The sequence below is a fragment of the Yersinia sp. Marseille-Q3913 genome (genome assembly GCF_963892745.1).
GTDB classification, from domain to species: Bacteria; Pseudomonadota; Gammaproteobacteria; order Enterobacterales; family Enterobacteriaceae; genus Yersinia; species Yersinia bercovieri.
Genome location: NZ_CAWQAF010000044.1, coordinates 93,590 through 151,260 on the forward strand (window position 1 = coordinate 93,590; position 57,671 = coordinate 151,260).

Genomic DNA, 57,671 nt, shown 5'->3' on the forward strand with positions numbered 1-57,671 from the left:
TGACTCAAGTCAGTGATTCGGGTAAGTGAGCGCAGCTAACACCCCTGCGGCTTCAAGGACGAAGAGGATTAGAAATCGTAGCTCGCCCCCACCATATACCGACGACCATCCAACACCTTGTCATTTACTTCAATATCTACACGTTTATCCAGCACGTTATAGACCCCACCCATTAGGCGGAACTCTTTAGTGAGCTGATAGTTAGCGCCTAAATCGACAAATGTATAGGATGGCGTACTGCCGCCGATACTGGTGCGATTGAGGTACTCAGAGGTTTTGCCACGGTAGTTGGCGCGCACCCAGGTTGCCAGCGCTTCACTTGCCTGCCAGTTCAGGGTGCCATTTAGCATGTGTTTCGGCATCTGATTCAGCGGCTGACCAGAGAACTGCCCGCTCTTCTGCTCAGATTGGGTAAAGGTGTAGTTGGAGGTCAGTGACCAGGCGTTATTGATCTCCCAACCGAAAGTGGCTTCCACACCACGAGTAATGGCTTTATCGACGTTGGTGCGGTCACTGATAAACTTATAAGCAGTGCCATTGATCATACATTGACCGGATGCATTACCTGTGGTGTCGGTGCAACGGCGCACTTCGGTAATTTTATCTTTGAAATCAGTATTAAACAGCGTCACACCCGCATTCATACCCTCCTGATCATCCCAGAGAATACCGATCTCCTGACTGATGCTTCGTTCTGGTTTCAGGTTGGCATTACCGATAATGATGGCTGGATCGCCACGACCACCGGTGATCTGCCCCCAGTTTTCGGTGGCCTGACGTAGATCAGGTGAACGATAACCTCCCGATACCCCGCCCTTTAATGTCCATTGCTCCGCCAAATGCCAAACGCCGTATAACCGTGGCGTCCAGTGGGTGCCATAGTTTTCATCCTGATCCATACGAACGCCGCCAGTCAGAGCGAAATCATTGGTCATCTGCCACTCATCTTCAGCAAACAGTGCCCAGCTCCAGCGGGTTAATTTAGTTAGATCTTTGGCCGAGGCTAATTGGTTACCGGTGTCATTTAGCTCTTCATAGCGATATTGACCGCCCAGAATAAGGGTATGATTATCCAGCAGGAATGAGGTTTGGGTATTAAAGATATTATCGACGCTTTTCATTTCCCGTGATGGATTACGGGTTTCATCGCGCTGAACATAGCTGGTGGAATTACCAAAATCATAATAGCCGTGATGGGTAATCGCATAATTATTGCGGTCATATTGCACATCACTGCTTTTACCATTTAATGCCACTGAGCGCCCTGCCGTTGAATTACGATCTTGCACATAGTGGCCAATATCAAAATCAAATTCGTTTTTATCGTCTGGTGTCAGGGTAAATGTTGCGGCACCATTTCTTAGACGTTGCTCATTATAACCATCGACGATTTTATCTTCGCTACGATGAGAGAGCAGGCCACTAATTTTTAATCCCAGTAAGCCCTCAATTAATGGGCCGGAGGCGTAGGCATTAGTCTGGAATATATCGCCGGATTTAGAGTCTTCCTGCAAAGTGGCATCAGCGCGCACTGTCCCGTGCCACTCTTTACCCACTTTGCGGGTAATCACGTTAATCACGCCACCCATGGCATCCGAGCCATATAGTGAGGACATCGGGCCGCGAACCACTTCAATGCGCTCAATGGCAGCCAGTGGTGGCAACCAGCCTTGCTCAATACCTGAACCATCACTGTTTGGCCGTGTACCACGGGTATCCACACGTTTACCGTCCACCAGAATCAAGGTGTATTTCGCCGCCATCCCACGAATACTGATATCACTGTGGCTACCGCCGCCCGTTACCACCACACCGGGAACATCTTTCAGCGCATCGGTAATATCGGTGTAGGCTTTATTTTCGATCTGTTCGCGGGTTACCACCGAAATAGATGCAGCAGAGTCTTGAATACGTTGCTGGAAACCTGATGCCGTGACCACCATAGTATCTGTAGGCGTACTCTTTGTTTCAGAGAAATTTGTTTCAGAGATATTAGTTTCGGCAGCATGTGCCTGAGAGGAGATAATTGCAGCGATGACTAATGCCGCAGATTTTGTTTTCCTAAAAGCCTGATTTACCTTATTCATTACACGTTCTCCATGAGGTATAAATTTACTCAGAGCCTTTCCGTCAGGTTCTTTTTTGCGTATAGCGATGCCGCCTGTCGGGCAGGTGAAAGTTATTTTTTATAAATTTCGGCAATAGCTCACCACAGCAGCAATAGCGCTTCCAACTATTGCTGCCTAATGCTTAATTATTATTATGTGAAACCTATTACTGTCGAAATAGACCCAAGGTTATTGGGGTTCCGTTATCAATCCATCAATTAATACTTGCGCAGTACCTTGCGAGCAGCGCTCAATGCGCCCTTTTACCCCATACACTTTGGCCAGACTCTGCGGTGTAATCACCTCTTCCGGTCGTCCATCCGCAATCAAGGTGCCATTTTGTAACATCAGCACATGGTCGCCATGGCGCAAGGCGATATTGATGTCATGCACCACAACCACGGTAATAATATTGCGTTTGCGCGTCTCCTTGCTCACCAAATCCATCACATGGAACTGATAATTCAGATCCAGCGCACTGAGCGGTTCATCGAGCAATAGCAGTGATGGTTGGCGGATCAGCGATTGCGCCAGGCCCACCAACTGCTTCTGGCCGCCGGAGAGCTGATCCAGATAACTGAGCGCCAGATGGGCAATTCCCAGCTGTTCCAGCAGCGCCATCACTTCGGCTTCACTGCTGGCATTGCTGCGCCCCCCCGAGGCTCGTTGCGCCACAATAATGGATTCCAACACGTGAAGATGCACGCCAGCAGGTAATGATTGCGGTAAATAGACCACTTTTTCTGCCCGCTGAGCAAAGGGCATCTGCATCAGATCCTTGCCATCAAGCCACAACTGCCCTGCCGCGCGATTCAACCCCGCCAGTGAGCGCAATAGGGTTGATTTTCCGCTACCGTTTGGCCCTAGCAGTACGGTGATTTTGCCTCGCGGCAACAGCGGTACGGTCAAATCCTGAATCACTGGCCGCTTAGGGTAGCCTGCATTAAAGTTTTCAATACGTAAGCCCGAAGTCATACATTTCCCCTATGACGCAAAATAATACTCAGGAAGAAAGGTACGCCCACTAGCGAGGTAACAATTCCGACCGGAATAATGACCCCCGGAACCAGATTTTTCGAGGCAATCGAGGCCATGGAGAGCACCAGCGCGCCAATCAGGGCGCTGGCTGGCAGGTAGAAACGGTGGTCTTCACCAAACATCATGCGCGCGATATGTGGTGCCACCAGCCCGATAAAGCCAATCGGGCCAACAAAGGCCACAGCCAGTGCCGATAACATACTGATACGTAACAATGTTCCTAACCGTAAGCGGCGAACATCGATACCAAAACTGATCGCCCGATCTTCACCTAAACGCAATGCCGTCAGCTTCCAGGAACTCATCATCGACAGTGGTAACATCAGGACAAACACTACCAGCATGACACCCAGTTTGGTCCATGATGCCCGCGCCAGACTGCCCATGGTCCAGAACACCAAACCTTGCAGCGTATCTTCGCTGGCGATGAACTGCATCATCGACACCAGCGCATTAAAGGTGAAGACCAGTGCGATACCGAATAGCACCACACCCGATGTCGCGACGCGCGTCCAGCGGGTAATACCGTCCAGCATCAGCGCAGCGAACACCGCAAAGATAAAGGCGTTAACCGAGATAAACCACTGATCCGGCACCCCCGGAATACCAATACCCGAGACAATCGCCAGTGCGGCACCAAATGCGGCCGCCGATGAAACACCAAGGGTAAAGGGGCTTGCCAGCGGATTATTCAGGATGGTCTGCATCTCAGCCCCCGCCAGCCCGAGCGATAAGCCGATAACCACGGCCATCAATGCATAGGGCAAACGGATATCCCACACAATTACGCGTGTACCAGCATCGGCACTGGCGGGATCAATTAATGTCTGCCAGAGCGACGGCAGGGCTAAACCGGAAGGCCCCATGGTGAAGTCCAGTAGCAAACAGCCAAGGATGGCTAGCACCAGTCCCGCCATGATTAATAGGCGATGACGCACAATGTTTTTATAGCGCCCCATCACGTTAACACCAGCCTCGCTGGATGTTTTTGTCATGGATTCAGTGGTTATACTCATTATTCCGTTACCTGTTACGAGCCATTATTGCTGCATAGAACTCATGTTTTCGTTGCGGGTTCCCAACGTCCAATCAGTATCCGTTTGGCTCGATAGGAGGGGAACGACGAATTCAAGATGGCGCTAACAATAAAGCAAACGATAATAATTATCAATAAGGTTGATATAATTGATTGGGTATAATTACGTGTAACCCTATATTTTATAATGTAATTTAATCGGCGCTGCCCAGTAGGCTAGAATTTGGTAGGGAGAGTGGTGGTATATCAGATAAATTTTTTGTCTATTTATGGCCCGACCGACTGACATACCGCTTAAATAACAAGCAGATTGCCGCTGTAAAAAAGGGCGATACCAATATCGCCCTTCATCACTACGACACTATGCTGACCACCAGATCCTGTTAGTCAGAGATCAACACCGATTTTTTCGGCTCAGGATTATCTTCGCTATCATCACGCCATTTCGGGAATTCCATCTCTTTATATTTGATAACCTTAGTGCCACGGGTCAGCTTGTAACCGAACCAAATCACCAGGAACAATGGAATACCGATATAGGTTGCGGTCACGCCATACCAGTCAATGCGGTCTTGCAGGAATGCCTGATAGTTCTGCCCCAAGGTGATGATCAAGCAGAGCACAAAGGCAAAAATCGGCCCCAGCGGGAAGAAACCGGACTGATACGGCAAGTCGTTCAAATCGCGGCCCTGTATCATATAGCCACGGCGAAAACGATAGTGGCTGATAGCAATACCCAACCAGGCGATAAAGCCGGTCATACCTGAGGTATTTAGCAACCACAGATAGACGGTTTGGTTACCAAACATCGAGCTGAGGAAGCATAACCCCGCAACCACGGTAGTGGCATACAAGGCATTACGCGGCACACCGCCCTTAGACAGTTTAGCAAAAATCCGTGGCGCTTTGCCTTCGGAGGCTAAGGTAAACAGCATCCGGGTCGAGGCGTACATGCCAGAGTTACCGGCAGAGAGTACCGCTGTCAGGATAACCGCATTCATCACTGCCGCCGCTGACAACAGGCCCGCGTTCTGGAACACCAGGGTGAATGGACTGACACTGATATCTTTAACGTCATTACGTAACAGACTTGGGTCGGTATACGGAATAATCAGGCTGATAATCAAGATAGCGAAGATATAGAACAGCAGAATACGCCAGAATACTTTACGCACGGCACGAGGAATGTTTTTGCCCGGATCTTTTGATTCACCGGCGGCAATACCAATCAGTTCCGTCCCCTGGAAGGAGAAACCGACAATCATCGCCACCCCAATCATGGCCGAGAACCCGCCTGCAAACGGCGCATCTCCTATCGTCCAGTTGTGCCAACCTGCACTTTCGCCCCCTTTCATGATGCCGCTTATCATCATCACACCAATAATGATGAAGACCACCACCGTGACCACTTTAATCAGGGAGAACCAGTATTCCGCTTCGCCAAAACCTTTGACTGAGATGTAGTTCAGCAAGAACATCAGTGCAAGGAATAGCGCACTCCAGATCCAACCGGGGGCATCGGGGAACCAGTAATTCATCACCAATTGTGCGGCGACCAGGTCAACGGCGATAGTGACCGCCCAGTTGTACCAGTAGTTCCAGCCAAGGGCGAAGCCGAAGCCCTCCTCAACATATTTGGAGCCGTAAGTTGAAAAGGAGCCGGAAACGGGCATAAATGCTGCCAGTTCACCGAGGCTGGTCATCAGGAAGTAAACCATCAGCCCAATCAATGCATAAGAGAGCAGTGCGCCCCCTGGGCCTGCTTGCGATACTGTTGCCCCAGAGGCAACAAATAAACCTGTACCAATAGATCCGCCGATAGCAATCATGGCTAAATGCCGCGATTTTAGCTCTCGTCGCAAACGCTGTGCGCCCTGCGGCACTGGGGTTTTAGTATTTTGCTGAGTCATTATTACCCTAATTCACCCTTAAAAAATAAGGCGGGATTGTAACAAATCCCACCCGCTCGGATAGTAACAATGCACTGATATAAGATACCTTCATGATCCCAGCGCAATTATTAGCAAAAGCGCAATTGCCAGTAAAAATAGTTAGCCGTAGGTTTTTTGCCACAATAGCCCACAGAGTTGGCGTAAAACACTTAAAATCTGCTGCCCTACGCGAGTCATTCACTTTCGGCTCGTCTACGCCGTTCAGTGCTCTTCCTGACAATAACTCAGGAAACGCTGCAAGGCGTTAGAGATGTGTTTTTGCCGATGGTGAATCAAGTATAAGGTACGAACCAGTGTGGGTAGCGGGATATTCAGCTCAATCAATTCACCACTGGCAAGTTGGTCAGCGATCACCCTGCGCGACAGGCAACTGATGCCCATGCCATAACGTACTGCCCGCTTAATCGCCTCCGAATTGCCCAGCTCCATGACCAATTTAAAGTGCGGCAATTTTGCCAACAGCAGGTGATCCAGCACTTCACGCGTGCCTGAGCCGCGCTCACGTAAGATCCAGTCTGCACTCGCGAGCTCATCCAGTGTCAGCATTTTGTGGCATAGCGGATTATCCGGCGCGGCAAAGACCACCAGCTCATCTTGTAGCCAGGCTTGAGTCATCAACTCCGGCATATGACACGGCCCCTCAATCAGCCCCAGATCACCGCGAAAATCAGCCACCGCCTCAATCACATCCTGACTGTTGCCGATATTCAACTCCAGAGGTGTGCCGGGGAAGTCGCGCCGATATTTAGCAATCATGCCCGGTAACATATAATTGCCAATAGTACTGCTGGCGGCGATACGTAATGCCCCCAAATCCTGCAAAAAAAGCTGTTCTATTTCCATCGTCTGGTCAAGTAGTGCCAACGCTTTAGGGTAAAGCAAACGCCCATGTTCATTGGTGACCAACCGCTTACCGACCCTATCAAACAGTTGCACCCCCAATTGCCCTTCCAAATCCGCCAACGCAGCGCTGACTGCCGATTGTGAAAGCGCGAGCACAACCGAGGCTTGGGTCGTAGAGCCGCTTTTCAGCACCTCAGTAAAGACTTCAAGTTGACGTAAGGTTATGTGCATAACGGTCTCTGTAGTAAAAAATGGAGGACGCTATCATCACTCTACTCGTCAGTTACTGGATGAACCGAGCTAACTTATTAGTTATAAATACCATCACTGACGAAAAAGCCTATAGCCTCAATTACCGTATAAGACTAACACCTTTGAGCAAAATCGGCAGGTTATCGGCGCAGGAAATTAAGCGGAAAGAGGGTTATTTGTTATCATCTATTCGAAAGAATACATAATAAGCAACTGTGGCAAGAGAACCGATAACTACCTTTAAAATCAACCATATAACTAGCAGATAACTAAGGGTATGAGAGAGCGGGATACCACGATCAGCCTTAAACGGATCAAAATGCGGCAGAGTTGTTTATATGCTGAGGATGCCAGAAAAGTAATAACATAATTAATAATTTTACTACCGACTGACGGTAACCTTATTACACATAACACCCATTGCTTATTCCGATGATTTAGACAAATTAATACGCATATTAACTCATTGTGCAGCTCGTTTTATAGGCATACTCTTTTCCATGATGTGATAAGTTATCGTATATCCTCGCACCAATATTATTAATTGTTTTATTTATTAGTGTATTAGCAATAGCTATTCGCATCTGAAATCTATGGATGAATTTCAATTAGCGAGGTATTAATTATGAATAACACCATTAAGTATTTGCTGCTTTTTTTAGCCACTGCAACCATTCCTACCTATGCCAGTGCATGTGAACTCGCAGGCGGAAGTCCGGAGGAGTGTCAGTCGGCATGTATGATGGCGGAGGATTTTGATGCTTGTGTTCTTGGCTCAGCTCAGAATCCAAATAGTGACACTACCCCTACTGTAACCATGCAAGCTGCTCAGCCAACATCCCGCTAAATATATTATCAGGCATACCTATTTTCGTATGCCTGACTCACCAATAGCCGTGCTCCTTGCCTTGACTCGGGCCTAATCCGCGCTTACCACTTATATCGATTCATTATAAATATATAATGAATTTATCTATTATTGCCAAAGTCGTTAAACTACCCACAATCTTTACAGGCAATAGGATAGAAAACATGGCAACTTCTCATAGCAAAGAACTCCCTCGACCACAGCAGTTTACCCTGCCCCGCTATCTTCCGGGTTTGGTGTTAACCGGTGTGATGACTGGGTTGGCGCTTACCGTGGGTGATATGCCGTGGTTTATCGATATGGGCCTCGGTGCCCTGACGTTGGCTATCATATTTGGTATCGTCGTCGGCAATACACTCTACCCGTGGGTGCAACCCGTTTGTGCTGACGGCGTGCTGCTCGCCAAACAGCACTTGCTGCGATTGGGGATCATTTTGTACGGCTTCCGCTTGACCTTCCAGCAAGTGGCGGATGTCGGCGCGACCGGTATGCTCATTGACCTGTTAACCCTAAGCTCCACCTTTATCCTGGCGTGTTGGCTGGGTAAACGTGTTTTCGGCTTGGATCAGCAAACAGTGATGTTGATTGGTGCTGGTAGCAGTATTTGTGGTGCCGCCGCCATCATGGCTACCGAGCCGGTGCTGAAAGCTGACGCCAGCAAAGTGGCGGTTGCCGTCGCCACGGTGGTAATTTTCGGTACGCTGGCTATCTTTGTTTACCCATGGCTGTATCAGCTAAACCTACATTATCAATGGCTACCATGGAGTCAGGAGACCTTTGGTATTTTTGCCGGTTCGACAATTCACGAAGTGGCGCAGGTGGTAGCAGCCGGTCATGCCATTGGCCCTGATGCTGAAAATGCGGCGGTTATCACCAAAATGATCCGGGTGATGATGTTAGCACCATTCTTGCTGTTACTTTCCGCCTATCTGGGCCGTAACAGCCTGAAAACCAGCGGGACAAAACGTGAGAAGAGTGCCATCACCATTCCTTGGTTTGCGGTGATATTTATTCTGATGGCCGGTTTTAACTCACTCAATCTGCTGCCAGCAGCCTGGGTCAGCCATCTGATTACACTGGATACCATTTTGTTGGCAATGGCGATGGCGGCACTGGGGCTAACCACCCATATTGGCTCCATTCGTCAGGCGGGGGTTAAGCCGCTGTTACTGGCACTGCTGCTGTTTGTCTGGCTGCTGGTTGGTGGGACAGGCATCAACTTACTGGTTCAGCATATCGCGGCATAAAATAGTGTCAGCAAGGGCCGCCGACAAACCTCGACGACTCGATCTCAAGAGGTGGGGACAGGTAGAGGAGTAAAGCGTCCGCGCCAGGGATGGTGCGGCTCGAGCCTCCAGGGAAGGATTTACGGCGTCTTTACGATCTACCTGTTCTCTCCGCCACCGCCACTTTGCCAATAACCTCCCCTTTTCTCTTCTCGCCGCTTCCACCATTCAATCATTCCGCTATCAATGCCATAATGGCTCGGTTACCAAAGGAGAATGGAATGAAATTTGTCGGAGCACACGTTAGTGCAGCAGGGGGCGTAGACCAGGCAGTGATTCGGGCGCATGAGCTTGAGGCCACCGCCTTTGCCCTGTTTACCAAGAATCAGCGCCAATGGCGCGCAGCCCCACTAGCGGAAGATGTTATTGAGAAGTTTAAGCAGGCATGTGAGCAATACGGCTACACTTCGGCTCAAATTTTACCGCACGACAGCTATCTGATTAACCTTGGTCATCCGGTCATTGAGGCGCTGGAGAAATCTCGCGAAGCCTTTATTGACGAAATGGCCCGCTGCCAGCAACTGGGGTTGTCACTACTGAACTTCCACCCCGGTAGCCATTTACTGCAAATTGATGAAGATAAGTGTCTGGCGCGCATTGCCGAATCAATCAATATCGCGCTAGATGCCAGTGAGGGCGTCACGGCGGTGATCGAAAATACCGCCGGACAAGGCAGTAATCTGGGCTTTAAGTTCGAACATCTGGCCGCCATCATTGACGGCGTAGAAGATAAGAGCCGTGTTGGCGTCTGTATTGATACCTGCCATGCTTTCGCCGCTGGTTATGATTTGCGTACCGAAGCCGATTGCGAGCACACCTTCAAGCAGCTCGGTGATATCGTCGGCTTCCAGTATCTGCGCGGTATGCATCTTAATGATGCAAAAAGCGAATTTAACAGCCGTGTCGACCGCCATCACAGTCTCGGTGAGGGTAATATCGGCAAAACCGTGTTCAGCTATATTATGCGCGATGCGCGTTTTGATAATATTCCGCTCATTCTGGAAACGGTGAATATGGATATCTGGGCCGAAGAGATAGCCTGGTTGAAGTCGCAAGCTGAAGTCGCAAGCTAAAATTTAGCTGAATAAAATTGAGTCAAAATGAAAAAAACCGGCACTTGAGGCCGGTTTTTTTATCTCTAGCTAAACTGAGCTAACTGAATAATATGCTAACTGAATAGAGTGTTACGCGACTTTCGCCATCACTTTATCAGGGCGTTTCAGCATCGCGTATGCGCCACCTGCCAATACTGTACCGGCGATAATTGCCACCAGATATAACAGCACTGGATGAATAGCCCCAGGGATCAGCAGCACGAACAAGCCACCGTGTGGAGCCATCAGTTGCGCACCGAATGCCATCGAGAGTGCGCCCGTCAGTGCGCCACCGGCGATACAGCACGGCAAGACACGCATTGGGTCACGGGCAGCAAACGGGATAGCCCCTTCAGAGATAAAGCACAAGCCCAGAACCAGCGCCGCTTTGCCCCCTTCCTGCTCACCTTTGTCGAACTTATGACGCGCCAACAGTGTTGCCAGACCCATTGCCAGCGGTGGCACCATCCCCGCCGCCATGATGGCCGCCATCGGTGCATAAACTGAAGAGCTAAGCAGCGCCACACCAAAGGCGTAGGCCGCTTTGTTGACCGGCCCGCCCATGTCGGTACACATCATCGCACCGAGGATAGCCCCCAACAGTACCGCATTCGCTGTACCCATGGATTGCAGCCAATCAGTCAGGCCAGTCATGATTTTTGCCACCGGCGTACCGACCACATAAATCATCACCAAACCGACAATCAAGCTCGCCACTAGCGGGATAATCAATATCGGCTTAAGCGCTTCCATACTTTGCGGCAAGTGCAGCTTGGTGCTGATTGCTTTCGCCACGTAGCCTGCCAGGAAACCGGCAATGATACCGCCGAGGAAACCCGCTCCGGTGCTTACGGCTAACATACCGCCAATCAAACCCGGCGTCAGACCTGGGCGGTCAGCAATAGAGAAGGCAATAAAGCCCGCCAGAACTGGCACCATCAGGGCAAATGCAGAACCGCCACCGATTTGCATCAAGGCCGCAGCCAGTGTGCCTTTCACTTCAAACGCTTTGATACCAAACACAAAGGAGAGCGCGATACACAAGCCCCCCGCCACCACCATCGGCAGCATGTAAGAGACACCGGTCAACAGGTGACGGTAAGGGCCGCCAGTCTCTGTTTTCTTGCTGCTGGTGCTGCTGCCGGTTTTTGGCTGATAAACTTCAGCTTCCACCAGCGCTTTGTCCAGCTCTTGCACGGTTTTCTTCAGCGCCAGACCAGTGGTGGTGCGATACATCGGCTTGCCGGCAAATTTATCGAGATCCACTTCAATATCAGCCGCCACGATCACCAGATCAGCCGCCGCCACCTCTTCGGGTGTAATTGTATTGCCTGCACCCACGGAGCCACGGGTTTCAACTTTCACCCACCAGCCACGCTTTTTCGCTTCACTTTCAATGGCTTCAGCCGCCATAAAGGTGTGCGCCACCCCTGTTGGGCACGCAGTAATTGCCACGATACGTTTTGGACCGCTGGTGGCCGCAACAGGTGCAGATGCGGCAACAGTCGCCTGATAGGGTTTGGCCTGAGCAATGGCTTGGGCCAGGAAAGCGTCCGGATCGCGCACCGCTTTTTCTACATCACCGAGGTAGAGTTTTTTGCCATTTAGCGCACTGTTAGCCGGGGCTGATTGCCCAGCGACAATCACCAGCTCGGCATCAGCTGCATTCTCAACCCAGCTCAGTCCTGCTTTTGCCGCCGCAGCACCCAACATCAGCGTCGCGAGGTGGCCTCTGGCCTGCCCGAGCGAACTGTCTATTATTAGTAGCGTTTTCATTTCGTCTCCGGAGATTAATTAAAGGGTTTCAGGTCAACTTTTGCCATCATGGCGGCTAACTGCGGGCGATCCGTAATCCCCACATTGCTCTGACTGACGGCCAAAGCCGCGACTGCTGTCGCCAGACGCAGCGTGTGTTCGCTGGACTCGCGCATTAATAATCCGTAGATCAGGCCACCCACCATTGAGTCACCGGCACCGACGGTGCTGACCACTTCACAGGCCGGCGGTTTTGCCAGCCAGGCTCCGGAGGCGTTGACCCACAATGCCCCTTCCGCGCCGAGAGAGATAACCACATGGGCAATCCCCTGATCACGCAAGGCGTGCGCGGCTTCCACCACATCACCCAGTTCGGGTAGTGGGCGACCGGCCCAAATTTCCAGCTCACGGCGGTTCGGTTTCACCAGCCATGGCGAAGCTTTCAGCCCGGCAACCAGTGCTTCGCGGCTGCTGTCAAAGATGATGCATGGGCACTGGGAGCGCAGACGTTTCATCCAGTCAGTGAAGTCATCTGGATTGACGCCAGCGGGCAGACTGCCGCTGACCGCGACCATGTCGAATTGCCCCAACCAGCTCAGTGAGTCGTTGACGAAGCGATCCCAATCCGGTTTGGTCACTTCAAAACCGGAGAAGTTAAAGTCGGTCACTTCGCCATCTTTTTCAGTCAGTTTGACGTTAATGCGGGTGCGGCCCGGCACCACCTGAAAACGGTTGGCGATACCCAATTCGCTAAATAACAGCTGGAAGCCATCTTGGTTATCTTTCCCCAGGAAGCCGCCGACGGTGACATCAATCCCCAAGTCTTTCAGCACCTTGGCAACATTGATCCCTTTACCGGCGGCATGTAAACCGGCGGTTTTCACCAGATTGACTTCACCGCGTTCGATTTCCGGGCAAAAACCCACCAGATCGTAAGCAGGATTCAGCGTGATGGTAGCGACTCTTCTGCTCATGCTGCCCCCTCGCCCAAACCGGCGGCGATAGCTTCACCAATGGCATCCAGTGCCGCTTGTGCATCTTCACCGCTGGCGGTAAAGCGCAGGCGATTGCCTTTTTTAACCCCTAAAGCCACAACTTTCATCAGACTACGTCCATTAGCGGGTTTACCGGTGCCGTCCAGGTTGGTCACGGTGATTTCACTGGTAAACTGTTTGATTGTATTGACTAAAATCGTCCCTGGTCGCGCATGTAACCCGTGTTCGTTACGGATAACAAATTCAGCGCTTAATACTTCGCTTTGCTCAACATATTCGCGGGTCAGCAGTGCCAGCAGCTCGGCGGCATCGGCGTTCAGCAACAGGTCAGCTTTTTTCGCCAGCAGCAGGTCGCTGAGATAGTTCAGCACCGACAGCGGTTGATCATCAGCCACCGAGAGTGTCAGCAGCAGAGCCACTTTTTCGCCATGGTGCTCAAAGGCCGTCGCCGGGCGGCTTACCGTGGCAGCACTGACCAAATTGCCTTCGGTGCTGTCACTCAACCAGATGCCCTGCCCCAAATTCAGTGGCGCACGGGTGATCACATCACTCACAAAGTGGGCATCAACTGCGCCGATTTGCTGTAAACGACCTGCGTTCAGCGCTTGCAGCGTGATCAGGTTATCCGCCGCCACATCAAGGGCGATCAGTGAGGTGTCGAAATGGAATTCAGCCGCTTTTTTCTCGCCCATCAGCAAACTGCGCAACTCTTCAGCCGAGGTGGTTTTTGCCAGTTGCTCCGCCACCGCATCATCACTTAATACGTGCGTTAGCTGGCGCAGTAAGGCCAGATGCTCATCAGAACGGGCTGCAATGCCAATCACGATATAGGCGGTTCGGTCGTCTCCCCACGCGATGCCCTGTGGGAATTGGAACACCTGCACGCCGGTGTTCAGCACTAAGTCGCGGGTATCAGTGGTACCATGTGGAATGGCGATGCCATTGCCCAGATAGGTGGATGTTTGCTGCTCGCGGGCCAACATGCCATCAACATAAGCGGCAGCCACGCAACCCGCTTGAGTCAGTGCTGCGGCGACCTGAGTGATAGCTTCGTTTTTGCTGTCTGCTTGTGCAGCCAGATGGATATCTTTCGTCGATAACTGGAACATATATCTCCTCTCTTGCCGAAGTTGAATCGTTTCAGCTTTCATGAGAAACAGGAGCGTTACCCTTTATCATCTGGTGACGAGATAACGCTGAAACGTTTCAAGGAGTGTGTTTCTAGCTAAGAATATATGCAAGTTTTCTGCTTTTATTCTTGATGGATTTTTGACATTCCGCACATTTTTGCTATGAACAGGTTTATGTCAGCAACAAAATCACCAAACTAGCTGATGGTTGCTGATACTCATTTATAGGGAGTGAATACGATGTCTGTAGTGGTCGGTGTTGGCGTGATTATCGTCAATCAACAAGGTGATGTGTTGTTGGGTAAGCGGTGCGGTCAGCATGCCCCTTACTGGTCAATTCCCGGTGGTCATATGGAGGCTGGCGAGTCATTTGAGCAGGCGGCAAAACGCGAAATCTTCGAAGAAACTGGCTTAGATATCAATAGCCTGAATGTTATTGCGCTGTGCAATAATATCGCCACCTGGCGTGAGGAGGGTAAACATACTGTTTCGGTTTGCTTACTGGCGCAACATCCCGGCGGGCAGCCAGAGCTGAAAGAGCCGGAGAAGTGTCAGCAATGGCTATGGTGCAATCCACGGGAATTACCTGAGCCGCATTTTGAAGCCAGCCGCCACGCCATTGATTTATGGCTCAATCAGCAGTTTTACCGCACTTACGACTAAAAAATAGCGCTATATAAATTACTATATAACCGGCAATTTCAGCTGGTTATTTGCCCTGTGTCGCAAAAATTCGTTCATTCCTCGCATTTATATTCAGCAAATCTGAACTAATATTGCTAAATACCCCATTCGGGTTAGCCATCAGTAGAAAATCGCCCTACAATAGACCCACTTATATTATGGGATAGGTTTATCGCTATTGGATAAGTTTTTATTGGCAGATTATCTGGCATTTTAGCTATCAATGCATTTGATCCGTCTGTTTCACCAATAATTATTAGATAATTTACAGTGGGTGCAATTATGAGCAAAAAACAGACTGGCTTCGTGAAACGACGCCGGTGGGGATGGTTATGGATACTGCTGATCGGCATCATTATAGGTGCGGCGTTATTGGCAGGTACTGCTACTGTCTTCCATAAAACCAGCGACACCGCGTTCTGCGTCTCCTGCCACACCATGCAACAGCCCTTGGCTGAATATCAGGGAAGTGTCCACTTCCAAAATACCAAAGGCATCCGTGCTGAATGTGCTGATTGTCATGTACCCCACGAGCCACTGGACTATTTATGGACCAAAATCCGCGCGGTGAAAGATATCTACGGTGAAATGGCTGGCACTATTGATACACCAGAGAAATATGAAGCTCATAAACTTGCCATGGCCCAATCGGTCTGGAAGACGCTGAAAGAGAGTGATTCCGCCACCTGCCGCTCATGCCACAGTTTTGATGCCATGGATATCACAGGGCAAAGTGCTGAAGCGCGCATTCAGCACCCAGTGGCGATTAAAAAAGGTGAAACCTGCATCGACTGCCATAAAGGTGTCGCCCACATCCTGCCGGATATGAGTGAAGTGACCCAAGCAGGTGCTGCTGAACTGGCAACCGCCGCCGCGCAAACCCCCGCCAGTGCCACCACGCTCTATACCATCGCCACTGAGCCGTTCTTTATGAACGCCGGTGATAGCCATAACGCCGGTAACCTGATGCCATCAACCCAAGTTGAAGTGCTGAAACAGCAAGGTGATCAGGTGTTGGTGGATGTTAAAGGCTGGCAGCAAGATGGCGTAGCAGAGGTGTTTTATGCCGCCCAAGGCAAGCGCATCCTGAGTGTTTTACTGGGTGACGACGCGCAAAAAGCACTGAAAACCCTTAGCACCCAGACAGACCCGGAAACCCAACTGGTGTGGCATCAGGTCGCACTTCAGGTGTGGTTGCCGAAGAAGCAACTGGTTGATGATCAACAGAAAATCTGGCGCTATGCCGCCGATATGATGTCAGCCAACTGTACCGGCTGCCACGGTTTGACGGCACTGGATCGCTTCAACGCGAACCAATGGATTGGGGTAATCAAAGGCATGGCACCACGCACCTCCCTGACGCAGGAACAGCTGCGCGTGATGACCCAGTACGTACAAAAACATGCCAGTGATATGCCGGCCAAGCTGTAAATAAGAGGCGAAAATGACTAAATACGAAACACAACCCTTACAAATGAGCCGCCGTCGCTTCTTACTGGGCAGCAGTGCCTTGGCCGTTTTACCACTGGTCGGCGGCCTGTGGCCTAAATCCGCATTAGCACAAGCCATCAGCCAGGCCTTACCTCAGTTTCTGGCGCTGCGTCAGGCGCAAAAAGGGATCCTGACTGGCGCACATTGGGGCGCATTTGAAGCCATCGTCGAGAATGGCCGCATGGTCGCTGTTCAGCCGGTCAAAGATGACCCTTGGCCGAATGAGTTGATCACCATGGCTCCGTATCAGGTACATGCCGATAACCGCATCAAATATCCCATGGTCCGTAAAAGCTGGTTGGAGGGCGGCCCCGGCAGCCATACCGAGCTGCGTGGCCGTGATGAGTGGGTGCGGGTCAGTTGGGATAAAGCCACCGAATTGGTGTGCAATGAGATTGTGCGAGTGCAGAAAGATCACGGCCCGCAGGCGCTGTACGCCGGTTCTTATGGCTGGAAAAGTGTCGGAATGCTGCACAACAGCCGCACTCTGCTACAGCGGCTAATGAATCTGAGTGGCGGCTTCCTCGGCTATGCTGGTGACTACTCCACCGGAGCCGCGCAGGTGATTATGACCCATGTGATGGGGTCGATGGAGGTTTACGAGCAGCAAACCGCCTGGCCGAATGTGGTTGATAACAGCGAACTGGTGATCCTGTGGGGCTGTAACCCGATGATCACCTTGAAAAATAGCTGGAATATCCCCGACCATGTGGGCCAAACCGGTTTTGAAGCGCTGAAGAAAAAAGGCACCAAAGTCATCAGTATTGACCCGGTGCATAATGACAGCGCCAAATTTACCAATGCGCAATGGATCGCCCCGCGCCCTTATACCGACAGCGCCATGCTGATTGGCATTGCCCACACCTTATTGACTGAGAAGTTGCATAATCCCGACTTTATCAAAACCTATACTATCGGTTTTGATAAATTCCAGGCCTATCTGGTGGGGGAAACTGACGGCCAGCCGAAGAGTGCGGAGTGGGCAGCAGATATCAGTGGTGTCGATGCCGATGTACTGCGCCAACTGGCGCGGGATATGGCGAAGCAGCGCACCATGATCATGGGCGGCTGGGGGATACAGCGCCAGCACCATGGTGAACAGCAGCACTGGCTGCTAGTGACTGTCGCGGCAATGCTCGGACAAATTGGCCTGCCGGGTGGTGGTTTTGGTTTCAGCTATCACTACTCCTCCGGCGGTAGCCCGACCGCGAAAGGCGGCATCTTGCCGGGGATCTCTGCCGGTAATGCGCCGAAGAATTCACCATCGCCGATCCCGGTGGCACGTATCGCCGAATGTTTGGCTAATCCGGGGAAAACCATTGATTTCAATGGCACCAAAGTGACCTATCCGGATGTCAAAATGGTCTACGTGGCCGGTGGTAACACCTTCCATCAGCATCAGGACACCAATAATCTGGTGAAAGCCTGGCAGCACCCGGAAACCATCGTGGTGAACGAGCCATACTGGACCGCCACCGCGAAACACGCGGATATCGTGCTGCCCGCCACCACCAGTTATGAACGTAACGATCTGGAGATGGGCGGCGACTATTCGCAGCTTTATGTCTTCCCGATGCACCAGTGTGTGCCGCCACAACATGAGTCCCGCAGCGATTTTGATATCTTCGCCGCAATGGCGACCCGTTTGGGGGTGATTGATGCCTTTACTGAGGGCAAAGATGAAACCCAGTGGTTGAAATCGATGTATGACGATATGAAATCGCAGGCCCGTACTGCGCGGGTGGCGCTGCCGCCATTTGATATGTTCTGGGAGTCAAACAACTATATTCGCTTCCCGATCCCCGAGGCGAATAAGCAGTGGGTCCGGTTCGCTGACTATCGTGAAAATCCGTTGCTCAACCCACTTGGTACACCGTCCGGCAAGATTGAGATCTACTCCGATACCATCGCCAAAATGGATTATGCCGATTGTCAGGGGATCCCGACCTGGATGCCGCCGCACGAGTGGTATCGCGGCGTAGAGGCGAAGAAATATCCGCTGTCATTGAATACCGCACATCCGATTAACCGGCTGCATTCGCAGTTAGATAATACGCCGCTACGTGAAAAATATGCGGTTGCCGATCGGGAGGCGATATTGATCAGCCCGCAAGATGCCAGCGCACGTCAGATTGTGAATGGTGATTTAGTGCGGGCGTTTAATGATCGCGGGCAGATATTGGTGGGCGCCGTGGTATCAGAAGATGTGCGGCCTGGCGTGGTGCGGATAAGCGAAGGTGCATGGTTTGACCCTGCTGAGCCTTCAGTGCCGGGTTCTATCTGTAAAAACGGCAATATCAACTGCCTGACCTTCGATATCGGCTCTTCCAGTCTGGCGCAGGGTAACTGTGGGCAGATGGCGCAGCTTGAGATTGAGAAGTACACCGGGCCGGCGCTGAAAAATACCGCTCATAGTGTGCCAGTTGGGGCATAGACCAAGGTAATATAGAACCCAAAAACACTCACGGCGGAGAGAACTGACAGATCGTAAAGACGCCGTAAATACTTCCCTGTAGGCTCGAGCCGCGCCATCCCTGGCGCGGACGCTTTACTCTTCTGCCAGTTCTCACCGTTTAATATTGATTCTTTGTACCTTTCCATCAATTAAGGCGCAGTATCGGCTTCCAGCTTAATCAAATAGACCAGCGCTTGTTCGCGGGTGTCAAAACACATCTCCCGCAGAGCTTGCAGGCTGGCACAAACCGCTGGGCGAGCTGGGGAGTGAAAAATACCACAGCGCATCTGATCATCTAAATGCAGGCAACGGGTATTGGCAGGTTTGCCAAGTGGCATACCGGGGATCGGGCTGGAAATAGAAGGAGCAATACAGCAGGCACCGCAATCTGAGCGACACTCCATCAGCAGGCTCCTGTAGGCTGGTGGAATAAGGGCGGACAATAGCAATCGCCCCGCAGAACTACCAGTACTATTCTTAAACAGCCGCTGAATAGCCGATCCAGCCCACGAATATCCCTTTCTGTCGCGCTTTACTCTCACGGGCTTATCATTCAACTCCCCCCACTCTATTCTATGTGATATAGAGATAGCGCCCCGCTAAACCAGACTAATCACTGGCTAATTAATCAGCACAAGAATATTCAACTGTTTACAGTTACATTCGCATCTTGTACCATTGAGCTAGTACAAAAGAACTATTCACCCTATTAGCTATTATCCCCAACGTAATTGGAGTTGTATGTCGATGGAATCATCCCAACCTTTGTCACGACCTTCCGTCCTTGGCGGCGCGATGATTGTCGCCGGAACCGCCGTGGGCGCGGGTATGTTCTCAATCCCAATCGTGACTGCAGGGGTGTGGTTCAGCGGATCAGTCATACTGCTGATTTATACTTGGGCCTGTATGCTAGTTTCCGGCTTGATGATTCTGGAAGCGAACCTGAATTACCCTACCGGGGCCAGTTTTCACACCATGGTGCAAGATCTGCTGGGTAAAGTTTGGAGCTCAATCAATGGGCTGTCGATCACCTTTGTGCTCTACATTCTGACCTACGCCTATATCTCTGCCGGCGGCTCCATTATCTCCCACACGCTGCAAAATGTGACCGGAATTGGCCAGACCACGGCGGGCTTTACCTTTACCATATTGGTGGCATTTATTGTTTGGTTATCCACCCGTGCCGTGGATCGCCTGAGTACGATATTAATCGGCGGTATGGTTATCACCTTTGTTATGTCAGTCGGTGATATGTTTGGCCATGTGGACAGTGCGGTTTTGTTCAATCAAACCGACAGTAGCGCCAGCTATTTACCTTATGCACTGGCGGCCCTGCCCTACTTACTGACCTCATTTGGCTACCACGGCAATGTGCCGGGGCTGGTGAAGTACTACCAGAAAGAGAGCAAAGCCGTGGTGCAGAGCCTGTTGTTTGGCACACTGATCGCGTTGGTGATTTATGTGCTGTGGCAGTACGCCATTCAGGGCAATATCGCTCGGGATGCATTCAAACAAGTGATTGCCGACGGTGGGAATATTGGCAGCTTGCTAAAACAGATGGATGCCGTTACAACCCGCCAGGTCACCAGCCAGTTACTCAACGCCTTCTCTTATATGGCCCTAGCTAGCTCATTCTTGGGGGTCTCTCTTGGCTTATTCGATTACATTGCTGATTTCTTTAAGTTTTCTGATGATCGCAATGGGCGCACCAAATCAGCGTTAATCACTTTTGTACCACCGACCATCGGTGCCCTGCTGTTCCCTAATGGCTTCTTATATGCGATTGGCTTCGCCGGTTTAGCCGCCACCATTTGGGCGGTTATCGTGCCCGCGCTGATGGCACGCGCCAGTCGTCGACGCTTTCCACAAGCAACTTATCGGGCTCCGGGTGGGCGCTTTATGATCGGCTTTATTATCCTGTTTGGTTTGGTTAATGCGGTGGCGCATATTGCGGCATTATTGGGGCTGTTACCGGTGTATGCCTAAGGTTGATTTTGTGGTGAAAATCTCACTCTTTTTTGCGCTAGCAGCTTGCCTGAATCACGTGGCACGAGTAACTTGTCGCAACTTATCTTCAATTCTGATTGGCGGTTAATAAATGGCAAGAGCTAACGAAATCAAACGTGGTATGGCAGTCAACCTCAACGGCAAATTACTGCTGGTGAAAGATATTGATGTGCAAAGCCCAAGTGCGCGCGGCGCAAGTACGCTGTATAAAATGCGTTTTTCTGACGTACGTACCGGTTTAAAAGTTGAAGAGCGTTTTAAGGGTGATGAGATCCTCGACACCATCACTCTAACCCGTCGCACAGTGAATTTCTCATATATCGATGGCGACGAATACGTCTTTATGGATGATGAAGATTACACGCCATACAACTTCAAAAAAGAGCAGATTGAAGATGAGCTGCTGTTTATTCCTGAAGGCGGTATGCCGGGTATGCAGGTGTTAACCATGGATGGTCAATTGCTGGCGTTAGAGTTGCCACAAACCGTTGATATGGAAATTGTTGAGACCGCGCCGAGCATCAAAGGCGCATCAGCCAGCGCCCGTAACAAACCGGCAGTGATGAGCACCGGCCTATCTATTCAGGTGCCTGAATATATCAGCCCAGGTGAGAAAATCCGTATTCATATTGCGGAGCGCCGTTATATGGGCCGCGCAGACTAATACTCTCATCTGGATATAAGGGCCAGAAAACCGGCCCTTAACTGTTTTATACCCAATCCATACCCTATAGATTTCAAGGTGCAGGAAGGCGGTAAGCGAAATAATCCCGACGAGCTTACATCAGTAAGTGATTCGGGTTGTTGAGCGCAACCAACACACCTGCAACTTGAAAGATGACGGGTATATTACTTCAGCTCAGGGAAGAAGGCTCTCTTCAGCGCCAGCTCTACGCCCCGCACTTCAGCCAACCCTTTTAAGCGGCCAATAGCCGAGTAACCTGGATTGGTTTTCTTATGCAAATCATCCAACATCTGGTGACCGTGATCTGGTCGCATTGGGATCGGGCGCATATCTCCCGCAGCTTGACGACGTTGCTCTTCAGTTAAAATCGCTTTAACCACCGAGTACATGTCAACATCACCTTGCAAATGACCGCCTTCATGGAAAGTTTTTGGGTTCCCTTCGCGGCACGTTGAGCGCAAATGGGTAAAGTGAATGCGATCGCCAAAGGTTTCGATCATTTTCACCAAATCATTATCGGCACGCACGCCATAAGAGCCGGTGCACATGGTAAAACCGTTATGAATGCTATCGACGGTCTCTTTTAGCCACTGCATATCTTCGATGGTTGAAACAATACGCGGCAGGCCAAGAATTGGACGCGGCGGATCATCTGGGTGTACCGCCATCCGCAAGCCAACTTGTTCAGCAACCGGAATAATAGCTCGCAAAAAATAAGCCATGTTTTCACGCAGTTGCGCTTTATTGATGCCGTCATACTCAGCCAGACGCGCGCGGAATTGATCCAGCGTATAACCCTCTTCAGCCCCTGGCAGCCCGGCAATAATATTGCCGGTCAGTTTGGCGATATCCGCCTCTGTCATGGCATCGAAATAGTCTGCCGCTTGCGCCTGCTCTTCCGCCGTGTAGTCATTGACAGCACCTGGACGTTTCAGGATATGCAGTTCGAAGGTGGCGAAAGCTATCTGATCAAAACGCAATGCTTTGGAGCCGTCTGGCAATTGATATTCCAGATCTGTTCGTGTCCAGTCCAGCACCGGCATAAAGTTGTAGCACACGGTATCAATACCGCAGGCGGCAAGATTATGCAGCGTTTGTTGATAATTTTCAATATGTTGCTGATAGTTACCGCTATGCGTTTTGATCTCTTCATGAATCGGTACACTTTCCACCACCGACCATACCAAGCCTTTAGCTGCTAATTCAGCCTGGCGTTGTTTGATTTCACTCACCGGCCAGACTTCGCCATTCGGGATATGATGCAATGCAGTCACTACTCCGGTTGCGCCAGCCTGACGGATATCATCTAACGACACCGGATCATTCGGGCCATACCAACGCCATGTTTGTTCCATTTATTTTCTACCTTCTGCGTATGCGTAAACTGCTCAGATGCTAAAAATGTTGTTATACCGATTTCCAAGAGGTATCACTCAGCTTTATCCTTACTCTTTACCCGCCGAGTGTCAAAAAGCAAAACCTCATTGGTTGATCCAACTCACGAATATCACCAATATTGGACTTACCAATTTTATTTTCTGTCATATGGCTTTACACTGCAAGCCGATATTCATGGCAACAAGCAAAAGAAAATGGTCGGTAAGGTGTGGCTCTCTTCCTACGAATAGCCAACTAAAACTGGTCTAACAACTTTTTTATTTGCCACCTTTTATGTCAGCCCTTGGTGATGATCGGGGGTGAATGATTTTGGAGCCACGTATGAACACCATTGCCAACAGCACACTTCCCGCCGGCGTACAACTGCCCACTTATGATAGAACGGCACTGAAAAGCCGCATTGTTCACATCGGTTTTGGCGCATTTCATCGCGCCCATCAAGCGCTTCTCACTGACCGGGTACTCAATCAGCAAGGGGGTGACTGGGGCATTTGTGAAGTCAGCCTGTTTGGTGGCGACGTACTGATTCAAAATTTACGCCAACAAGACCACCTCTTCTCGGTGCTGGAAAAAGGCGCGCAAGGGGATCAGGCCATTATTGTCGGTTCCGTCTGCGAGTCCGTGCATGCTCGATTGGATGGCATTATTCAGGTGTTGGAAAAATTAGCCGAACCCCAAGTGGCTATCGTCTCATTGACCATCACTGAAAAAGGTTACTGCATTGAACCGGGTACTGGTCAACTGGACCTGCAAAATGAGTTTGTCCGCGCAGACCTGGCAATACCTGATGCCCCGACCTCTGCGCCGGGTATCTTGGTTGAGGCGCTACGGCTGCGCCGCTTACGTGGTCTGCCGCCATTTACCGTACTCTCTTGCGATAACATTCCGGAAAACGGCCACGTCGTCAAAAATGCGGTGCTGGGCCTGGCGACAGCACGTGACCCTGAACTGGCCCAATGGATCAGCCAGAATGTCACCTTCCCTAACACCATGGTCGACCGCATTGTTCCCGCAGCTACTGCTGAGACATTGCAGGAAATCGCCGATACATTGAGCGTAGCTGACCCCTGCGGTATTGCCTGCGAGCCGTTCATTCAATGGGTGGTTGAGGACAAATTTGTCTCCGGCCGACCTGATTGGCAAGTGGCTGGCGTGCAGTTGGTCGATGATGTTTTACCATTTGAGGAGATGAAACTGCGTATGCTGAACGGCAGCCATTCATATCTCTCATATCTGGGTTATCTGGCAGGTTATCAGCATATTAATGATTGCATGGCGGACGATAACTATCGTTTGACCGCGCGTCGCTTGATGATGGATGAACAAGCCCCAACCTTACGTGTCACCGGCGTTGACCTTAATGCCTATGCTGACCAATTGATCGAGCGTTACTGCAATCCGGCACTAAAACACCGCACCTGGCAGATTGCCATGGATGGTAGCCAGAAACTGCCACAGCGGATGCTGGACTCCGTACGTTGGCACTTACAGCATGGCGGAACCTATCGTTGTCTGGCGTTGGGGATTGCCGGTTGGATGCGTTATGTCAGTGGCGTGGATGATAACGACCAGGCGATTGATATCCGTGACCCAATGGCTGACAGCTTTAAAAAATGTGTCGCCACCAGCGAAGAGGGGGTTGCCCGCGTGCAAAGCTTGCTATCGCTGAAATCACTGTTTGGTGAGGCCTTGCCACAGCAGTCAGAATTTGTTCAGGCGGTCACCGAAGCTTATCTCAGCTTGCAACAATTTGGCGCGAAAGAGAGTGTAAAACGGTTGGCACAGTAGGCTTAATATCACGACAGGGTATTGGCTGAAACTGGCTTATTCAGCCAATACCTTTTATTGGTCAGCTACCTTCTACTCTTCAAGCTGATACGGCGTGGACTCAAATAGATAGCCGTCGAAGTCCGGATGGTTCGCATCTGAAAGCTCTAGCAGCTTCAGTTTTACATTTTCCAAATGTTGCCACATGGCTTGCTTAGCCGCTTTACTGTCACGACGCAACACCGCTTGCAGAATTTTCTGGTGGTCTTCCAGCCATTGCCAACGATAACTGAAATCAAGCGTATGACTGTGAGCACCCTGCCACATTGCGCTGGTTTTCCGCGCCAGCCAGGCCTCTGCCACCATATTGGCGAGCACGCTATTTTGTGTCGATTGCGCTAACAGACAATGAAACAGCTCATCAGCGCTCTCATCCACCGCTCCGGCCGCTAATGCCGTTTTTTCCTGCTCAATGGCCTGACGCATTTTAATGATATCGGCCTTGGTGGCCTGCATGGCAGCAAAAGCTGCGACTTCACTTTCCAGCAATTGCCGGGCTTGCAGCAGTTCAAAGGGGCCGTAACCACTGTCAGCTGACACAGCGGACTCACCTTCAGCTAGCAGATCAGGCACATTAACCACGTAAACACCGGAGCCTTTGCGCACCTCGACCAACTTCTCCAGCTCCAGCATGATCAGCGCTTCACGCACCACACTGCGGCTAACACTAAAATTTTCAGCGATATCACGCTCTGGGGGTAAACGATCGCCCAAATGGTATTTTCCGCTGACAATCGCCTCTCGCAGCTGACTGCCCACTTCCTGATATAACCGCATAACCTTATTTCCTGCATCACGCTGTTAGCATAACCATGCCAAATTGGCCTGACCAAAGGGTCTCTGAATGATGTTCAGTATACCATGCGGTCAAACAGCATCATGAGATTTATCACGGTTTATCGATGTGATAAACCGTGTTTTCATGCAACTAGGAATATTATTAGCAGAGATATTAAAGGTAAGTGACAGTCATAATTCCCAGGCTACGCTGCGGGTTCAGCCATTCCATACGAGAAGAGGCTAAATTACCGGGTAACTGAGAAAGCAAAGGCATATTACTTGAAAGAGTTTGTCGATGAGTCACTGTTTCACCATTACGATAACAGCTTGTTGTCATCGTTTGACCCACTACCGCAGTATTACATGGGCTATCTACAATGGCTCCGTAAAACGTGATTGTGCCTGAAACAGACAGGTTAGATTGCGCACTACTTGCAGGAAAAGAGATTATCCATGAAAACATTATTGCTAAGATAATTAGTACCCGACAATTCCTCATAACCACCTCGACTCTCATATCTGTCATTTTAAAGATAGAGGATTTCAAGCAAAGCAATGGAAATGATAGAGCATTATTTATTGCCCTACTCGGCCTATAACTCACTAAAATACCTCGAAGAAGTGAATTATATTTCTTATCGGTGTATAACTATTAGGCAGGACTCCTACCTTTCCTAGGAAATATTCTCCATTTGCGCTTTTTTCGTTTAATAATAAGTTTACTCGGTGTTATATCCTTTACTCATTAGAACCTTGAAAACAACCCTCACCTTGATATCTTATTGAGAAAAAATTTAATATCAGAGGCCCCATATGACAAAAACAAACTTGATTACTGGTTTTTTGGGCTGCGGCAAAACCACCACAATTCGCCATTTGCTGTCACAGAAGCCAGAACATGAAAAATGGGCTGTTTTGGTGAATGAATTTGGTGAAATTGGTATTGATGGTGCGCTACTCGCAGACAGCGGAGCGGTATTGAAAGAGATACCGGGCGGCTGCATGTGTTGCGTTAATGGATTACCGATGCAAGTGGGCTTGAATATGCTGCTGCAACAGGCTAAACCAGATCGGTTATTAATTGAGCCTACCGGATTGGGCCATCCAAAACAGATATTATCATTATTAACTTCCGATACTTATCTGCCATGGATTGATTTGCGTGCGACTCTCTGCCTATTAGATGCTCGCCAACTGAATGAACCTCGTTACACGGAGAATGAGAATTTCCGTGACCAATTGGCCGCCGCAGATATTATCGTGGCAAACAAACAAGATACCTATAACGCAACAGATTATTCCGCACTACAGCAATGGCATGATCGACAACCCGTATCACGGCCACTCTATTATGCTGAACAGGGGAAAATTGATATTGCCCTGCTCGATACACCACACAGTAATAGTGATGAATTGCCCGACGGCGCACATCATCACAGTACAGAGCGACAAAAAGGGCTGGCAGCATTGAGCTTAAAAGGGAGTGAGCCTTGGCGTCGGGCGCTAAATCAAGGTCAAGGTTATCTGAGTTGTGGTTGGGTATTTAATGCAGATACTCTGTTTGATACAGTTCCACTTTTGGAGTGGGTGCGATTAAATCCGGTAGAACGCGTCAAAGGGGTTATGCGTATTGCCGAAGGCACATTGGTGATTAATCGCCAAGGTGCTGACCTACAAATAGAAACCCGCCCAATACCGCCACTGGATAGCCGAATTGAACTGATCAGCGCAACAGAAGCAGATTGGAACAAATTACAGCATGAATTACTGAATATTCGATTACGTAACGGGGTATAATACGCCCCGTTTTTATTGGTTACACAATTCGTACATTGACAATTTATAGGCCGCCGCATGACCCGTCGTCATTTACCGACAATACTACTACTCAACTTACTCGGGATTGCTCTATTTTTATCCTGGTATATCCCGGTGAACCACGGTTATTGGTTTAAAATAGATTCAGCAATATTCTTCTATTTTAACCAACACCTGCTCTCCAGCCCTTCATTCCTGCATTTGGTAGCGATCACCAATAACCGCGCTTTCGATGTTATTTCGCTGATGTGTATGGGGGTGCTTTATCTTTACTTCTATCTGAAGGAGACGCCTGCTGGCCGTCGCCGTCTGATCGTCACGGGGTTTGTTATGTTGTTGACCGCGGTTGTCCTTAACCAATTAGGTCATCTGCTACCTGTTTCGCATCCCAGCCCAACACTATTTTTTGAGAATATCAATCGTGTCAGCGAGTTAACGGGTATCCCAACCAAAGATGCCTCGAGTGACAGCTTCCCCGGCGACCATGGCATGATGTTGATGATTTTTGCCTGCTTTATGCTGCGCTATTTTTCTCGCGGAGCCTTCGCCATTGCCTTACTGATTGTGATTATTTTCTCACTGCCACGAGTGATGATTGGCGCACATTGGTTCACTGATATTGCTGTCGGCTCGCTCTCAGTGGTACTGGTTGGTATAAGTTGGATATTACTAACGCCATTAAGCGATAAGATAATTAATGCCATCAACCACCGCTTGCCTGGGGCAACAACTCGATAGCCCGCAACTGCGCTTTATTGAGGCAAAACAGTCTACTCTTTGCCTCTCCTCTCATTAATGCTTTCACTCAATTATTATCACCAAGTGGTTACAAATTCATCTATTCCTCTTTAATATAAAACCTTACATTATGTTACATTAACATTTAGTAAAATAATGGTTATAAAAGCTCTCGCCTTTTATTAATCATTACGGTAATCTCAAAAACGTTTGTGCTCGGATATCCGTATTTTCACCGCTGTCCTGATTAATATTGTGCGTTCCTGCACATTTATTCGGTTAAGTGATTGTCTCATCGGACCACAACCAATAATCTCGATTCGTTTGGCAATTTTGGTAGCGACATCCGTCGTAAGGACAGCAAGGGAAAACAACAACAATGGTCAAGTCTCAACCTATTATGAGATATATTCTGCGGATAATTCCTGCAGTTGCAGCAGCGGTAATGTTATCCGCGTGTAGTTCACCACAGACTTCGAACTTACATAATTCGCAAACTGAGATGCGTGCAGTTAATGACAAAGATGGGCTTTTACTGCAAGCCTCTCAGGATGAATTCGAAGCAATGGTGCGCAACGTTGACGTCAAGTCGAAAATTTTAGAACAGTATGCAGGGTGGAAAGGGGTTCGTTATCGTTTAGGCGGTAGCACCAAGCGCGGGATTGATTGTTCCGCATTTGTACAAACCACTTTCCGTGAACAATTTGGTATGGATTTGCCGCGCTCGACCTCTGAGCAACAGGATCTCGGTAAAAAAATCCAGCGTACTAAATTGCGCCCCGGTGATTTGGTGCTGTTTCGTGCAGGATCGACTGGCCGCCATGTAGGTATCTATCTAGGTAACGATAAATTTGTTCATGCCTCGACCAGTGTCGGTGTGACAATATCGAGCCTAAATGAAGATTATTGGAATAAGCGTTATCGCGATGGACGCCGAGTACTAAGTAGCGGTTCGCGCAGCTAGCAAAGTTTTATTCCTGTTGTCCGAGATACCAAACGAATACTTAAAACGCTGCCACTGGCAGCGTTTTTTATTGCCTGATACTGAATATTCCCACCGCTAACCCCACTTCCGATCAGTTTGTAGGAAAACTCCTTTTTTGTTGAAAACAGCGAAATTAAAGAATTATCTGTGTAAGATGCGCATCTCTTAACCAAGAATTTTCTGGCATGAAGGCATATCGACCAACGATTATCCTTTATAAGAATATATAAATTGCATTAATAAGCTGAAAATTTGTTTTACTGAAATATATCAGTGAATATCTAGTTCACTGTTTCACTTATTTGATGCATTTAATGAGCATCTTTTCTTTATATTGGATTAGCTTGAAATTCAATTTGATAAGCTAATTAATGTCGATAACGCTCATTGGCAAACGGGTAGCGCGGCGCTGCTAACTTATTTATACTCATACCACTTTATCAAACATGCTGAGGGGCGGCGTCACATGGGTTCAAGCAGTGCTTTCTCACGCAATATTCTATCCAGACGCCATCTTGTAAAAAAAAGTGTCATTCTTGCACTCTGTTTCTTTATTTGTTTTGTCATTATTACGCTGTCATTACTTTATCGCAGCAGCGAACGTAAATTAACAACACAAAGTGATCACATTATCTCCTACTCGTCTCAGTTCCTGAATGAACTGACAACAACCATGTCTCAACTTATACCTCTGACCACGAAGAGTTGCGAGCAAGCCAGCTCCGCACTTCACTATCGGGCGGCATTTACTAATGGTGTCAGAGCATTCTTATTGGTGAGGGATAACATTGCTTATTGCTCTTCAGCGACGGGCGTTATGCATGTACCTGCCACTGTGCTATATCCCAAAATTAATTTATCCCAGCCGATAGATTTTAAGATTCAGCAAGGTACGCCCATGATGCCAAGCAAACCCGCAATTGGTGTTTGGCTGCGAGAAGCGGGTCGCGGTAATACCGGCGTATTGGCTACGCTGGAATTAGCCTTACATCCCTATTTGTTGCTGAATTATTCAGATAATCAGGTGAATGGGTTAGCCATTATTATCGATGAATTAGCGGTAACCACATTTGACTCTAAAGTCATACCAATCAGTCAGCTACCCACCAGGGCCGCCCGTGAAGTGCAATTACCCGGTTACCCGATTAAAGTAATGATTTACCATACCAGCCTGACTGCTGATGATATTCGTATGACCTTATTGGGCGGGCTGCTACTTGCTGGTCTGGTCGGGATTCTGGCTTATTATATTTTAATGGCCAGCCAAAGTGCTGAAGCTGAAATTTTGCGCGGTATCCGCCGTGGTGAATTCTTTGTTGAGTATCAGCCGGTATTTCGTTCACATGATCGCACAATATCAGGTCTGGAAGCACTTATTCGCTGGCAGCACCCTATTGAAGGGCGGATCTCGCCAGACCTCTTTATTCCCTATGCAGAGACTCAACATCTGATACAACCACTGACTCGGCACTTATTTGAGTTAATTATCAGGGATTGTGAGTTAATGGCAGACCACATTCCGGCCGGTACTAAGCTTGCTTTCAATATATCCCCAGTTCATCTGGCGGATGACCAGTTCCGCAAAGCTGTCTCCCACATGTTGCAGCAATTAAATACCGATATCTTTGCGCCGGTATTCGAGATAACTGAGCGGGGCATGGTTGAAGAGGAGTTAGCCATTAAGCAATTTGCGTGGCTGCGTTCACAGGGCGTACAAATCGCAGTCGATGACTTTGGCACCGGCCATAGTGCTCTAATCTATTTGGAACGTTTTACTTTAGATTATATTAAAATTGATCGCGGATTTGTCAGCACTATCTGTGTTAATACTGTGGCGGCACCGGTATTAGATGCAGTATTAATGTTAGCTAAGAAACTGAATATTGAGACCGTCGCCGAGGGGGTTGAGACCGAACAACAACTCCACTATTTGGCACAGCACAGTGTTAACTACCTACAAGGTTATTTACTGAGCAAACCATTGTCTGTTGAAGATTTAATTACATTTTGTCATAAACAAAATAGCTAATAAAAACCGGGCCCAATGTTATAAGCGCGGCAGCCAAACCCCCATTGTGCCGCCCCCGACAAGCTGACTCAGCTCAGTGATTCGGGGGACAAATCTGCCGGGAGCAGATTTGAACGCTGCGGGCAGCGGCCTCGCAGAGGCGAGGCCCATGGATGGGTCTCGTAATGAGCACAGCTCACACTGCTGAAGTTTAAAGTCCGCTAGATATTATTGGCTTAATGTTTGCTTTACGCCCCTGCAAACTGGTAATTTCGTTTAAGATTATTATTATCTGAATGAAATTCAGGAGATCACCACTAATATGTTGTTACGCCTATTTGCTGCCTTGGCGCTTTCTGCCCTGAGTTTTGGCCTACAGGCTGAAACTATTAAAGAGGGTGCTTCTTTTGCCATACTAGGCGAACCTAAGTATTCATCAGATTTTAGCCATTTCGATTACGTTAATCCGGCTGCCCCCAAAGGCGGTGATATTACGTTAGCCACCATTGGCACCTTTGATAACTTCAACCGCTATGCCTTACGCGGCAATTCGGCTATCCGGACTGAAAGGTTATATGATTCGCTATTTAGCACCTCAGACGACGAGATTGGCAGCTACTATCCGCTAATTGCAGAGTCGGCCCGTTATGCCCCTGATTTCCACTGGATTGAAGTTGATATCAATCCCCGCGCTCGTTTTCATGATGATACCCCCATTACCGCGCAAGATGTCGCATTTACATTCAATAAGTTCATGACCGAAGGCGTGCCGCAATTTCGCATCGTCTATAAGGGTGTGCAGGTCAAAGCTATTTCCAACCTAACCGTGCGTTTTGAATTTCCCGGACCCAATAAAGATAAAATGCTGGGCCTGTTCGGTTTACCCGTCATGCCCGAACATTTCTGGAAAGACCATAAACTGAGTGACCCGCTGAGTAAACCGCCGATTGGCAGCGGCCCCTATCGCATTGGCAAATATAAGATGGGGCAATTTATTACCTATGAACGGGTACGAAATTACTGGGCCACTAACTTACCGGTTAATCGTGGACAGTATAATTTTGACACCATCCGTTATGACTACTATTTAGATGACAAAGTCGCGCTGGAGGCATTTAAAGCCGGGGCCTTTGATTTCCGCGAAGAGGGCTCGCCGAAAAGCTGGGCGACCCAATATGTAGGCGGCAACTTTGCGAAAAACTATATTATCAAGCAGGATATTGCCGATAACTCCGCACAAAATACCCGCTGGCTAGCATTTAATGTCCAACGCCCTATTTTTAGCGATCGACGGGTTCGTCAGGCGCTGACACTGGCTTTTGATTTTGACTGGATGAATAAAGCTTTTTATTTCAACAGTTATCAGCGCACCAATAGCTTCTTCCAGAATACCGAATATGCCGCAACAGGTTATCCGGACAGCGCAGAGCTGGCTTGGTTAGCCCCACTCAAAGGCAAAATACCGCCAGAAGTCTTCAGCCAAATTTATCAGCCGCCGCAAACCGATGGCAGCGGCGATGCACGGGATAATCTGTTAAAAGCGCGCGAATTACTGGCCCAGGCGGGCTGGGAAGTCAAAAACCAGCAGTTGGTCAACAGTAAAACCGGCAAACCTTTTGAGTTTGAATTGCTGCTACTCAGTGGCAGCAACTTCCAATATGTGCAGCCGTTCAAACATAATTTGCTGCGTTTGGGCATTACCATGACAATCCGCGAGGTCGACAGCTCTCAGTTCGTTAACCGCCTGCGCAGCCGGGATTACGACATGATCCCCACTGTTTACGGGGCGATGCCCTACCCTAGCCCCAATCTGCGAATATTGTGGAGCTCGGCTTATGTCGACTCCACCTATAACGCCTCTGGCATTAAAGATCCGGCTATTGATCAGTTAATTGAACTGATTGTCAAACATCAGGAGCAACCGGAAGCATTGCTATCTCTGGGCCGCGCCCTTGACCGGGTGTTGACCTGGAACCAGTTGATGATCCCGATGTGGTACTCCAACCATAGCCGCTTTGCTTATTGGGATAAGTTCTCAATGCCGGCGGAACGCCCCACCTATTCGCTAGGATTTGATAGCTGGTGGTTTGATGTCAACAAGGCAGCTCGCCTGCCAACAGAACGCCAATAGGGGGCTGTTGTGGGCGCATACTTGTTACGGCGGCTATTACTGATCATTCCCACCTTGTGGGCGATTATTACTATCAACTTTTTTATTGTGCAGATTGCACCCGGCGGGCCTGTTGATCAGGCCATTGCCAATATTGAACTGGGCCACAACAGCGGCTATAGCACCGGTGGCGGTGATGGTGGATTGGGTGGCGCAAAAGTCGGGCTAAATGCGGCACAAGTGGGTGATAGCAACTATCGCGGCTCACGCGGGCTAGACCCGGAAGTGATCGCCGAAATCAAGCAGCGCTTTGGTTTTGATAAACCGCTGCACCAGCGCTATTTCGATATGCTGTGGAGCTACATGCGCTTTGATTTTGGCGACAGCCTGTTCCGTGGCGAATCAGTGATGTCATTGATTAAGCATAGTTTGCCGGTTTCTGTTTCACTCGGTCTATGGAGCACGCTGATTATTTATCTGGTGTCCATTCCCCTGGGGATTAGAAAAGCGGTGCGCAACGGTAGCTCTTTTGATAACTGGAGCAGTGCCTTAATTATTGTCGGCTACGCTATCCCTTCGTTTTTATTCGCTATTTTACTGGTTGTGCTGTTCTCTGGTGGCAGCTATTTCGATCTGTTCCCATTACGCGGGCTGACCTCCAGTAACTGGGACACACTGCCATGGTACGGCAAGATCACCGACTATTTATGGCATATCACCTTGCCGGTATTGGCGACCGTGATTGGCGGCTTCGCCACCTTGACCATGCTGACTAAAAACTCCTTCCTCGATGAGATCCGCAAGCAATATGTGGTGACAGCCCGAGCCAAAGGGCTGCCGGAAGAGAAGATTCTGTATCGCCATGTGTTCCGCAATGCCATGTTGCTGGTGATCGCTGGTTTCCCGGCTACCTTTATCAGCATGTTTTTCACCGGCTCACTGTTGATCGAAGTGATGTTTTCCCTGAATGGTTTAGGGCTGCTGGGTTACGAGGCTACCCTACAGCGGGATTATCCGGTGATGTTTGGCACCCTTTATATTTTCACTCTGATTGGTTTACTGCTGAATATCATTAGCGATATCACCTATACCCTGGTTGACCCACGGATTGATTTTGAGGGTCGCCACTAATGATAAAATTAAGTGCCATTAATCAGGCCCGCTGGGCGCGTTTTCGTCAGAATCGTCGTGGCTACTGGTCACTGTGGATCTTCCTGACACTCTTTATTATCAGCTTATTTGCCGAACTGATAGCCAATGACAAGCCGCTGCTGGTGAACTATCAGGGCAAGATCTACCTGCCCTTTATGGTCAATTACAGTGAATCCACCTTTGGCGGAATTTTAACCACTGCGGCAGATTACCAAGACCCCTATGTGCTTGACCGAATTAAAAATAATGGTTGGGCTATATGGGCACCGATTCGTTTTAGTAATAACACCATCAATTTTGCCACAGAGGTGCCCTTCCCTTCGCCGCCCAATCGTACCAACTTATTGGGTACTGACAGTACCGGCGGTGATGTATTGACCAAAGTTATTTATGGATTCCGTATTTCGCTGTTATTTGGCCTGACGCTGACCCTATTCTCCAGCGTGATAGGTATCTGTGCTGGGGCAATTCAGGGCTATTACGGCGGCAGAGTCGACTTATGGGGTCAGCGATTTATTGAGGTCTGGTCGGGTATGCCCACACTATTTTTAGTCATTTTACTCTCCAGCATCGTGCAGCCCAATTTCTGGTGGCTACTCGCCATCACGGTACTATTCGGCTGGATGGGGTTGGTGGGCGTGGTGCGGGCAGAGTTCCTGCGCACCCGCAATTATGACTATATCCGTGCAGCACAGGCCATGGGTGTGCGTGACCGGACGATTATGTCACGTCATATGTTGCCCAATGCGATGGTGGCAACACTGACCTTCCTGCCCTTTATTTTATGTGGATCAATCACCACCCTGACCTCACTCGACTTCCTCGGTTTTGGTTTACCCATGGGGTCGCCATCCTTGGGCGGGCTGCTATTGGAGGGCAAAAATAACCTTCAAGCGCCATGGCTTGGCATCACAGCATTTCTGGTATTGGCCGTGCTGTTATCTCTGTTGATTTTTATTGGCGAAGCAGTACGTGACGCCTTTGACCCCAGTAAGGTGTACTGATATGGCGACCTCTCCACTCCTGGATATTCAAAACCTCAGTGTGGCATTTCGCCAGGCGGGCGTTGACCGTGAAGTGGTCAGCGCGCTCTCATTGCAGGTCAATAGCGGTGAAACAGTGGCGTTGGTGGGAGAGTCTGGCTCAGGCAAGAGTGTTACCGCGTTGTCGGTATTGCGCTTACTGCCCTCGCCACCCGTGGTCTATCCTGCTGGCGATATTCTGTTTGCCGGCCAATCACTACTCCATGCCGATGAACCGACACTGCGTGGTATTCGCGGTAATCAGATCGCCATGATTTTTCAAGAGCCAATGGTGTCACTCAACCCACTGCACACCATCGAGAAGCAGTTAGCTGAAGTGCTGTCACTGCATCGCGGTATGCGTCAGGAGGCGGCCAGAGCGGAAATTATTCAGTGTCTCGACCGCGTCGGTATTCGTAATGCCAAAGGTCGATTGGCTGATTTCCCGCATCAGCTTTCAGGGGGGGAACGTCAGCGAGTGATGATTGCGATGGCGGTCTTGACCCAACCCAAATTACTGATTGCCGATGAGCCAACCACCGCACTGGATGTCTCGGTACAGGCCCAGATTTTGAGTTTGCTGAAAGAGTTAAAGCAAGAGATGGGCATGAGTTTGCTGTTTATCACTCATAACCTGAATATTGTCCGCCGACTGGCAGATAACGTGGCCGTGATGCGGGAAGGGCGTATCCTAGAGCACAATAGCCGTCAGGCGCTGTTCAGCGCGCCACAGCACCCCTACACTCGCCAGCTATTGGATGCCGAGCCACAGGGCGCCCCCTTGCCCCTTGCAGCAGGTCTTGCGCCACTGCTTGAGGTCAAAGGGCTGCAAGTGGAGTTCCCAATCAAACGTGGCTTGCTACGCCGGACGGTCGATCACCACTATGCGCTGAAAGATCTCAGTTTTGAGCTAAAACCGGGGGAAAGTCTGGGATTGGTGGGGGAGTCGGGGTCAGGGAAAAGCACCACCGGGCTGGCGTTGTTACGCTTACTGCCATCAAAAGGTGAAATTTGGTTTAACGGGCAACCGCTGCACAGTTTTACCTCAAAACAGATGCTGCCCTATCGCAGCCGCATTCAGGTGGTGTTTCAGGACCCTTATTCCGCGCTCAACCCGCGTTTGAATGTTCAACAGATCATCGCTGAAGGGCTAGAAGTTCATCAGAGGCTCAGTGCCGCGCACCGTGAACAGCGGGTGATTAAGGCCATGGAAGAGGTGGGGCTAGACCCGGTCAGCCGTTATCGTTACCCGACTGAATTCTCCGGCGGGCAGCGCCAGCGCATTGCTATTGCACGGGCATTAATCCTGCAACCTCAATTGCTGATCTTGGATGAGCCAACCTCGTCGCTGGATAAATCGGTACAGGCACAGATTCTGGCCCTACTCAAATCCCTCCAGCAGCGTTACCAGCTCAGTTACCTGTTTATCAGCCATGACTTACAAGTCGTTCGCTCGCTTTGCCATCAGGTGATTGTGTTGAAGCAGGGGGAAGTGGTGGAGCAAGGTGACTGCCAGGCGATATTTGCCGCGCCAAAACAACAATATACACAGCAGTTGCTACAATTTGCTGATTAATAGCGCAGACATAAAAAAGCGCCAGCATAGCGGACCGACGATATCATCGATGAATAAATAGGGCCGACGAATAGCGCTGATGAACGCTTAATCGCGGATCAGAAGGGGTAAAGTGCCGTCATGGTCTCGGCGATGGCGACACCGACATCTTTCAGGCGACACATAGTCGCACTCTCATCCTGCCGATGAACGAAGAGGCAAGGCTCACCTTCCCATTCAACAATTGCGGAGTCCACTTGTATCTCTTGAAGCGAGAGGTGGAGCCGCTGCATGATGATCTGCGCATGTTTACCATCGTGGCTGAGCAACTTCAGCCCCATCAGGTCATTTTGGGTATCGTCTATCGCCGTCAGAGGTATCGGTTCAACATTGACCCCGATAAACCCAGATAACCAACGGTAACTTTGCGGCAGACGATGTACTACCGAAAGTTGGATATTATTCACGTGTTTTTCCTAGTCAAAATAAAAATGCAAAAATTACAAAGGCACCACGATGACTCACACTCACTAAAGTTATAGCCGCTAAGTTGTCATTGTGCCTGATTCAGACCCCATCAAAACACAACATTGATAACAATTTAGAAACTTAAAACTAACAATGTCATTTTTGCGTTGTTTTTAACCTTTCTTCAGCTATTGCTGCCAAGGCTAAAACTGCTAGTTTGGGATTTAGATCCCATTTTTCGTTATATTTATACCTTTATGGCGAACAGCTCAACCATTTTTCTTTCAAACATGTTACCTAATCGCTGCCAATGTTTTACAATTGAGGAACAATTCAAGGTGAATTCGATACAACAAAAACGCCTTAATCAATTGATAATTATATAAATAAGTTAACATCGACAACCATTTTAATGACAGAATTATCTTAGCAAAACTCACCGATAACTATTTAGTGCTTTTTTATATTATCGCTCAAAAAATTAACAATATGTGCCTACGCATAACTATGCAATAAATTATGGTACGCATGATTACTATATTGATTGAGCGCAAAAAACGGCGGCTTATTGGCCGCAATTAGGGTGATATTTAACCAGCATGGCAAGAGGAACCGCGGGGATAATAGCGGTAAAGGGAGCGCCTGCGGCGTCTGCCCTTCACTTTTTACTCACTATGCTTTTTTCATCGCATTTTTTTGTGAGCGACTGGCATAGAGATACAACAACATGGCGACAATAATACAAAACGCCATCGAGCTTACCATCGGCCAGGCACTCCGAGAGGGAGCCATCGACAGCAACGTTCCCACGATGGCACCGATACCAAAGCGTAAAGTCCCCGCCAGAGAAGAGGCGGTCCCCGCCATATGCGGAAAACCATCCAGAATAACTGCCATAGCATTCGAGGTGATCATCGCGATACAGCCGACATAGGCCGCCACTCCCAGAACCAATGCCCAGAATCCCATTCCCGTGGCACAAACCACCAGCAACCAGATCCCCATAACGAATTGAACCGACATGCCAAAGCGGAACATTTTCAGGGCGCCAAAACGGCGAACATTGCGGCTGTTGATCAGTGTCATCAAGAACAAAAAGACGATATTCAGTGCAAAGTAATAGCCAAAGTTCTGCGGTGAAACGCCGTTTAAGTCGATATAAACAAAAGGCCCGGCACTGAGGAACGAGAACATCCCGGCAAAAGAGAAAGCACTCGCTAACATATAGCTCAGAGCTTGTTTATGGCGAAATAGCGTGGCGAAATTACCGATGGTGGTGCGCAGATGAAAGCGTTGCCGCTTCTCTGGAGGCAGGGTCTCTTTAATAAACAGAAACACCAGCACTGCACCAACCAATGCGGCACCGGCCATAGTCCAGAAAATGGCATGCCAGCTAAACCACACCAGCAGTGCTCCACCGATAATCGGTGCCAGCAGCGGCGCAATAGTCATCACCAACACCACAAAAGACATCATTCGGGAGAAATCATCTTTGGTGAACATGTCACGCATCAATGCATTAATCACCACACTGGCGGCGGCGGCAGATAAACCATGCAGGAAGCGTAAGTTAATCAGTTGCTCAACCGACTGCGCCATGGCACAGGCCATTCCCGCCAGCGCAAAGATGAGTGTGCCCCAGAAGATAACCGGCTTGCGCCCTATGCTGTCGGCCATTGGCCCATAAAACATCTGCCCGATAGCAAAGCCCAGCACATACGCGCTCAGGGTCATCTGCACCGCACCACTCTCGACGCCAAACTCTTGCGCAATAATGGGCATACTCGGCAGATACATATCTATCGCCAGCGGCATCAGCATCGACAGCAAACCCAGGATAAAGATTAAGCCAAAGTGGGATGTCCGGTTCTGTGCTTCATTTTGGTTACTGACATGCACGTTCAACAACTCCTTCAATAACTTACGGCAGGTGGTATCGACTGAGGGCCGCGTGGAAGCAGCTCATCCACGCGGCGATAGAAAAGCGATTACAGATGGGGAGCGCCTACGCTGGCAATCTCTTCCGCCGTGAGCGGGCGATACTCACCGGGGGCCAAATCGTCATCAAGTTTCATCGCGCCGATACGTTCACGGTGCAGCGCCAATACCCGATTCCCGACGGCTCCAAACATACGTTTTACCTGATGATAGCGCCCCTCGCTGAGGGTTAACCGCACCAACTGCGGCTCGATAATCTCGAGCTGAGCAGGCTTGGTCAGGGAGGTTTCATTATGCAGCTGTACGCCGTCAGCAAACCGCTGCGCCGTATCTTCCGCAACCGGATGCTCCAGCGTCACCAAATAGGTTTTTTCGCAATGATGGCGTGGGGAGGTAATCCGGTGCGACCATTGACCATCATCGGTCATCAGCACTAACCCCGTGGTATCAATATCCAACCGCCCAGCAGCATGCAGCTTGTAAGCCACTGGCTCATCAAGGAAATAGAGTACCGTCGGGTGATCGGGATCTTCTGTCGAACACACATAACCCTGCGGCTTATTCAGCATAAAGTAACGTGGGCCAAGGGTTTGCTGTAATGGGTTGCCATCGAATCTCACGTCATTCTCTGGTGTCAGCTTAATGGCACCACTTTTGACCACTTCGCCATCAATAGTGACCCGTTTGGCCCGCAGTTCACGCGCTACCAACGCCCGGCTAACACCTAATTGCTGAGATAAAAACTTGTCCAATCGCATTGAATCTACTTTGCCTGTTGTATTGTCGTGCCACTGACGGGCACGATACCCGCACTCACACCTGCCAACGACGACAGAGTGCTAATAATACGGTATTGAAAGAATGAAGCAGTAAAGTTGTATAGGGGAAAATCATTTGCTGCCTAACCGACCTGATTTATCAGTATAGCGGCGGTTGCCCTATCATCCTAGGAACAGTTACTCAAAAAAATGCTATTGAGAAAGGATCAGCCCCTGCTGACGCGGTGTATATCCTGGCTTCTCGTCGTTCACGGCCCGAGGTTCTCGCGTCGGCCACATCAGACAGGCATAATAATAGAAAGTTTTTCGTTATGAGGAGAGATAAATGCCACTCATACAATGTAGGGAATTGTTGCAAATGGTGAATGGATTAAGCGCGATAACTCCCCACTCCGGGCAGGCGCTTTAATGGCCTTTACGCTACGCCCCTATCAGCAAGAAGCGGTAGATGCCACCCTCGCCCACTTTCGTCGCCATGCCGAGCCAGCACTGATTGTCTTACCCACTGGCGCGGGTAAAAGTTTGGTTATCGCCGAATTGGCGAAACTGGCCCGTGGTCGCGTGCTGGTGTTGGCCCATGTCAAAGAGCTGGTGGCGCAGAATCACGCCAAATACTGTGCCTACGATTTAGAGGCTGATATCTTCGCCGCCGGGCTACAGCAGCGCCAAAGCGAAGGGAAAGTGGTATTTGGCAGCGTACAGTCTGTGGCACGTAATCTCCCGCTATTTGATAGCGCCTTCTCACTGCTCATCATCGATGAGTGCCATCGCATCAGTGACGAAGATGACAGCCAGTATCAGCAAATCATCCAGCATTTACGAACCACTAACCCACGGCTACGGCTATTGGGGCTGACGGCGACCCCCTACCGATTGGGCAAAGGCTGGATCTATCAATTCCACTATCATGGCATTACCCGTGGTGATGAAAAAGCACTGTTCCGCGATTGTATCTATGAATTGCCGCTGCGTTACATGATCAAACACGGCTTTCTGGTGCCACCAGAGCGGCTGGATATGCCGGTCGTGCAATATGATTTCAGCCGCCTGACCAGCAATAGCGACGGCATGTTCCGTGAGGCGGATCTCGATCGGGAGCTTAAACAGCAACAGCGTATCACCCCGCATATTGTTAGCCAGATAATGGAGTACGCCGCCCAACGGCGCGGGGTGATGATTTTTGCCGCCACCGTCGAGCACGCCAAAGAAGTGCACGGATTGCTACCCAAAGGCGAAGCGGCGTTAGTGAGCGCTGGCACCCCCCCTGCCGAACGGGATGCGCTAATCACCGCATTTAAACAGCAGCAACTGCGCTATCTGGTTAATGTGGCCGTGCTGACCACCGGCTTTGATGCGCCTCATGTGGATCTGATTGCCATTCTGCGCCCCACCGAATCTGTCAGTTTATATCAGCAGATTGTCGGCCGGGGCTTACGGCTCTCACCGGGTAAAAAAGATTGCCTGATCCTGGATTATGCCGGTAATCCCCACGACCTGTTCACTCCCGAAGTGGGCACTAGCAAACCTCATAGTGGCAGCCAGCCGGTGCAGGTCTTCTGCCCAGATTGCGGTTTCGCCAATATCTTCTGGGGGAAATGTACCGAGTCCGGCGAGGTAATTGAGCACTATGGCCGTCGGTGTCAGGGCTGGTTTGAGGATGATCAGGGCGCGCGGGCGCAATGTGACTACCGCTTTCGCTGCAAATCCTGCCCCCATTGTGGCGCAGAAAATGATATCGCCGCCCGCCGCTGTCATCAGTGTCAGGAAGTGCTGGTTGATCCTGACGACATGCTGAAAGCAGCGCTGAAGCTGAAAGATGCGCTGGTGTTACGTTGTGGCGGAATGAGTCTGGAGGCTGGCCATGACGCGAAAGGCGAGTGGCTGAAAATCACCTATTACGACGAAGACGGCACCCATACCAGTGAGCGCTTTCGCTTAACCACAGCCGCGCAGCGTATGGCATTTGAGCAGATTTTCCTGCGCCCCCACCAGCGCGCACCGGGTATTGCCCTCAAATGGCAAACCGCAGCCGATATCATCGCGCAACAAGCGCTGTTACGTTACCCCGATTTTGTCGTTGCCCGTCGGCGTGGGCAGTGGTGGCAAATCAGAGAAAAGATATTTGATTATCAGGGCCGTTTTCGCCGAGCTGACTCCCTGGCTTAAGCCGCATCTAGCCTGAGATTTTCGCAGTTTTATTTGCTGTCTGGCTGATATTTCGCTAGAATGTCGCCCGCTTTGCTCTGGGTTTACCCAATCAAAGCCGAGTATCGAACCTGTTGCTGGGTCGCCTGTAGCAGGGTAAATTTCTTAAGAGAAAACAAAATGACCACTATCAAAGTAGAAGTACGTAACGACCAGGGTAAGGGTGCGAGCCGCCGCCTGCGTGCAGCAAATAAATTCCCGGCAATCGTTTACGGTGGCACAGAAGCAGCTATTTCTATTGCTCTTGACCATGACACCACCAAGAACCTTGAACTGAAACCGGGCTTTTATGATTCCGTACTGACTCTGGTTATCGACGGTAAAGAGACCAAAGTTAAAGTACAAGCTGTTCAGCGTCACGCTTTCAAGCCAAAACTGACTCATATCGACTTCGTTCGCGTTTAATCGCGTCGCTATCGATATTCGGGACGCCGAAATAAAAAACGCCGCTTATGCGGCGTTTTTTATTGGCTCAATAACGTTACAATACAAACTGTTACTGCTTACCTGAATTACGCTGCAACTGATCACGCAGATTCGGTGGCGTGCCTTTAATAGTCAGTGTATCCGTTGCCGCATCCCAGAAAATACGCTCCCCCAGCAGTAATGCGTCAAAATTGATACTCAACCCACCGCCACTGCCCGCGAACCTGGTCAACTGACGCAAGGTGCCGCGATCCGCCGGGAAGCTCTCTTCCAATGCATAGCCCTGCTCAGCCGTGAATTGCTGGAAATCTTTTTCGCCGAACTTCGGCAGCTCTTGAGCCAACTCCTGCAAAGCAATCTCTTCGCCAGACTGTAACTGCTCATTGCAGTAGCTATAGACCTGTTGACGGTATGCCTGACGCTCATTTTTGCCTAACTCAGCATCTGCGCAATAGTCGTCGACGGCTTGTAATAAGCCACGGTTTTGCGCTTTGGTATCCAACCCTTCGGCTGCTGACAGGAAATCCATAAAGAAATCAGATACTTTTCGCCCTATCCGCCCTTTCAGGAAGGTCAGATAACGGGTCGATTCTGGATTGTTTTCCCACTCAGTCAAATCAATACGAGCCACAATATCAGCGCGGTTAATATCGAGATAGTGGGTAGTGCTCAGATCAAGCTGCTCATTCACGCGCATGCTATTACAGCTGCTCAGCACCGAGATCAGCAAATATTCTGTTGCCAGATAACGATACTGGCAAAACAGCACCACACCACCTTCAGCAAACGGATATTTGGCTAATTCGTCACGTAAACGCCCTGTCGCCGCACGGCTAAAGCTGAGGAAATCTTCATCACCCTTACGGCATCGTTTCAGCGCATCCGCCAGCTCACTTTGCTCATTAAACAAGCCGTAAGCTTTGTTTTTGGCGCTGTAAACACGATGCAGCTCGGCCATCATCTCTTCAACGACAGCATTGGCAGGTAACAGCGAATCGCGCAACACCACATCAAGCGTTTGTTCATCACGCTTAATAAGCTGATGTAAGGCAATCTGGTCGATATCCAGACTCATGATAAATACTCCTTTTGGCTAGGGGCGTATTCAATCACTGATACCTGAGAGCTGCAACTCAAAAGCGATGACGCCCCTCAATTAGTGGCTAATGATTCTTAATGCTATAAAATAGCGGAAAAGCGCGTCTCTATACGGTAAGATGTGGGACTTTGTCAGGTGTTGAGTACAATTTTTATGGCACAATCATCCCGTTATAGTGACGAACACGTTGAACAACTACTGTCTGAATTGGTCTGCGTACTGGAAAAACACCGTACCCCAACCGATCTTTCATTGATGGTGTTGGGAAATATGGTAACAAATCTGATCAATACCAGCATTGCCCCCGCGCAACGCAAAGTATTGGCACGTTCTTTCGCTGAGGCTCTTCAGGCTTCGGTACGTGAAGATAAAGCTCATTAATTTATCGGCCAAGACTGCAATCTCAATATGGTGACAAATCGTCAGCGCTATCGTGAAAAAGTTTCCCAGATGATCAGCTGGGGGCACTGGTTCGCCCTGTTTAATATTCTGTTCAGTCTGATGCTGGGTAGTCGCTATTTGTTTGTCTCCGATTGGCCCTCATCGCTAATTGGCCGTATCTATGCCCTCGTTAGCTGGCTTGGGCACTTTAGCTTTATCGTTTTTGCCGCCTATTTGCTGGTGATATTCCCCCTAACCTTTGTGGTGATGTCACAGCGGCTACTCCGGTTTCTTTCCGCCGCCTTCGCTACTGCCGGTTTAACCCTACTATTGGTGGATACCGAGGTCTTCACCCGTTTCCATTTACACCTTAATTCGGTGGTGTGGGAGTTAGTGGTTAACCCGGACCAAACAGAGCTGGCGCGCGATTGGCAATTGATGTTTATCGCAGTGCCGGTCATTTTTCTGGTCGAGATGCTTTTTGGTACTTGGGCCTGGCAAAAACTGCGCAGTCTTAATCGGCAGCGCTTTGTTAAGCCACTGGTGGCAGTATTTATTTCCGCATTCTTTGCCTCGCATCTGATGTATATCTGGGCTGATGCCAACTTCTATCGCCCAATCAGTATGCAGCGAGCAAACCTGCCACTCTCCTACCCGATGACCGCCCGTAAATTCCTCGAGAAACACGGCTTGCTTGATCAGCAAGAGTATCAGCGCCGCCTGATGGAACAAGGTACGCCGGATGCACTGGCGGTTGAATATCCGCTAAGCCCGATTACTTTCAGCGATAAAGGCAGCGGCTATAACCTGCTATTGATTGTGGTGGACGGTATTCGCGCCAGCAGCCTGCAAAAAGATATGCCAGCACTGGCAGAGTTTGGCCGTTCAAACATCCAATTTGATCATCACTACAGCTCGGGTAACCGTCAGGACACCGGCTTGTTTGGCCTGTTTTATGGGATATCGCCTACCTATTTAGACGGTATTCTCTCTGCCCGCGAACCATCTGTATTTATGACGGCATTGAGTGCGCAGGGTTATCAGTTTGGTCTATTCTCATCCGATGGTTTTGAGTCGCCACTCTACCGTCAGGCACTGTTAGCCGATTTCACCTTGCCAGCGCCAGTGACACAAACAGACAGCGAAACCACGGCCCAATGGCAACAATGGCTATCGACACCAAAAAGTAATGCCCCCTGGTTCTCGTACATTAATCTGAACGGGGCAAAGGAGGCACAAGATCCGGTCTCTGGGAAGAAAGTGGCACTGCCGACTGACTTTATCCAAAACTATCAAGCAGGTGCGAGAGATGTAGATCAGCAGATTGCCACTATTCTGGACACCCTGAAGCAGAGTGGGCAGCTCGATAAAACCGTGGTTATTATTACTGCGGCCCATGGCGTTGAATTTAATGACAGTGGCAATAATACTTGGGGCGCGGGTAGCCACTTTAATCGCCAACAACTCCAAGTACCATTAGTGGTTCACTGGCCGGGAACCCCTGCACAGTCCGTGAATAAGCTGACCAATCATGAAGACGTTATGGCGACACTGATGCAGCGGTTGTTACATGTCAAAACAGCATCAGAAGATTACTCGCAAGGGGAAGATTTATTTGCTGCACAGCGTAACAATAACTGGGTGGCGACAGGCGACAATGGCACTCTCGTCATCACAACGCCAACACAAACAGTTGTGTTAGATAATAACGGTGAATATCGTACCTATGATGAGCAAGGCAATGAAATCAAAGATGAAAAGCCACAGCTCCCACTGTTGTTGCAGGTGCTGACAGATATAAAACGTTTTATTGCGAACTAGTTCTAAAAACAGCACATTGAGTGTTCGAAAAACAGGCGGTTGTTTTTCCAAGCCTTGCATTAGTAAAGATAAAATGTACTATAAAAGCCGCAGCATCGGCATGTAGCGCAGCTTGGTAGCGCACCGTCATGGGGTGTCGGGGGTCGAAGGTTCAAATCCTTTCATGCCGACCAAAATACCTCAAGAAAACCAATCCGTTAGGGTTGGTTTTTTTGTTTGTGGGATTAGTGGTAGGGAAACTCAGGGGTGACTTCTGCCAGCATTTCTAATACTGGCAGCCATTTTAATGGGAAAACAGTCGCGACCTGCGCATAAGCAATGGCATGACAACGACCAATATAACCCGTACCGATAAGGCCAATTCGAATCTTTTGCATCTAATTTCCCCTGCTTATTTATAGATTATTGCCCCATCAGAGGCTTTACATGCCAATGGTTATACGAAATTAAAATTTCACCCTCAAGGTATAAATAGAATGAAACACTCTTTTTGCGAGATGCTCCGAAAAATATTATCGAGCCAATGAAAGTTTGCACAAACAGGAGAAAACCTCATTATCCAGTTCACAAAAATCGAATAGCAAATACTGATAATGAATTATATATTTCCATTATGTAATTTTTTGAAAAATAGATTTCAATAAATGCGAGATGTTACGCATAGCTGATAAGTCAGGGTTTCAATCGCGTAATTTCGTTATATAGTGAGCGCCACGATGAAGCGATCACTCGATTGCTCCTTTTAAATTTTTACAGGTAATCTGCTATGAGCTCACCTTTTCTGGTTACACCGCAGTGGTTGGCTGAACATAAAAATGATGAAAAGATCGTTATTTTGGATGCCCGAATGTCGCCGCCAGGATTGATACCTAAAAGGGATATTCAGGCCGAGTTTGAGCAGGAGCATATTCCCGGTGCCGTTTACTTTGATATCGATGCAATAGCAGATCACAGCACTGACTTACCTCATATGCTGCCATCCCCACAACAGTTCAGTGAGAGGGTTGGTCAATTAGGGATCAGTGAGCAACATACCTTAGTGATTTATGATGATGGTAATCTCTTTTCTGCACCACGGGTTTGGTGGACGTTCCGTATATTCGGTGCAAAAAATGTACGTATCTTGGCCGGTGGTATTAGCGGATGGCATCAGGCTGGTTACGCATTAGAAAGTGGTCCGACTAAACCAGCCCGTCAAACTTTTAATGCAAGCTTTAATAAAGCAGCAGTCAAAAGTATTGATGAGGTTATCGCTGCACTTGGCAATGATCAAATACAGATTTTAGATGCCCGACCAGCAGGTAGATTTAAAGCACAGGAGCCAGAACCTCGCCCTGGCCTACGCCTTGGGCGGATCCCCGGCAGTATCAATATTCCTTGGGGGAGCATGGTAGAGAATGGCAATCTAAAATCACCACAAGAGTTGGCAAAAATTTTTGCGGCCCAAGGGGTAGATTTAACCAAACCTATTATTACCAGCTGTGGCTCTGGTGTAACAGCCGCAGTCGTTGCTCTGGGGCTGGCAGCCGTAAATGCGCCTTCGGTATCACTCTATGACGGCTCGTGGGCTGAATGGGGCGCATCGGACTCTCTGCCAATTGACGAGACTCGCCTTCCGTGAAAGAAAGCTAAATAGCAACCAGCCCACGGACGCCATCCTGTTCCATATCAGTGCCACGTCCTTGCTGAATAATTTTGCCGCGGGACATCACTAAATAGTTATCAGCCAGTTCTGCGGCAAAATCGTAAAACTGCTCAACCAAAAGAATGGCCATATCTCCTTGGGCAGCCAGTTTTTTAATAACCACGCCGATCTCCTTGATAACTGAGGGCTGAATTCCCTCAGTTGGCTCATCCAGAATGAGTAACCGAGGTTGGCAAGCCAATGCCCGACCAATCGCCAGTTGCTGCTGCTGACCACCGGATAAATCCCCGCCACGGCGATGCTTCATCTCTTGTAAAATGGGGAAAAGTTGGTAAATACTCTCTGGCACAACCTTGCTCTGTGAGCCGAAAAAGCGCGAAAGGCCTAACAAGATATTCTCTTCTACTGTGAGTCGGGGGAAGATTTCTCGCCCTTGTGGCACATAAGCAATTCCACTTTTTACCCGTTGGTGTGGTGCTTGATGGCTAATATTTTCACCCTCCCAAGTGATGCTGCCATTTTTGAGTGGCACGAGTCCCATCAAGCATTTAAGCAGCGTAGTTTTACCGACGCCATTACGGCCCAATAAGCAGGTAATATCCCCTACAGCAGCCTCGAATGACAAACTACGCAAGATATGACTGCCGCCATAATACTGTTCGAGTTCATTTACTTGCAGCATATTTTACCCTCAACTCAACGGATAATAGTGGGTCAAAAAAACACTCAAAGTTCATCCGACATTTGGCTAACCCATAATAGGGAAGAAAATCAGCGCCCGAGATACACCTCGATCACCTGTTCATTAGCTTGCACCTCTGCTAATGAGCCCTCAGCCAACACTTGCCCTTGATGCAATACCGTGACATGATCGGCAATAGTCTCGACGAATCCCATATCGTGTTCCACAACCATCAGTGAATGCTTTCCTGCCAGTTGATTAAATAACTCGGCTGTATAGGCGGTTTCTGCATCAGTCATCCCTGCAGCAGGCTCATCTAATAGTAGTAAATGTGGGTCTTGCACCAATAACATACCAATTTCAAGAAATTGCTTTTGACCATGAGATAACAACCCTGCCTGCCGTTGCCGCATATCACTGAGGCGCAACATGGTCAACGTTTCATCAATTTGATCCCGCTGCTCGCTGCTTAACTTGGCACCTAGACTCGCCCAAACGGTTTTTGTACTTTTTTGCGCCAGCTCTAGATTTTCAAAGACACTTAGCGCTTCAAATACTGTGGGTTTTTGAAATTTCCGCCCGATCCCCGCTTGGGCAATTTCAATCGTGTTCATCATTGAAAGATCATGGTGTTGGTCATACATCATCTTGCCGCTCTGTGGGCGTGTTTTACCGGTTATCACATCCATCAAGGTCGTTTTATCCGCACCATTTGGGCCAATAATGCAGCGCAACTCTCCGACACCAATTTGTAATGAGAGATCACGTAACGCGTGAAAACCATCAAAGCTGACATTGATATTTTCCAATGTCAGCACGGGGTCACGTTGCTGACGATACTTATCAGCCGCATACTCAATAGTTCCTGGTTCCTGCGCAATAATCTCTGGATAAATCAGTTGCTCCGTAATTTGAAATCGGCTCATTTTTCTCTCCCCCGCTTCAGCAAGCCAATAACACCTTTCGGCAAGAATAAGGTCACCAGAATAAATATTAAGCCGAGGAAGAATTGCCAATATTCCGGCATAGCCATGGTGAACCAACTTTTTGCGCCGTTAACAATTCCCGCCCCTAGTACTGGGCCAATAAGAGTGCCGCGCCCACCAAGCGCCACCCAGATAGCGGCTTCAATGGAGTTAGTCGGCGACATTTCACTGGGGTTGATAATGCCGACCTGTGGCACATATAGAGCACCAGCCAAAGCACACAGCACGGCGGATAGTGTCCAGACAAACAGCTTGAAACCTTTCGGGTCATAACCACAAAATGTCAGGCGATTTTCAGCATCGCGTACTGCGGTCAACACCCGGCCAAACTTGGTACGAGCCAATGCAAACCCCAGTGCCAGGCTAGCGATTAATAGGACAAGTGTCGCGAGAAACAGGGCAATACGGGTCGATGTTGCCGATACCGGAAATCCCAGCATGGTGGTGAAACCCGTGAAACCGTTATTACCACCAAAGCCGGTTTCATTGCGAAAAAAGAGTAGCATCCCTGCATAGGTTAATGCCTGAGTCATGATGGAGAAATAGACCCCTTTTATTTTGGAACGAAAAGCAAAATAGCCAAAAATAAGAGCCAGTAAGCCGGGCACCAATACGATCAGGCACAATGCCCAAGCAAAGTGTTGGCTACCACTCCAAAACCACGGCAACTCAGACCATGACAGAAAAGACATAAATGCAGGTAGGCCATCACCTGCTGCCTGCCGCATCAGATACATCCCCATGGCATAGCCGCCGAGGGCAAAAAACAGGCCATGCCCCAGTGACAGTAATCCGGCATATCCCCACACCAGGTCGAGTGCAATAGCGACCACCGCGTAACATAGAATTTTACCGATAAGTGTTAAGGTATAGGTCGATATTGCCAGTGGATTCTCCGCAGGCAACAACGCCAGAAAAGGTAGAATCATCAGTGCCACCACCACTACAGCACCTAATGAGCGACTGATAATTGGTGCTTTTTGTGTCAAAGTCATTGCTAGAGGTTGATTCATTAGTCACTCACCCTGCCCTTGAGGGCAAACAGACCTTGTGGCCGTTTTTGAATAAACAAAATGATCAGCACTAAAATCAAAATCTTACCTAGTACTGCGCCAATCTGCGGTTCCAGAATTTTATTCAGCATACCCAGCCCCAGCGCCGCAACCACACTTCCCGCTAATTGCCCGACACCGCCGAGTACGACCACCAGGAAAGAGTCAATGATGTATCCCTGCCCTAACTCTGGGCCGACATTCCCCAGTTGAGATAGTGCGACGCCACCTAATCCAGCAATACCGGAGCCGAGGCCAAAGGCCAACATATCAACCCGCCCTGTCGCCACCCCGCAGCAAGCAGCCATTGCTCGGTTTTGTGTCACGGCCCGCACCTGCAATCCAAGGCGGGTTTTATTCAACAGTAACCAAGTGAGCAGCAGAACAACGACTACGAATACAATCACCGCAATGCGATTCCAGGGTAAAACTAAATTTGGCAAAATCTGTAGCCCGCCAGAGAGCCACGCAGGGTTAGCGACTTCCAAATTTTGTGCACCAAAAATCATCCGCACACTCTGAATCAGCATTAAGCTAATCCCCCAAGTCGCCAACAACGTTTCCAACGGCCGCCCATAGAGGTGTCGGATCACCGTACGTTCTAGCGCCATGCCAATACCGGCAGTGATAAAGAAGGCAACTGGCAAAGCGACCAGCGGATACAGTGCCAACCAGTGCGGTGCAAATTGTTGAAACAGTGATTGCACCAAATAAGCGCAATAGGCCCCCAGCATCAGCATCTCACCATGGGCCATATTAATGACACCCAATAAACCATAAGTAATAGCCAGGCCCAATGCCGCCAGCAATAGGATGGAACCCAGTGATAACCCGCTGAACACTTGGCCAATAATATCGCCCACCAATAATCGGTTTTGCACCTGTTTTAGGCTACTGGCCGCCGCAGCGCGAACTTGCGCATCAGGTTCAATCTTGGCATCAGTTAAACTTTGCAGCCGTGACTGAGTCTGGGGTGAGCCGGATTGCCCCAACAGCTGTACGGCATTCAGACGCACCAGCGGATTGCTGTCAGTCAGTTGTAAATTCGCCAGTGCGATGCCTAATGCTTCTTTAACTTTGCTGTCAGTTTCCAATTTTAGGCGCTGGCTAAGTAGCGGCAATTGGTCACTTTTAGCCTGCTGCTGTAACTCCAATGCGGCTTGTAAGCGCACGGATCCATCTTCACTCACCAGCCGTTGAGCCGCTAGCGCATTAGCAATCAAGATTCGTAACCGGTTGTTAAGCCAGATTTTTTTCGGTGTATCGGTGGGTTGTAATTGCCCTTCTAGCGGGGTAAACCCCTGATTACTCTGGACGAAAGCCTGCCCCGCGCTATCTATTACCAACGTCTCCTGTTTCAGTGCCTGCAATAAAGGCAATCGACTGGCATCTGGCTCTGTCGCCCATTGTTGTAACAGAGTGGCCTGCTGTGAGCGATTGGCCGCAGCAAAATCATGGGCTGGCCCTGCAACTGCCCATGTCGATATACCCAGTAACAGGCCAATCATCAGCCTGAGCATATAATTGGCGGCTCGACCCCACACAGGAATTAATGATTTCATAGGTTCACTCATCACTGATATATGGCAAAAGAGATCCAGAGTCAGTTGTCGTCATCAACACAAGCCGACTCTGGAAAGTCACCGCTACTGAGTGCTTTTTACTGGATGGTCTGGTTTTTTGTCATTCCCTGCGATAAACGGGCTCCATGGCTGAGCACGAATTGGGGCATCCGTCTGCCATACCACATTGAACTGCCCGTTCGCCTCAATTTCACCGATCATCACTGGTTTATGCAGATGATGATTAGTTTTATCCATCGTCAGCGTAAAACCTGAAGGTGCCGGATAAGTTTGCCCTGCCATGGCAGCACGAACCTTATCCACATCCGTTGATTTGGCTTTTTCGGCCGCCTGTGCCCACATATGCATACCTACCCAAGTCGCCTCCATCGGGTCATTGGTGACGGCAGTATCCGCATTCGGCAACTTGTGTGCTTTGGCGTAAGCTTTCCATTGCTCAACAAACTTCTTGTTAGTCGGATTATCCACCGATTGGAAATAGTTCCAGGCAGCCAGATTGCCCACTAATGGCTTGGTATCAATACCACGTAATTCCTCCTCACCCACCGAGAAAGCAATTACCGGAACATCAGTCGCTTTAATACCTTGGTTGGCTAACTCTTTGTAGAAAGGTACGTTCGAATCACCATTAATAGTGGAGATAACAGCCGTTTTTCCATCGGCAGAGAATTTCTTAATATTGCCAACAATGGTTTGATAATCGCTATAGCCGAACGGGGTATAAATCTCCTCAATATCTTTGTCCTGAATACCTTTGGTGTGTAAGAAAGCGCGCAGAATTTTATTAGTAGTACGCGGATAAACATAATCAGTGCCCAACAAAATAAAGCGTTTAGCGGCACCACCATCTTCACTTAATAAATATTCCACGGCGGGGATAGCTTGCTGATTAGGTGCGGCACCGGTATAGAAAACATTCGGCGACATCTCCTCTCCCTCATATTGCACCGGATAGAACAGTAAACCATTCAACTCTTCAAATACCGGTAATACAGATTTACGAGAAACCGAAGTCCAGGCGCCAAATACCACGGCAACTTTATCTTGTGTTAATAATTGCCGTGCTTTCTCAGCAAAAAGCGGCCAGTTAGATGCGGGATCAACAATAACTGGTTCAAGTTGTTTACCCAACACACCACCATGAGCATTGATATCATCAATACTCATCAGAGCCATATCCTTCAATGGTGTTTCAGAGATAGCCATCGTGCCAGACAACGAGTGCAAAATGCCCACTTTAATGGTATCCGCAGCCAGTGTGCCAAAAGCCACACCTATGCTGATAACCGAAGCCGAAAGTGCAAAAACCTTAATTAAGTTACGATGTTGCATAGCGTTAACCTCTGGTCGTTGAGTAAAATACACAAGATCGAATTACTCTGCGCAATCGCCATGCCAGTTTTATATCTTGATAATTTAATTGAAGAATATATATATAACGATCAAATAATTGAATATATCCGCGAATTATCTGCACCATTAATGCGCAATGCATGAGCACAGATAGTGCAAAAAACTGGAGTCTTAATGTGAGGTGCATTAAGTATTAGAAATAAAAAAGAGATAGATCAGTTCAGAAATGAAATCATTGATTTTAATGAAAAATAGGAATGACAATTGCCACTCCTGTTTTCTTATTACTAATATATATCAGCTGCTTATATCAATATAACAACTGTTGGCCAATATCATTAATTTTACTTTTTAGGGCCACGAATACGTAAAGTCAAACCTTTCAGGAAATAACGTAAAACCTGATCACCGCAAGGGCGGAAGTTTTTGCTGCCCTCTTTACGGAACAAGGCATTCAGCTCAGGTTTTGACACTGGGAATTCAACCGCGTTGAACACATCGTGCATATCAGTATCTTTCAACTCAAATGCTACACGCAGTTTTTTTAGCACAATATTGTTAGTAATGACGGGTTCTACCGCAGGTGCTGGGAACTTGTCATCTTTACCACGGCGAAAGAAGATCAGGCCATTAAGGAAATGTGCCATCACCAGATCAGGACAATCCTGATAACCAGCTTCATCTTCTTTTTTAAGAAAATTAACGACATCCGCATTGTTCACGTCAAAATCAGCCAGCTTAATGATTTCTGTTATCTTGGTATCATTTACGTTAAGCATGTAGCGAACACTACGGAGCACATCGTTGTTCATCATATTACTGCCCTATTCCTATTATTTAGATTAGACGTGGCGAATATCGCAAGAAAAACAAAACATTTCTTTAACGTCTAGCGGGCCGTATTGTATAGATCAACGTTGATTTTCTCAATGTAAATCTGATTAATGCTCATACATCAAAATAGACAATAGACGCCTGTTAGCTCTATTATTCATAGGGAATGACTAGTATTATATTAAGATAATTACTGACGAATTAATAAAATGTATTATTTAGCCATCATCTTAATCTTCCATTATTATAATGATATCAGCACTAGCTTTAATAGCATTGACAGGCTGATAAAGTGAGACATCATCACCAATGATATATTTTCTACGAAGGGTCGCAGATATTTTATCCATGATCATGACGATAACCACCATGATTAATGTAATAAACATCACGACATCCCAGTTCCATAACCGCATATTCTCAGCATAAACCAAGCCAATACCACCAGCCCCCACAAAACCTAAGACGGCTGCCGAACGGGTATTAGATTCAATTTGATAAAGACTTAACGCCAGAAATGTTGGAAAGGACTGAGTAAAAATGCCAAAACGATGCTTTTGTAGTGCATTCGCACCCATAGCCGTCAGGCCACGATTGGGCGATTTATCCACAGCTTCATGCCCTTCAGCATAGAGTTTACCCAGCAACCCCATATCTTGCATGATAATAGCCAGCACCCCAGCCAGTGGCCCCATGCCCACGGCACGAACAAAAATAAGCCCCCAAATGGCCATATCAATACCCCGGAAGATATCTAAGAAGCGGCGGATCATAAAGGAAATAATACGCAAACACGGTGTCGACATAACATTCCTGGCGGCCAAGAATGATAAAGGCAAAGCGATCAATGTCGCCGTGAGTGTCCCGGCAAAAACAATAGCTAAAGTGATAAAAATCTGACTGAAATAATATTTAAATGGCCAATTAATAAAATCATGCCAAACAAACATTCGTAAAAAATAGCGGCTTATTTGCTGGCTTCCATTAGTAAATGTCTGCCAAGGAATACCAAAAACCTTGAAGAAAAAAATGTAATACAAAAAAATCCCCACAGCAATAGCTGCAACCACTCTAACATAGCGTTTTTGCTGTAAAAAAAGCTGCGGATGTTGCTGTTTGAGCGCTGATGTCTGCTCCGTTGTCAGGTGATAAGTCAACATTATGACGCTCCTTCTACAACTCGCTTACGTAATTTACCGGATGCGTAATCCAGCAATGAAACCACAATAATAATTAGCAATAACGTCATGCTGACTTGATCATAACGATCCAGTTTTATCGAGGTCATCAGCTCCTGTCCTATTCCTCCGGCCCCCACCAGACCTAAAATTGTTGATTGGCGGAAGTTAATTTCCAGGCGCATAAAACTATAAGAGAGGAAAATAGGTTTTACCTGTGGCCAGAGAGCAAAACGCATTTGTTGCAATTTACCAGCACCACAAGCTGCCAGGCCGCGAACAGGCTTATCTGATGCTGTTTCCAGCGACTCATAAAATAGCTTGGTCAGGCTGCCAATGGTATGCAACGCAAGTGCTAAAAAACCAGGGATCGCACCAATACCAAAGGCCATTACAAACATTACCGCCCAAGCTAATTCAGGCATGGTACGCAAAAATGCAACAAAAGTTCGAATAAATAAGCGCAACCAAGGTGGGCTTTGCGTATTATTCGCTGCCAAAAAGGCGAGAATAGTGGCAACTATTACGGATAAAATAGTTGATGCCACCGCCAATTGTAGTGTTTCCCAAATCAGCGGTAACTGAATAGGTAGCCGATAGCCCCAATAAGCAAAAGAGCCTTCTGTATGACCGTCCGCAAATAAATTTGGCCAATGGAGTACGGGTATGGTCTCAGCCAAATAATCAAAGAAATTTGGAATGGAAATAAAAACAGTATGCAAATTAAGCTCAGCAATACTTCCCGCGCCAAGATAGATAATTGCCAATGTTAATGACCAAATCAACGTTTCACGTTTCTGTTTACCGCGTATCTGCTGATAGTAGTGGTTAAAATCTGTATTCAAAATTAGCTACCACCTAAGAGCAATAGCCCCAGCTAAGCCAGAGCATACCCTGCTGACGTGAGGTTACAGGAAGTTAACGGCTCACACTCACCCGAATCACTTACATATGTAAGCTCATCGGGATTTATTTGTTTACTACCTACAACTCCAGGTACCTTGGGTATATATTATTTACCCGCCGGATCGGCTTAACGATCGCCTTTGGTTAATTCACGTTTCATATCAATGATATTTTGATACTCGCTAAGTGATGTTTCACCAATATGCTGTTTGCCGCCCATCGCTTTAATGAAGCAACCGTGATCTTCTTTGTCCAATTTTTTAACCGCTGCAACTAATTGCGCTTTAAATTCAGGTGGCAATGCGCTGCGAACTAAAATCGGGCCATTAGGAATCAATGGAGATTGCCAGATAATGCGGATCTGTTTCATTAAATCAGGGTGATCCATGCGGATCATGCGGGTAAATGCGCCGCTGGTATAACCGGTATTATAATCACCGATCATTGAGGCCCAAGTCACCGCACCGGCAAACTGACTATTAATAACCCCGAGGATATCTTGCTCATGACCACCAGAAAAAGTCACACTAGAGAAGAAATCGTTATATTTATTATCTGGCGTCCCACCAAATTTCTGCTTAAAACTTTGGTTAGGGATCAGGAAACCTGACGTTGAATCATGGTCAGCAAAACCAAATGCTTTACCTTTCAAGTCTTCAATTTTCTGATAAGGGCTATCTGCTTTTACCACGACAACTGAGTGATAACCGCGCGATTTATCTGTATCATCGATTGCAATGCCAACAATATCAACAGCTTTAGGATCTTTGATATAAACAGAGGCAAAAGATGAAGGGGACATACTTAATACCAGGTCAATCTTCCCACCCAATAGACCTTGGATAACACCAGAATAATCAGATGCATTATGCAAATTCGTTTTTACATTTAATTCTTTATCCAAGAACTCTTTGACGCACATGTTATCGCCAATTTGCTGTGTCGCATTCTGCCCGCCAAGAATACCCAGATTAATCTCTTTCGGTGCATCCGCTGCTGTAGCATTAAATACCATCATGCTTGCCAATAATGAGGTAAGACAAAGTACTTTTTTCATTAAAATAACCTATTCTGATAAAGGGATAAGTAGGGATTAATGCAAAAGATCAGTTGATTCATCGCTATAAATATCTTGAATAATGGTGTCATTTAGTAGCGACGGAGGCCCGTCAAAAACAATTCTTCCATGTGCAATACCAATGACGCGAGTACAATAATCCTTAACTAAATCAACAGAGTGCAAATTCACAACCACTGCAATAT

The 57,671-nt window shown here is 48.6% G+C and carries 48 protein-coding genes, 1 tRNA gene and 1 pseudogene (1 of these 50 cut by a window edge); 23 read left to right on the plus strand and 27 right to left on the minus strand.

Going from position 1 to position 57,671, the window contains the following annotated elements:
* Positions 1-68: 68 nt before the first annotated feature.
* From AACW11_RS15345 to yieE, 5 genes are all read right to left on the minus strand, one after another.
* Complete coding sequence (locus tag AACW11_RS15345) at positions 69-2,087, minus strand: ligand-gated channel protein (protein ID WP_212584658.1); 2,019 nt, start codon at positions 2,085-2,087, stop codon at positions 69-71.
* Between the two features lie 210 nt (positions 2,088-2,297).
* The gene (locus AACW11_RS15350; RefSeq protein WP_212584659.1) at positions 2,298-3,083 is read right to left on the minus strand and encodes an ABC transporter ATP-binding protein; all 786 of its coding nucleotides are present in this window, start codon (positions 3,081-3,083) and stop codon (positions 2,298-2,300) included.
* Positions 3,080-4,162 carry a FecCD family ABC transporter permease gene (locus AACW11_RS15355; protein WP_212584660.1) on the minus strand — a complete coding sequence of 361 codons (1,083 nt, stop codon included), beginning with the start codon at positions 4,160-4,162 and terminating at the stop codon, positions 3,080-3,082. Before AACW11_RS15355 ends, AACW11_RS15350 begins: the two co-directional genes overlap by 4 nt.
* Positions 4,163-4,565: 403 nt before the next feature.
* The gene (locus AACW11_RS15360; protein WP_212584661.1) at positions 4,566-6,092 is read right to left on the minus strand and encodes an amino acid permease; all 1,527 of its coding nucleotides are present in this window, start codon (positions 6,090-6,092) and stop codon (positions 4,566-4,568) included.
* A gap of 243 nt (positions 6,093-6,335) precedes the next feature.
* Positions 6,336-7,208, minus strand: coding sequence for a DNA-binding transcriptional regulator YeiE (gene yieE / locus AACW11_RS15365; RefSeq protein ID WP_212584662.1), 873 nt, complete (start codon positions 7,206-7,208; stop codon positions 6,336-6,338).
* A gap of 646 nt (positions 7,209-7,854) precedes the next feature.
* Here yieE and AACW11_RS15370 point away from each other — a divergent pair.
* The 3 genes from AACW11_RS15370 (at position 7,855) to nfo (ending at position 10,456) form a co-directional block, all read left to right on the plus strand.
* Positions 7,855-8,076, plus strand: coding sequence for a hypothetical protein (locus tag AACW11_RS15370; protein WP_212584663.1), 222 nt, complete (start codon positions 7,855-7,857; stop codon positions 8,074-8,076).
* A 185-nt stretch (positions 8,077-8,261) separates the two neighbouring features.
* Positions 8,262-9,344, plus strand: coding sequence for a YeiH family protein (locus AACW11_RS15375; RefSeq protein ID WP_212584664.1), 1,083 nt, complete (start codon positions 8,262-8,264; stop codon positions 9,342-9,344).
* Positions 9,345-9,604: 260 nt separating this feature from the next.
* Positions 9,605-10,456, plus strand: coding sequence for a deoxyribonuclease IV (gene nfo / locus AACW11_RS15380; protein WP_212584665.1), 852 nt, complete (start codon positions 9,605-9,607; stop codon positions 10,454-10,456).
* 111 nt (positions 10,457-10,567) lie between these two features.
* On the opposite strand, the gene fruA is transcribed toward nfo, so the two are convergent.
* Genes fruA through fruB form a run of 3 tightly spaced genes read right to left on the minus strand, consistent with a single transcriptional unit; the run spans position 10,568 to position 14,336 of the window.
* Positions 10,568-12,253, minus strand: a complete 1,686-nt coding sequence (gene fruA / locus AACW11_RS15385; protein WP_212584666.1) for a PTS fructose transporter subunit IIBC — start codon at positions 12,251-12,253, stop codon at positions 10,568-10,570.
* A 14-nt stretch (positions 12,254-12,267) separates the two neighbouring features.
* The gene (fruK, locus tag AACW11_RS15390; protein WP_032819407.1) at positions 12,268-13,206 is read right to left on the minus strand and encodes a 1-phosphofructokinase; all 939 of its coding nucleotides are present in this window, start codon (positions 13,204-13,206) and stop codon (positions 12,268-12,270) included.
* On the minus strand, positions 13,203-14,336 hold the full coding sequence (fruB, locus tag AACW11_RS15395) for a fused PTS fructose transporter subunit IIA/HPr protein (RefSeq protein ID WP_212584667.1): 1,134 nt from the start codon (positions 14,334-14,336) through the stop codon (positions 13,203-13,205). Before fruB ends, fruK begins: the two co-directional genes overlap by 4 nt.
* Before the next feature lie 261 nt (positions 14,337-14,597).
* On the opposite strand from fruB, the gene AACW11_RS15400 reads away from it, so the two are divergent.
* From AACW11_RS15400 to torA, 3 genes are all read left to right on the plus strand, one after another.
* Positions 14,598-15,020 carry a nucleotide triphosphate diphosphatase NUDT15 gene (locus AACW11_RS15400; protein WP_212584668.1) on the plus strand — a complete coding sequence of 141 codons (423 nt, stop codon included), beginning with the start codon at positions 14,598-14,600 and terminating at the stop codon, positions 15,018-15,020.
* A gap of 303 nt (positions 15,021-15,323) precedes the next feature.
* Positions 15,324-16,472, plus strand: coding sequence for a NapC/NirT family cytochrome c (locus AACW11_RS15405; RefSeq protein ID WP_212584669.1), 1,149 nt, complete (start codon positions 15,324-15,326; stop codon positions 16,470-16,472).
* A 13-nt stretch (positions 16,473-16,485) separates the two neighbouring features.
* A complete protein-coding gene (gene torA / locus AACW11_RS15410) occupies positions 16,486-18,966 on the plus strand; it encodes a trimethylamine-N-oxide reductase TorA (RefSeq protein ID WP_212584670.1) in 2,481 nt (826 codons plus the stop codon).
* A gap of 170 nt (positions 18,967-19,136) precedes the next feature.
* Here the strand turns inward: torA and AACW11_RS15415 are convergent, their stop codons facing one another.
* Positions 19,137-19,391 (minus strand): YkgJ family cysteine cluster protein, encoded by a 255-nt coding sequence (locus AACW11_RS15415; RefSeq protein ID WP_005274490.1) that lies wholly within the window; start codon positions 19,389-19,391, stop codon positions 19,137-19,139.
* Positions 19,392-19,728: 337 nt separating this feature from the next.
* On the opposite strand from AACW11_RS15415, the gene mtr reads away from it, so the two are divergent.
* Both mtr and yeiP read left to right on the plus strand, forming a co-directional pair.
* The gene (gene mtr, locus AACW11_RS15420) at positions 19,729-20,973 is read left to right on the plus strand and encodes a tryptophan permease (protein WP_212584671.1); all 1,245 of its coding nucleotides are present in this window, start codon (positions 19,729-19,731) and stop codon (positions 20,971-20,973) included.
* A 112-nt stretch (positions 20,974-21,085) separates the two neighbouring features.
* Complete coding sequence (gene yeiP, locus AACW11_RS15425) at positions 21,086-21,658, plus strand: elongation factor P-like protein YeiP (protein ID WP_212584672.1); 573 nt, start codon at positions 21,086-21,088, stop codon at positions 21,656-21,658.
* A 185-nt stretch (positions 21,659-21,843) separates the two neighbouring features.
* Here yeiP and uxuA read toward each other — a convergent pair whose 3' ends face one another.
* On the minus strand, positions 21,844-23,034 hold the full coding sequence (gene uxuA / locus AACW11_RS15430; RefSeq protein WP_212584673.1) for a mannonate dehydratase: 1,191 nt from the start codon (positions 23,032-23,034) through the stop codon (positions 21,844-21,846).
* 364 nt (positions 23,035-23,398) lie between these two features.
* On the opposite strand from uxuA, the gene AACW11_RS15435 reads away from it, so the two are divergent.
* The gene (locus AACW11_RS15435; protein ID WP_212584674.1) at positions 23,399-24,865 is read left to right on the plus strand and encodes a mannitol dehydrogenase family protein; all 1,467 of its coding nucleotides are present in this window, start codon (positions 23,399-23,401) and stop codon (positions 24,863-24,865) included.
* 72 nt (positions 24,866-24,937) lie between these two features.
* On the opposite strand, the gene AACW11_RS15440 is transcribed toward AACW11_RS15435, so the two are convergent.
* Both AACW11_RS15440 and AACW11_RS15445 read right to left on the minus strand, forming a co-directional pair.
* Positions 24,938-25,681, minus strand: a complete 744-nt coding sequence (locus tag AACW11_RS15440) for a GntR family transcriptional regulator (RefSeq protein ID WP_212584675.1) — start codon at positions 25,679-25,681, stop codon at positions 24,938-24,940.
* Positions 25,682-25,856: 175 nt separating this feature from the next.
* On the minus strand, positions 25,857-26,183 hold the full coding sequence (locus AACW11_RS15445) for a type 1 fimbrial protein (RefSeq protein ID WP_339379066.1): 327 nt from the start codon (positions 26,181-26,183) through the stop codon (positions 25,857-25,859).
* A 314-nt stretch (positions 26,184-26,497) separates the two neighbouring features.
* On the opposite strand from AACW11_RS15445, the gene AACW11_RS15450 reads away from it, so the two are divergent.
* From AACW11_RS15450 to yejF, 8 genes are all read left to right on the plus strand, one after another.
* On the plus strand, positions 26,498-27,481 hold the full coding sequence (locus AACW11_RS15450; protein WP_212584676.1) for a CobW family GTP-binding protein: 984 nt from the start codon (positions 26,498-26,500) through the stop codon (positions 27,479-27,481).
* A gap of 57 nt (positions 27,482-27,538) precedes the next feature.
* A complete protein-coding gene (locus tag AACW11_RS15455) occupies positions 27,539-28,240 on the plus strand; it encodes a phosphatase PAP2 family protein (RefSeq protein ID WP_212584677.1) in 702 nt (233 codons plus the stop codon).
* Positions 28,241-28,619: 379 nt separating this feature from the next.
* On the plus strand, positions 28,620-29,204 hold the full coding sequence (mepS, locus tag AACW11_RS15460) for a bifunctional murein DD-endopeptidase/murein LD-carboxypeptidase (RefSeq protein ID WP_212584678.1): 585 nt from the start codon (positions 28,620-28,622) through the stop codon (positions 29,202-29,204).
* Between the two features lie 487 nt (positions 29,205-29,691).
* On the plus strand, positions 29,692-31,254 hold the full coding sequence (locus tag AACW11_RS15465; protein WP_212584679.1) for a cyclic di-GMP phosphodiesterase: 1,563 nt from the start codon (positions 29,692-29,694) through the stop codon (positions 31,252-31,254).
* Between the two features lie 301 nt (positions 31,255-31,555).
* Positions 31,556-33,364: an extracellular solute-binding protein gene (locus tag AACW11_RS15470; protein ID WP_212584680.1), complete on the plus strand. Its 1,809-nt coding sequence runs from the start codon at positions 31,556-31,558 to the stop codon at positions 33,362-33,364.
* Between the two features lie 9 nt (positions 33,365-33,373).
* On the plus strand, positions 33,374-34,474 hold the full coding sequence (locus tag AACW11_RS15475; protein ID WP_212584681.1) for a microcin C ABC transporter permease YejB: 1,101 nt from the start codon (positions 33,374-33,376) through the stop codon (positions 34,472-34,474).
* Entirely contained in the window at positions 34,474-35,499 is a 1,026-nt protein-coding gene (locus tag AACW11_RS15480; RefSeq protein ID WP_212584682.1) for an ABC transporter permease, read from the plus strand. The genes AACW11_RS15475 and AACW11_RS15480 overlap by 1 nt, the downstream gene beginning before the upstream one ends.
* A 1-nt stretch (position 35,500) precedes the next feature.
* Positions 35,501-37,093, plus strand: coding sequence for a microcin C ABC transporter ATP-binding protein YejF (yejF, locus tag AACW11_RS15485; protein ID WP_212584683.1), 1,593 nt, complete (start codon positions 35,501-35,503; stop codon positions 37,091-37,093).
* A gap of 98 nt (positions 37,094-37,191) precedes the next feature.
* On the opposite strand, the gene AACW11_RS15490 is transcribed toward yejF, so the two are convergent.
* The 3 genes from AACW11_RS15490 to rsuA form a co-directional block, all read right to left on the minus strand.
* Complete coding sequence (locus AACW11_RS15490; protein WP_145495771.1) at positions 37,192-37,539, minus strand: YejG family protein; 348 nt, start codon at positions 37,537-37,539, stop codon at positions 37,192-37,194.
* A gap of 673 nt (positions 37,540-38,212) precedes the next feature.
* Positions 38,213-39,439, minus strand: a complete 1,227-nt coding sequence (locus tag AACW11_RS15495) for a Bcr/CflA family multidrug efflux MFS transporter (protein WP_212584684.1) — start codon at positions 39,437-39,439, stop codon at positions 38,213-38,215.
* Between the two features lie 89 nt (positions 39,440-39,528).
* Entirely contained in the window at positions 39,529-40,236 is a 708-nt protein-coding gene (rsuA, locus tag AACW11_RS15500; protein WP_049601521.1) for a 16S rRNA pseudouridine(516) synthase RsuA, read from the minus strand.
* A gap of 429 nt (positions 40,237-40,665) precedes the next feature.
* Here rsuA and AACW11_RS15505 point away from each other — a divergent pair, with 429 nt between their 5' ends.
* The gene (locus tag AACW11_RS15505; RefSeq protein WP_212584685.1) at positions 40,666-42,423 is read left to right on the plus strand and encodes a DEAD/DEAH box helicase; all 1,758 of its coding nucleotides are present in this window, start codon (positions 40,666-40,668) and stop codon (positions 42,421-42,423) included.
* Between the two features lie 159 nt (positions 42,424-42,582).
* Positions 42,583-42,867 carry a 50S ribosomal protein L25 gene (gene rplY / locus AACW11_RS15510; protein WP_005274435.1) on the plus strand — a complete coding sequence of 95 codons (285 nt, stop codon included), beginning with the start codon at positions 42,583-42,585 and terminating at the stop codon, positions 42,865-42,867.
* A gap of 91 nt (positions 42,868-42,958) precedes the next feature.
* Here the strand turns inward: rplY and yejK are convergent, their stop codons facing one another.
* A complete protein-coding gene (gene yejK, locus AACW11_RS15515; RefSeq protein WP_212584686.1) occupies positions 42,959-43,963 on the minus strand; it encodes a nucleoid-associated protein YejK in 1,005 nt (334 codons plus the stop codon).
* A 177-nt stretch (positions 43,964-44,140) separates the two neighbouring features.
* Between yejK and AACW11_RS15520 the strand changes: the two genes are divergently transcribed.
* From AACW11_RS15520 to AACW11_RS15530, 3 genes are all read left to right on the plus strand, one after another.
* Entirely contained in the window at positions 44,141-44,368 is a 228-nt protein-coding gene (locus AACW11_RS15520) for a YejL family protein (protein ID WP_005274427.1), read from the plus strand.
* Positions 44,369-44,395: 27 nt separating this feature from the next.
* Positions 44,396-46,189 (plus strand): LPS biosynthesis-modulating metalloenzyme YejM, encoded by a 1,794-nt coding sequence (gene yejM / locus AACW11_RS15525; RefSeq protein ID WP_212584687.1) that lies wholly within the window; start codon positions 44,396-44,398, stop codon positions 46,187-46,189.
* A gap of 96 nt (positions 46,190-46,285) precedes the next feature.
* Positions 46,286-46,362: transfer RNA gene (locus tag AACW11_RS15530), tRNA-Pro, on the plus strand.
* Positions 46,363-46,428: 66 nt separating this feature from the next.
* Here the strand turns inward: AACW11_RS15530 and AACW11_RS15535 are convergent.
* A pseudogene (locus tag AACW11_RS15535) lies at positions 46,429-46,566 on the minus strand (Gfo/Idh/MocA family protein); the annotation flags it as partial.
* Positions 46,567-46,955: 389 nt separating this feature from the next.
* Between AACW11_RS15535 and sseA the strand changes: the two are divergent.
* On the plus strand, positions 46,956-47,810 hold the full coding sequence (gene sseA / locus AACW11_RS15540; protein WP_212584688.1) for a 3-mercaptopyruvate sulfurtransferase: 855 nt from the start codon (positions 46,956-46,958) through the stop codon (positions 47,808-47,810).
* A 7-nt stretch (positions 47,811-47,817) separates the two neighbouring features.
* Here the strand turns inward: sseA and urtE are convergent, their stop codons facing one another.
* From urtE to phnC, 10 genes are all read right to left on the minus strand, one after another.
* Entirely contained in the window at positions 47,818-48,516 is a 699-nt protein-coding gene (gene urtE / locus AACW11_RS15545; RefSeq protein ID WP_212584689.1) for an urea ABC transporter ATP-binding subunit UrtE, read from the minus strand.
* 89 nt (positions 48,517-48,605) lie between these two features.
* Positions 48,606-49,442, minus strand: a complete 837-nt coding sequence (gene urtD / locus AACW11_RS15550) for an urea ABC transporter ATP-binding protein UrtD (RefSeq protein WP_212584690.1) — start codon at positions 49,440-49,442, stop codon at positions 48,606-48,608.
* On the minus strand, positions 49,439-50,515 hold the full coding sequence (urtC, locus tag AACW11_RS15555) for an urea ABC transporter permease subunit UrtC (RefSeq protein ID WP_212584691.1): 1,077 nt from the start codon (positions 50,513-50,515) through the stop codon (positions 49,439-49,441). Before urtC ends, urtD begins: the two co-directional genes overlap by 4 nt.
* Positions 50,515-52,116: an urea ABC transporter permease subunit UrtB gene (urtB, locus tag AACW11_RS15560; RefSeq protein ID WP_212584692.1), complete on the minus strand. Its 1,602-nt coding sequence runs from the start codon at positions 52,114-52,116 to the stop codon at positions 50,515-50,517. The genes urtC and urtB overlap by 1 nt, the downstream gene beginning before the upstream one ends.
* An 84-nt stretch (positions 52,117-52,200) precedes the next feature.
* Positions 52,201-53,469 (minus strand): urea ABC transporter substrate-binding protein, encoded by a 1,269-nt coding sequence (gene urtA / locus AACW11_RS15565; RefSeq protein WP_212584693.1) that lies wholly within the window; start codon positions 53,467-53,469, stop codon positions 52,201-52,203.
* 365 nt (positions 53,470-53,834) lie between these two features.
* Positions 53,835-54,305, minus strand: a complete 471-nt coding sequence (locus tag AACW11_RS15570) for a YehS family protein (RefSeq protein ID WP_005274408.1) — start codon at positions 54,303-54,305, stop codon at positions 53,835-53,837.
* Positions 54,306-54,554: 249 nt separating this feature from the next.
* The gene (gene phnE / locus AACW11_RS15575; RefSeq protein ID WP_212584694.1) at positions 54,555-55,484 is read right to left on the minus strand and encodes a phosphonate ABC transporter, permease protein PhnE; all 930 of its coding nucleotides are present in this window, start codon (positions 55,482-55,484) and stop codon (positions 54,555-54,557) included.
* Positions 55,484-56,347, minus strand: a complete 864-nt coding sequence (phnE, locus tag AACW11_RS15580; RefSeq protein ID WP_212584695.1) for a phosphonate ABC transporter, permease protein PhnE — start codon at positions 56,345-56,347, stop codon at positions 55,484-55,486. Before phnE (AACW11_RS15580) ends, phnE (AACW11_RS15575) begins: the two co-directional genes overlap by 1 nt.
* A gap of 188 nt (positions 56,348-56,535) precedes the next feature.
* The gene (phnD, locus tag AACW11_RS15585) at positions 56,536-57,465 is read right to left on the minus strand and encodes a phosphonate ABC transporter substrate-binding protein (RefSeq protein ID WP_212584696.1); all 930 of its coding nucleotides are present in this window, start codon (positions 57,463-57,465) and stop codon (positions 56,536-56,538) included.
* A 36-nt stretch (positions 57,466-57,501) separates the two neighbouring features.
* On the minus strand, positions 57,502-57,671 hold the 3' portion of the coding sequence (gene phnC / locus AACW11_RS15590) for a phosphonate ABC transporter ATP-binding protein (RefSeq protein ID WP_212584697.1). 667 nt of this gene lie beyond the right edge of the window; the window shows 170 of its 837 coding nt (coding positions 668-837); its start codon lies off the right edge, out of view; the stop codon is at positions 57,502-57,504.

Bases quoted from the DNA above. Each gene is read 5' to 3' on its own strand.
- AACW11_RS15345 (WP_212584658.1), bottom strand. From the start codon at position 2,087: ATGAATAAGGTAAATCAGGCTTTTAGGAAAACAAAATCTGCGGCATTA.
- AACW11_RS15350 (WP_212584659.1), bottom strand. From the start codon at position 3,083: ATGACTTCGGGCTTACGTATTGAAAACTTTAATGCAGGCTACCCTAAG.
- AACW11_RS15355 (WP_212584660.1), bottom strand. From the start codon at position 4,162: ATGAGTATAACCACTGAATCCATGACAAAAACATCCAGCGAGGCTGGT.
- AACW11_RS15360 (WP_212584661.1), bottom strand. From the start codon at position 6,092: ATGACTCAGCAAAATACTAAAACCCCAGTGCCGCAGGGCGCACAGCGT.
- yieE (WP_212584662.1), bottom strand. From the start codon at position 7,208: ATGCACATAACCTTACGTCAACTTGAAGTCTTTACTGAGGTGCTGAAA.
- AACW11_RS15370 (WP_212584663.1), top strand. From the start codon at position 7,855: ATGAATAACACCATTAAGTATTTGCTGCTTTTTTTAGCCACTGCAACC.
- AACW11_RS15375 (WP_212584664.1), top strand. From the start codon at position 8,262: ATGGCAACTTCTCATAGCAAAGAACTCCCTCGACCACAGCAGTTTACC.
- nfo (WP_212584665.1), top strand. From the start codon at position 9,605: ATGAAATTTGTCGGAGCACACGTTAGTGCAGCAGGGGGCGTAGACCAG.
- fruA (WP_212584666.1), bottom strand. From the start codon at position 12,253: ATGAAAACGCTACTAATAATAGACAGTTCGCTCGGGCAGGCCAGAGGC.
- fruK (WP_032819407.1), bottom strand. From the start codon at position 13,206: ATGAGCAGAAGAGTCGCTACCATCACGCTGAATCCTGCTTACGATCTG.
- fruB (WP_212584667.1), bottom strand. From the start codon at position 14,336: ATGTTCCAGTTATCGACGAAAGATATCCATCTGGCTGCACAAGCAGAC.
- AACW11_RS15400 (WP_212584668.1), top strand. From the start codon at position 14,598: ATGTCTGTAGTGGTCGGTGTTGGCGTGATTATCGTCAATCAACAAGGT.
- AACW11_RS15405 (WP_212584669.1), top strand. From the start codon at position 15,324: ATGAGCAAAAAACAGACTGGCTTCGTGAAACGACGCCGGTGGGGATGG.
- torA (WP_212584670.1), top strand. From the start codon at position 16,486: ATGACTAAATACGAAACACAACCCTTACAAATGAGCCGCCGTCGCTTC.
- AACW11_RS15415 (WP_005274490.1), bottom strand. From the start codon at position 19,391: ATGGAGTGTCGCTCAGATTGCGGTGCCTGCTGTATTGCTCCTTCTATT.
- mtr (WP_212584671.1), top strand. From the start codon at position 19,729: ATGTCGATGGAATCATCCCAACCTTTGTCACGACCTTCCGTCCTTGGC.
- yeiP (WP_212584672.1), top strand. From the start codon at position 21,086: ATGGCAAGAGCTAACGAAATCAAACGTGGTATGGCAGTCAACCTCAAC.
- uxuA (WP_212584673.1), bottom strand. From the start codon at position 23,034: ATGGAACAAACATGGCGTTGGTATGGCCCGAATGATCCGGTGTCGTTA.
- AACW11_RS15435 (WP_212584674.1), top strand. From the start codon at position 23,399: ATGAACACCATTGCCAACAGCACACTTCCCGCCGGCGTACAACTGCCC.
- AACW11_RS15440 (WP_212584675.1), bottom strand. From the start codon at position 25,681: ATGCGGTTATATCAGGAAGTGGGCAGTCAGCTGCGAGAGGCGATTGTC.
- AACW11_RS15445 (WP_339379066.1), bottom strand. From the start codon at position 26,183: ATGAGGAATTGTCGGGTACTAATTATCTTAGCAATAATGTTTTCATGG.
- AACW11_RS15450 (WP_212584676.1), top strand. From the start codon at position 26,498: ATGACAAAAACAAACTTGATTACTGGTTTTTTGGGCTGCGGCAAAACC.
- AACW11_RS15455 (WP_212584677.1), top strand. From the start codon at position 27,539: ATGACCCGTCGTCATTTACCGACAATACTACTACTCAACTTACTCGGG.
- mepS (WP_212584678.1), top strand. From the start codon at position 28,620: ATGGTCAAGTCTCAACCTATTATGAGATATATTCTGCGGATAATTCCT.
- AACW11_RS15465 (WP_212584679.1), top strand. From the start codon at position 29,692: ATGGGTTCAAGCAGTGCTTTCTCACGCAATATTCTATCCAGACGCCAT.
- AACW11_RS15470 (WP_212584680.1), top strand. From the start codon at position 31,556: ATGTTGTTACGCCTATTTGCTGCCTTGGCGCTTTCTGCCCTGAGTTTT.
- AACW11_RS15480 (WP_212584682.1), top strand. From the start codon at position 34,474: ATGATAAAATTAAGTGCCATTAATCAGGCCCGCTGGGCGCGTTTTCGT.
- yejF (WP_212584683.1), top strand. From the start codon at position 35,501: ATGGCGACCTCTCCACTCCTGGATATTCAAAACCTCAGTGTGGCATTT.
- rsuA (WP_049601521.1), bottom strand. From the start codon at position 40,236: ATGCGATTGGACAAGTTTTTATCTCAGCAATTAGGTGTTAGCCGGGCG.
- AACW11_RS15505 (WP_212584685.1), top strand. From the start codon at position 40,666: ATGGCCTTTACGCTACGCCCCTATCAGCAAGAAGCGGTAGATGCCACC.
- rplY (WP_005274435.1), top strand. From the start codon at position 42,583: ATGACCACTATCAAAGTAGAAGTACGTAACGACCAGGGTAAGGGTGCG.
- yejK (WP_212584686.1), bottom strand. From the start codon at position 43,963: ATGAGTCTGGATATCGACCAGATTGCCTTACATCAGCTTATTAAGCGT.
- AACW11_RS15520 (WP_005274427.1), top strand. From the start codon at position 44,141: ATGGCACAATCATCCCGTTATAGTGACGAACACGTTGAACAACTACTG.
- yejM (WP_212584687.1), top strand. From the start codon at position 44,396: ATGGTGACAAATCGTCAGCGCTATCGTGAAAAAGTTTCCCAGATGATC.
- sseA (WP_212584688.1), top strand. From the start codon at position 46,956: ATGAGCTCACCTTTTCTGGTTACACCGCAGTGGTTGGCTGAACATAAA.
- urtE (WP_212584689.1), bottom strand. From the start codon at position 48,516: ATGCTGCAAGTAAATGAACTCGAACAGTATTATGGCGGCAGTCATATC.
- urtD (WP_212584690.1), bottom strand. From the start codon at position 49,442: ATGAGCCGATTTCAAATTACGGAGCAACTGATTTATCCAGAGATTATT.
- urtC (WP_212584691.1), bottom strand. From the start codon at position 50,515: ATGAATCAACCTCTAGCAATGACTTTGACACAAAAAGCACCAATTATC.
- urtB (WP_212584692.1), bottom strand. From the start codon at position 52,116: ATGAAATCATTAATTCCTGTGTGGGGTCGAGCCGCCAATTATATGCTC.
- urtA (WP_212584693.1), bottom strand. From the start codon at position 53,469: ATGCAACATCGTAACTTAATTAAGGTTTTTGCACTTTCGGCTTCGGTT.
- AACW11_RS15570 (WP_005274408.1), bottom strand. From the start codon at position 54,305: ATGATGAACAACGATGTGCTCCGTAGTGTTCGCTACATGCTTAACGTA.
- phnE (WP_212584694.1), bottom strand. From the start codon at position 55,484: ATGTTGACTTATCACCTGACAACGGAGCAGACATCAGCGCTCAAACAG.
- phnD (WP_212584696.1), bottom strand. From the start codon at position 57,465: ATGAAAAAAGTACTTTGTCTTACCTCATTATTGGCAAGCATGATGGTA.